The organism is Streptomyces sp. NPDC020597 (assembly GCF_044335095.1).
GTDB lineage: Bacteria > Actinomycetota > Actinomycetes > Streptomycetales > Streptomycetaceae > Streptomyces.
Window position 1 is genome coordinate 1 of the sequence record NZ_JBIRUL010000040.1, and the last position, 57,671, is coordinate 57,671.

A 57,671-nucleotide genomic window follows, 5' to 3' on the forward strand; every position below is an offset into this window, starting at 1 on the left:
GGTCCTGGAAGTTGAACGACTGCAGGCGCTGGACCGGGGTGCTGGGCCAGCGGGCGAGGACCCGGCTCTCCTCGGCGGCCGTCAGGTTCAGGATCGCGCCGTGCCGCTTCGCGGTGCCGCCCATGTCGTAGTCGGTGGACGGCTGAAGACGGTAGGTGCTGACGTCGAACGGGTTGGTCGTCAGGATCGGCCTGTACTCGCGTACGCCCTGCGGGTTGTTGTAGTCGATGTAAAGGGCCCACTCGTCGCGGTCCTGGAACTTCATCCAGACCGGGCCTTCGACCACGTTGCCGGTGAGGCCGATGCTGGAGAGGTTGCCGAGGTTGGTCCACGTCCCCAGGATCGAGTTGCTGCCCTCGACGTTGTTCTGGCCGTCGCCGGAGACCCGCAGGTAGCGGTAGGGGCCGGCGCCGGCGGGCACCTGCGTCATCTGGGTGTCGACGACCGGCGTGCTGCCGGGGGGATCGATCCAGATCTGCGGGGTCGTGATGCTGTGGAAGTCCGTGGTACGGGCGGAGTAGATGCGGTACTTGAAGATGCCGTTCACCGTGGCGTTCGTCGCCCAGTACAGGACGTAGTCATTGGTCTCGGGGTTCCAGATCGCCTCCGGCGCCCACGCGTTCTTTCCGCCGGGGATCAGTCCGGCGGCACCGAGCAGCCACGGGTTCGACCAGGTCACCAGGTCGGTCGACTCCCACACCACGAAGTTGGGACTGCCGTTGGTGTAGGTCGATCCGCAACGGATACAGAGGTCGGTCGCGATGATCCAGTACTTGCTCCCGTCGGGAGAGCGCACCAACGCGGGGTCACGCACTCCCTTCGTGCCGATCGTGGAGTTCAGGACCGGCGCTCCGCCGTTGAGGTCGTTCCAGTGCAGGCCGTCCGCGCTGTGCGCGACGTACAGCATCTGGCCGGTCGCGGAGTCGCCGGTGAAGTGCACCATCAGGTAGCCGGGGTCGGCGGCGGCCGCCCGCTGGGGTGCGGTCAGGGCCTGGCCTGCCAAGAGGAGGCATACGGCGAGCAATATCACCGACAGCCGGGCGCGAAGCGCGGACATGTGGATCTCCTGTCGTGGTGCAGACGCCACCGGAGCCAGGGGACGGAGCGGGGTGGCGGGGACGACTCGTATCGGGGTGAGCGGGACAGGACGGGTACCACCCGATCCGGAACAGGGGGACTGGGCGGCGGTGCGTTCCCCGCGTGGTGGTAGGTGACGCGGTCGTGACGGCGGGATCGGGCACGTGAGTTGTGTACTGACCGGGTGCGGCGCCCGGCGGCGCTCCTCCCTGGGCTCGGCCGGCAGGAAGCCTTCGTGTACAACTCACCCTCGCCTCGGGCAAGTTGTGCGACATATCGAACAGTGTTCGTACGGCCGGGCAGACCTTAAGTCCGGGAAACAAGGCGCGTCAATACGTCCCGCATCGGCTATATCGCGAATTTGCCGACCGGAAGGCCTGCCGTTCGCTCGGTCGGACAGTGCGCGACGAGAAACGCCTTCCATCCCCTGTTTCTTAACGGGGTCTACCCTTCATAACGGTAGTTGGACTATGTTCCCGTCCGAAATGCCGCCGATACATGTGATGACTGGCAGGCTTCGTACCGAGGAAACGGGTTCATGGACTTCACCAGACGACAGCTCGGCCGGCTCGCCGCAGTCGGCGCCGGAGCCCTCATATGGCCCGGCCTGCTGCCATCGAGCAGGGCGGCTGCGGCCACACCCCCGGCCGGCACGTGGGGCGACCAGGGCGACGGCAGCTATGTCAACCCCGTCCTCCCGGGCGACTTCAGCGACTGGGACTGCATCCGGGTCGGCAACGACTACTACGGCATCACCAGCACGTTCGGGTACTCCCCCGGCATGGCCGTCCTGCACTCGAAGGATCTGGTCAACTGGCGGACGCTCGGCGGGGTCGTGGACGATGTCACCCGCATCGGACCGCTGCTGAACTGGGACCGGATGAACCGCTTCGGCCGCGGTGTGTGGGCCGGGGCCATCCGGTACCACGCGGGCCGGTACTGGGTGTACTTCAACACCCCCGACGAAGGCTTCTTCATGTCGTCGGCCCCTTCGCCGGCCGGGCCCTGGGAGCCGCTGACGGCGGTGTGGCGGACCTCCGGCTGGGACGACCCGTGCCCGTTCTGGGACGACGACGGCCAGGGCTACCTGGTCACCACGCACTACTCGGACGGCTACAAGATCCACCTGTTCAAGCTGTCCGAGGACGGCAAGTCCCTCGTCGGCCCGTCGACGGTCATCCACCAGTCCCCGGGCAGCGAGGCCAACAAGCTGTACAAGATCAACGGTGTCTACTACCACCTCTTCAGCGAGGTGAGGCCCGAGGGCCGGGTGCTCATGATGAACCGCGGCTCCAGCCTCTACGGCCCGTTCGAGACACGGCAGCTGGAGCATGTGAACACTCCGGTGGACCGCGACCCCAACCAGGGCGGGCTGGTACAGGCTCCGGACGGCGCCTGGTACTTCGTGACCCATCACGGCCACGGCGACTGGGAGGGGCGACCGCTGTCCCTGCTTCCGGTGGCCTGGGTGGACGGCTGGCCGATCCTGGGCTCGGTGGGCGCGGACGGCATAGGCAACATGGTGTGGACGGGACAGGTGCCCGCCGGGGGCACCCCCGGTCTGCCGGTCGACGCGCTGCCCCCGGTGGTGACCGGCGACCTGTTCACCGACACCCGCCTCAGACCGCAGTGGGAGTGGTACTACCAGCCGCGCGCGGACCACTGGTCGCTGACCGAGCGCCCCGGCTTCCTGCGTCTGAAGGCGTTCGCACCGCTGGCGGCCGACAACCTCACCAAGGTGGGCAACACACTCACCCAACGGGTGCTGCGCACCTCGGGCGGCGCGACGGTGACGGTACGCCTCGAACTGGCCGGTCTCGCCGACGGCCAGCACGCGGGACTGTGCCACTACTCGGGGAGCTACGCCGGGTTGGGCGTCCGGCGTTCCGGGACCGCCAACACGCTCGCGCACAACGCCGGCGGCACCCTGACGACGGGACCTGCGATCACGCAGAACGCCGTGTGGCTGCGGACCTCCTGGAACGTCAACGGAGTCAGCCAGTTCTCCTACAGCCTCGACGGGACCACCTTCACCTCGTTCGGCGGCACCTACCAGCTCACCTGGGGCGGGTACCGCGGTGACCGGGTCGGGCTGTACACCTACAACCCGAACGGCACCGGCTACGTCGACGTGGACTCGGTGCAGTACACCGTCGCACCCGCGCGGGTCTACACGTGTGTCAGCGTGCGCAGCGGGAAGGTCGCCGACGTCGCCGGCGCCTCGAACGCGGACGGCGCCACCGTGCTGCAGTGGCACGACACCGGCAAGCCGAACCAGCGGTGGGCCTTCCAGTCCACCGGGGACGGCTATCACACCGTCACCTGCGTCAACAGCGGCAAGGTGCTCGACGTCGCGGGGTCCTCGACGGCGGACGGCGCGGCGGTCGTGCAGATGTCCCCGGACGGCCGGACGAGTCAGCAGTGGGAGCTGCGCCCTCAGACCGGCGGCGAATTCGTCCTGGTCAACCGCAACAGCGGCAAGGTGCTCGACGTCAAGGGAGGCAGCACGGCCGACGGGGCCGCGCTGATCCAGTACCGCGACGTCGGCAGCTCCAACCAGCGATGGACCTTCCGCCGCGTCACCGTCTGACGGATGCGGCGGCCTGCGCTGCGTGCTCGTGGCCCGGCCGCCCGGCGCACCGCCGCCCGACAGCCGTGGGGGCCGGCCGGTGGCCGCCGGATGCCCGGCCGGGCGGGAATCGCGCCGGGCCGCCTGCCCGCCCGGCCAGGGCACGGCCCTTTCGCGCCCGCCGCGGCTCGCCGCGAGAGCCCGGCGCCTCGAACGCGTCAGTCGGAGCGCCGCCGGGCGGGGGCCGATCTAGGCTGGAAGCAGCCGCTGGAATCCAGCCCTGACGGGCACGGCTGTCCGGACGGAGGCTTGGTGCGTGAAGATGGCCGACAAGCAGGATGCCCCCACAGCCGCTGTCGTAGTGGACCTGGACGGCAACGTGAGCGGCTGGAGCCAGGGGGGCCGCCTGCTGCTGGGCTGGACGGCGAAGGACACCGTCGGGCGCCCCCTGACCGACCTGTTTGCGGCTCCCCCGCCACCCGGCCTCCTCGACGACCGGGACCCCGGCCCCGACGCCACGGGGTTCATCCCCTTGCGTCACCAGGACGGCACCACGGTGGACGCCGTGGTGACCGCTCACGCACTGCTGGGTCCCGCCGGGCGGGCGCTGGGCCGCGTGGTGACGATGCAGCTTTGGGGACGCCGTCCGGTGATCGCCGACCGGGCCTTCGAGCAGTCCCCCTTCGCTCTGGGCGTCTACGACCCCGAGCTGCGGTTTTTGTGGATCAACGCCTCCTCGGGCCGGGTGATCGCGCACTCCGAGGAGCAGGTGCTCGGCAAGAAATACCGTGAGGTGCTTCCGGAATTCGACCGGTCGCTGTTTCCCGAGAGGGACGACAAGCCCTACACCGACGCGCTCGCAGAAGTGGCGAGGACGGGCGAAGCCACGCGTCTCATCACCGTTTTCCGTCCCCTGGGCAGTAACTACGCCAATGCCTGGGCCACCAGCATCTGGCCCGTCCGGGATGCCGAGGGCAGGGTCCGCGCGGTCGCCAACTGGGGATTCGACATGAGCGCCGAGTACTGGGCCCGGCAGCGCCTGCTCCTCCTCAACCAGGCCAGCGGTGGCATCGGCCGGACGCTCGACGTCATCGGCACCGCCCAGGAACTGGCCAGGACGCCGGTGCCGGGATTCGTCGACCTCGTCAGCGTGGATCTCTTCGAGGAGGTGCTGCGCGGAGAGGAACCGCCCTCCGCGTCCGCGTTCGCCCCCGCCGAGACGATCACCCTCAGCCGTGCCGCCCGGCACAGCACGAAGGACGACACCGAGCGGGCTCCCGGGCCGACGACGCTCGTCATGCACGCTCCCGGTTCCGTGGCCGCCCGCTGCATGGCCACCGGCCTGTCCACGGTCGAGCTCGCCGTCGAGCCCGGCGAGGGCGGCGAGTGGGCCTTCGGCCCAGGTCTCGCCGCGGACCCGGCCCACTGGCCGCCGGGCAACCCGGTGGTCGACGAGTCCATCGCCGCGGACGGCCTGACCGGCCGGATCACCGTGCCGCTCCGGGCGCGCGGCGCGCTGCTCGGCGTCGTCGCCTTCTCCCGGCTCGACCGGCCCGAGGCCTTCACCGCCGACGACCTGATCCTCGCCGAGGAGCTGACCGCCAAGGCCGCCGTCGCCATCGACAACGCCCGCCGGTACTCGCGCGAGCGCACGACCGCGTTGACCTTGCAACGCAGCCTGCTGCCCCAGGGTTTGCCGATCCAGGAGGCGGTCGAGGTGGCCTCCCGCTACCTGCCCGGCGGGACCGGCACGGAAGTCGGCGGCGACTGGTTCGACGTCATTCCGCTGTCCGGCGCACGGGTCGCCCTGGTCGTCGGCGACGTCGTGGGCCACGGTCTGCACGCCTCGGCGAGCATGGGCCGGCTGCGCACGGCGGTCCGAACCCTCGCCGACGTCGACCTGCCACCGGACGAGCTGCTGACCCATCTGGACGACCTCGTCCTCCACCTCGCCAGCGACCTCCGGCCCGACAGTCACTTCCAGCCCACAGGCGAGTCCGGCGCCACCTGTTTGTATACCGTCTACGACCCCGTTTCCCGGCGCCTCACGCTGGCGAGCGCCGGCCATCCCCTGCCGCTGATCATCTCTCCCGACGGCGCCAGGAGCCCGGTTCCCGCCCACCCGGGGCCGCCGCTGGGCATCGGCGGGCTGCCTTTCGAGGCCGCGGAGTTCGACGTGCCGGAGGGCAGCCTGCTCGCCCTCTACACCGATGGACTGCTGGAGAGCCGCGATCGCGACGTCGACCAGCGAATCACCGAACTGGAGCACGCCCTGAACCACTCGGCCACGTCCCTGGAGGCCCTGTGCGACACGGTGATCGACGCGATGCTTCCCGATCGCCGCACCGACGACGCGGCGCTGCTGCTCGCTCGCACACACGCGCTGGCTCCCCGGCACGTCGCCGACTGGGACATCGAGCCCGACACCGAACAGGTGCCGCGCGCCAGGAAGTTCGCCGTCGACCAGGTGGATGCCTGGGGGCTGGATGAGGCGGCTTTCGTCACCGAACTCGTCGTCAGCGAGTTGGTCACCAACGCCATCAGATACGGCGAGCCGCCGATCCGGCTACGGCTGATCCGCGACACCTCCCTGATCTGCGAGGTCTCCGACGCCAGCAACACCGCTCCACATCTGCGCCGGGCCCGCGCGTTCGACGAGGGCGGCCGGGGCCTGCTGCTCGTCGCCCAGCTCACCCAGGGGTGGGGGACGCGGCACTCCAGCAACGGCAAGACGATCTGGTGCGCGCAGACCCTCCCCGAGGGTAAGCCGCACTGAGAGCCGAGCGAGAGGGCCGGACCGCCCCAACATCTACTTATCCGACATTTCGAACATGGATCGATACGCGGAGAAGATCGCCTGAACCTAAAGCGTGCCATGCGGGCACGTCAACCCCGGGCGATACGACATGCCCGAGATCCGGGGCGGTGCGAACCATGCCGGAACGGAACCCGTCGGAAACATTGACGGAACCCTGACCCAATCCTATCTTCTGGTCGAACTGCCGCACATCGTTCGTTATTTCGAACAATGCGTTCTTCAGCACGGCGATCGGCCCAAGCGGACAGGCCGAAGTCCCGGAGGAAGAGTTGAACAGAACCGTCAGAGCCCTGCTCGCCCTGCTGGGCCCGATCCTTCTCCTTTTGGGCATCCCCGGCCTACAGGGAACCGCCTCCGCCGCCGCCCCACCGGCCGCGCAGACCACGCGGTACACCATGACCGCGTTCACGAACACCAGCGAGTCGAACCTGTACGTCTACAACTCGCCGGACGCCACCGCGTTCACCCTGCAGAAAGGCCCCGCCTACACCCCGCCGTCCGGTCTGATCCGGGACCCCAGCGTCTTCAAGCACACGGACGGCTTCTACTACCTCACGTACACGACCAACTGGACCGGGAACACGATCGGTTTCGCCCGGAGCTCCGACCGGGTGAACTGGACGTTCCTGTACAACTACACGATCCCGATCAGCGGTCTCACCCGCACCTGGGCGCCCGAGTGGTTCATCGACACCGACGGCAGTGTCAACGTCATCGTGACCCTGTCCTCGGCGAGCACCGCCACCCACTTCACCCCCTTCAAGATCACGGCGACGAACTCCGCGCTGACCACCTGGTCCGCGCCCACCCAGCTGGCCGGCATCGGGCCGAACAACATCGACACCTTCATCGTCAAGGTCGGCTCCACGTACCACGCCTTCACCAAGAACGAGACGACGAAGTACATCGAGTACGCCACAGCATCCAGCCTCACCGGCCCCTACACCATTTCGAAGACGGGCGACTGGGCCGGATTCGGCAACTGGGTCGAGGGCCCGGCCCTGGTCCGGCTCGACGACGGCGGCTGGCGCATCTACTACGACGGCTACCGCGCCGGGAAGTACTGGTACAGCGACAGCCACGACAACTTCGCCACCTGGTCCACGCCCACCGAGGTGCCCGCGCTGTCCGGCTTCATCCGCCACGCCACCGTGCTGAAGGAGACCGTCGACGTCACCCTGCCCGTGAACACCACCCAGTCGCTGCGTTCGGTCAACTACCCCGACCGGTACGCCGTGGTGCGCTCCGACAACCTCGGCTACATCGACCCGGTGAGCTCCTCCAGCAGCACCGCCGTCAAGCAGAGCGCCACGTTCACCGTCGTACCCGGCCTCGCCGACGCCAAGTGCTACTCCTTCCGCGACTCCTCCGGCCGCTACATGCGCCACTGGGACTTCCGGATCCGCTTCGACGCGAGCAACGGAACGGACACCTTCAACAAGGACGCCACCTTCTGCGCCCGCACCGGCAGCACCTCCGGTTCCGTCAGCCTGGAGTCCTACAACTACCCCGGCCGCTACCTCCGCCACTACAACTACGGCCTGCGCGTGGACACCTTCCAGGACACCGCCGCCTTCCGTGCCGACAGCTCCTTCACCGCGGTCGGCCCCTGGGCCTGACCTGTCAGATCCACCCCTGCAGCGCCGCCGCGGACCCCACCCGCGGCGGCGCGGTCTCTCGCGCCGCCCGGCGGGCATCCCATGTCCGACGGGTCGTCAAGTCGGTTTCGAGCACGGATCATTCGCGCAAGATCAAGGATTTCGTGTCACAAGACTAGACACAAGCGGTGATCGTGCCCGTTAATCCATCCCATGTATCAGCGGTGCGGATCGACGGGAGCGGGACCTCTGACGCCTCATCGGCAGAAGACCGGTCCGTGACGTGCCGCATCCGGCCGCCTGACCCATGAGCCGACGCACCGACGACCAAGCTGCCGCTCGCTCCTCACTGAAGGGTGCATCATGGCCTTCTCCGTCAGCAGACGGCGCCTCCTGCACATAGCCGGGGCCGCCGTCGCCGCCTCTGCCACCGGATCCGTCATCGGCGCCTCTCCCGCCCAGGCAGCCATCCCTGCCGCAAGGGCCGACATCGGGGTCTCCGCGTACCCCTTCGAACTCGGCCAGGTCCGGCTCACCGCGAGCCGGTGGCTGGACAACCAGAACCGCACGCAGAACTACCTGCGGTTCATCGATGTCGACCGGCTGCTGTACAACTTCCGCGCCAACCACAAGCTGTCCACCAACGGCGCGGCCGCCAACGGCGGGTGGGACGCGCCGAACTTCGGCTTCCGCACCCACATCCAGGGACACTTCCTCACGGCGTGGGCACAGCTGTACGCCGTGACCGGGGACACCACCTGCCGGGACAAGGCCACCTACATGGTCGCGGAGCTGGCCAAGTGCCAGGCCAACAACAGCGCCGCCGGTTTCAACCCCGGGTACCTCTCCGGCTACCCCGAGTCCAACTTCACTGCTCTCGAGCAGGGAACCAGTGGCGAGGTGCTGTACTACACGATCCACAAGACCCTCGCCGGCCTGCTGGACGTATGGCGCCACATCGGCAGCACACAAGCCCGGGACGTGCTGCTCGCCCTGGCCGGATGGGTCGACTTCCGCACCGGCCGGCTGACCAGCCAGCAGATGCAGACCATGCTGCGCATCGAGTTCGGCGGCATGAACACCGTGCTGACCGATCTCTACCAGCAGACCGGTGACGCGCGGTGGCTCACCGTCGCCCAACGTTTCGACCACGCCGCGGTGTTCGACCCGCTGGCGTCCAACCAGGACAAGCTCAACGGCCTGCACGCCAACACCCAGGTACCCAAGTGGATCGGGGCGGCCCGGGAGTACAAGGCCACCGGCACCACCCGCTACCGGGACATCGCCACCAACGCCTGGAACTTCACCGTCAACGCGCACTCCTACGCCATCGGCGGCAACAGCCAGGCGGAGCACTTCCGCGCCCCGAACGCCCTCGCCGGGTACCTGGTCAAGGACACCTGCGAAAGCTGCAACACCGTCAACATGCTCACCCTCACCCGGGAGCTGTTCGCGCTGGACCCGAACCGGACCGCGCTGTTCGACTACTACGAGCGGGCCTGGCTGAACCAGATGATCGGCCAGCAGAACCCGGCCGACAACCACGGTCACGTCACCTACTTCACCCCGCTCAACCCGGGGTGCCGACGCGGTGTGGGCCCGGCGTTGGGCGGCGGCACCTGGAGCACCGACTACGGCACCTTCTGGTGCTGCCAGGGCACGGGCCTGGAGATGCACACCAGGCTGATGGACTCGATCTACTTCCACAGCGACGACACGCTGATCGTGAACATGTTCGTGCCCTCGGTGCTCAACTGGTCGGAGCGCGGGATCACCGTCACCCAGACCACGTCGTACCCCGTCAGCGACACCACGACCCTGCAGGTCACCGGCAGCGTCGGCGGAACCTGGGCGATGCGCATCCGTATTCCGAGCTGGACCAGCGGGGCCACCGTCAGCGTCAACGGCGTCGCTCAGAACATCGCCAGAAATCCCGGCAGTTACGCCACCCTGAGCCGCTCCTGGACCTCCGGCGACACGGTCACCGTTCGCCTGCCCATGCGGGTCGTCATGCGAGCGGCCAACGACAACGCGAACGTCTCCGCAATCACCTACGGGCCGGTGGTCCTGTCAGGCAACTACGGTGACTCCACGCTCGGCTCCCTGCCGACCCTGGACACCTCGTCCATCACACGGACCAGCAGCAGTTCACTCGCCTTCACCGCCACCGCCGGCGGTTCCACCGTCAACCTGGGCCCGTTCTACGACGCGCACGGCCACAACTACACGGTCTACTGGAACGCCGGCGGCACCTTCCGTCTCGCCAACGCGGCCAGCGGTCTCCTGCTGGGCATCCAGAACATGTCCACGACAGACGGCGGCCGAGCTCTCCAGTGGTCGGACAACGGCACCGCCGACCACGACTGGTACATGATCACCGACGGAAGCGCGGTGCGCTTCCGCAACGTCAACAGCGGCAAGGTGCTCGGCGTCCTGAACATGTCCACGGCCGACGGCGCGACCGTCCTGCAGTGGTCGGACAACGGTACCGCCGACCACCGATGGACGCTGCTCGACCAGGGCGACGGGACCTACAAGATCCGTAACGAGAACAGCGGCAAGCTGCTCGCCATCGCGAACAGCTCCACCGCTGTCGGAGCGTTCGCCGTCCAGGACTCCGACGACGGCACCGCCGACAACCGCTGGCGCATCGTGCGGAACTGAGGTCCGCCTCCCAGCGGATCCTGATCGCACATCGCCCTTCACGCTGCTCGACGCTTCGACCCTCGTTCGATATGACGGACAACTGGGTCGAGTGCCACGCATCAACAGTCCGGCCGGCCTCTGACGGGCCGGCCGGAGTCGCCCACTCGAAGAAAGCAGGCCCCATGCACAGACGACGTTTCAACCGCAGGCATCTGTCGGTGGCACTCGCGGCCCTGGTCGCCTCGGCGGCGACGCTCGTCGTCAACCCGGCTCACGCGGCCAGCAGCGGCGCCGTGCGCGGTACGGGCTCCGGGCGGTGTCTCGACGTTCCGGGCGCCAGCCAGACCGACGGCACGAGTCTGCAGATCTGGGACTGCTGGAACGGTACCAACCAGCAGTGGACGGCGACGGACAGCAACCAGCTGACCGTGTACGGCAACAAGTGCCTGGACGCTCCGGGCCACGCCACCACGCCCGGCACCAAGCCGGTGATCTGGAGCTGTACCGGCGGTGCGAACCAGCAGTGGCGGGTGAACTCCGACGGCACGATCGTCGGCGTGGAATCCGGACTGTGCCTGGCCACCACGGGATCCGGCACGGCCAACGGCACGGCGATCGAGATCGCGACGTGCAACGGCGGCAACAACCAGAAATGGACCGGCCTGGCGTCGACCGGCACCACGTGCTCCCTGCCGTCGACGTACCGGTGGACTTCGACGGGCGCCCTGGCGCAGCCCTCGAACGGATGGTCCTCGCTGAAGGACTTCACCACCGTGACGTACAACGGCAAGCACCTGGTGTACGGGACGAACTATTCGACGGCCACCGGGAAGTGGGGCTCGATGGCGTTCGCCCCCTTCACGAACTGGTCGGACATGGCATCGGCCCCCCAGACCGGCATGAACGAGAACGCGGTGGCGCCCTCGCTGTTCTACTTCGCCCCGAAGAAGATCTGGGTGCTGGCCTATCAGTGGGGCGCGTGGCCCTTCATCTACCGCACCTCCAGCGACCCCACCAACGCCAACGGCTGGTCCGCGGCGCAGCCGCTGTTCACCGGGACCCTCCCCCGCACCGAGTCCGGCACCGGGCCGATCGACCAGACCCTGATCGCCGACGACCAGAACATGTACCTGTTCTTCGCCGGTGACAACGGCAAGATCTACAAGGCGACCATGCCGATCGGGAACTTCCCGGGCAACTTCGGCTCCTCGTTCACCACGGTCATGAGCGACACCGCCGACAAGCTGTTCGAGGCGCCCCAGGTCTACAAGGTCAAGGGCCAGAACCAGTACCTCATGATCGTCGAGGCGAAGACGTCCGGCAACGTGCGCTACTTCCGCTCGTTCACCGCCTCCAGCCTGAACGGTTCCTGGACTCCCCAGGCCACCAGCGAGAGCAGCCCCTTCGCGGGCAAGGCCAACAGCGGCGCCACCTGGACCAACGACATCAGCCACGGCGACCTTGTCCGCGACAACCCCGACCAGACCATGACCATCGACCCCTGCAACCTTCAGTTCCTCTACCAGGGCCAGGCTCCCAACCCGCCGCAGGGCACCCCCTACGAGCAGCTGCCCTACCGGCCCGGAGTGCTCACGCTGCAGCGCTGACCGGTGCGCCCGTGATCACCGGCTCGTGACCGTGCCGGCGGAGCCCGCGAGGAAGGCAGGGAGTCCTGCCTTCCCGAGGGCCGAACGGAAGCCGCCCGTTCGCGGGCTCCGCCGGCTACCCGGGCGTGTCGGTCATGCGCTCTCTCCTGGCCTTCCGGGCCGGTCCGCGCCGGGGTCGAGCAGTTCCGCGAGGTGCACGGCGCGGATGCCCCGGTCCCCGGCGAGGTGGTCGATCTGGGTGGCGCAGCTGAAGCCGTCGGCCACGACGACGGCCGCAGAGCCCGGGTCCACGCCGTCCAGGCTCGGCCGCAGGGCGAGGTCGGCGACGGCCATCGAGGTGTCGTAGTGCTGTTCCTCGAAGCCGAAGTTGCCGGCGAGTCCGCAGCAGCCCTCGGCCTCGTCGATCCTCCGCACGCCGAGGCGGCCGAGCAGGTCACGGGGGTGACGGCCCTTGAAGGTGGCGTACTCGTGGCAGTGGGTCTGCAGTACGACGTCCGCCGGCAGCGGCGGGGGCGTCCAGTCGGGGGCGGCGAGGTCGGTCAGAGCCGTGGTGAGGGTGTGGACGCGGGCCGCGACACGCCGGGCGGCGTCGGTGCCGAGGAGTTCGGGCACGTCACGCTTGAGCGCCGCGGCGCAGCTGGGTTCGGCCACGACGACGGGCCGGTCGTCGCCGTTGTCGAGGCGGGCGACGGTGCGGGCCATGACGCGGCGCGCACGGTTCAGCTGTCCGGTGCTCACCCAGGTCAGACCGCAGCACAGGTCGTCCTGCGCGACGCAGGGGATACCGGCGTCGGCCAGCACGCGGCTCGCCGCACCGGCCACCTCGGGGCGGAAGGCACGGGTGAAGCTGTCGACGAAGAGCAGCGCCTTCGCCGGTTCGCCGCTCCCCTCCCCGCGCAGGGCCCGGCGCAATGCTCGCCGGGAGGCGAACGCCGGGATCGCGCGCTTGGTGGTGACGCCGCCGAGGCGGGCGAGCAGCGTCCCGAGGGGCCCGCGCAGCAGCGCGTTGACCGGGCGGGCCGCGTATCCGGCGAGCCTGGACGTCAGGGGAAGCCAGCCCAGGGAGTAGTGGGAGCGGGGTCTGACCCTGCCCTTGTAGTGGTGGTGCAGGAACTCCGCCTTGTACGTGGCCATGTCGACGCCGACCGGACAGTCGCTGGAGCAGGCCTTGCAGGACAGGCACAGGTCGAGGGCGTCAGCCACCTCCGGGGAGCGCCAGCCTTCCCGGACGGTTCCGCCCCGCACCATCTCCTGGAGCAGACGCGCCCGGCCCCGCGTCGAGTCGCTCTCCTCTCCCGTGGCGCGGTAGCTGGGACACATCACGCCGCCGGCGTCGCTGCGGCAGCGCCCGACGCCTACGCAACGGCGGACCGCTCCCGCGAAGCCGTCCTCGTCGTGCGGGAAGGAGAACAGCGTCTCGACGGGCAGCACCCCGGAGGGCGGCGTATGCAGGGCGAGATCGGCGTCGAGGGGGGCCGGGGCCACGATGACGCCGGGGTTGAGCAGCCCGTGGGGGTCGAAGATCTCCTTGAACGCGGCGAACGTCCGGATCAGGCGGTGGCTGTACATGACCTCCAGCAGCTCGCCCCGGGCCCGCCCGTCGCCGTGCTCGCCCGACAGGCTTCCACCGTGCCCGACGACCAGCGCGGCGGCCTCGGCCAGGAACCGGCGGGCGGCGGCCCGCCCGGAGTCGGTGGCGAGGTCGAAGTCGATGCGCACATGGACGCACCCGGCTCCGAAGTGCCCGTACAGCACGCCGGTCAGGTCGTGCGCGGCCAGCAGCTTGCGGAAGTCGCGCAGGTAGGCGGCGAGGTTCTCCGGCGCGACGGCGGCGTCCTCCCAGCCGGGCCAGGACTCCGAGCCGTCGACGAGCCGGGCGGCGAGGCCTGCCCCGTCCTCGCGGACGCGCCACAGGGAGCGCCGTTCGGCCGGGCTGTGGACGACGCGCCCGCCGATCGTCCGGCCCCTGGCCCTGAGCTCGTCCAGCAGTGCGTCGGCGCGGGCGTCGACGGCCGCCTGATCGTCGCCGTCGAGCTCGACGTACAGCCACGCGCGCCCCTCGGGCAGCCCGGTGACGGAGTCCGGCCCGCGCCGGGCGCGCATGGTGGCCACGATCGCCTCGTCCATGCCCTCCACGGCGGCGGGGTTCCAGCGCAGGATCTCGGGCACGTCCTCGGCGGCGTCCACGACGTCGTCGTAGCCGAGGGTGAGGAGGGTGGAGGCCTGCGCGGTCGCCACCAGGCGGACCGTCGCGGCGGTGACGACCGCGCAGGAGCCCTCGGTGCCCACCAGCGCACGCGCCATGTCGAAGCCGCGCTCGGGCAGCAGGTGGTGCAGCTGATAGCCGGAAACCTGGCGGGGCACCCGGCCCAGCTCGGTGCGGATCGGGGCGAGGTCGGCGTCGATCAGTTCTCGCACGGCCGCCCTGAGACCGGTGATCCGCTCGACGGCGTGGGTGTCGTCCGGGTCGGCGGCGCGCAGGCCGGTGCGGTCGGCGACGGCGCGGACGCCGTCGGCCGTCACGATCTCCAGCGCCTCGACGTGCCCACCGGTACGCCCGTGCCGCACCGACCGGTTGCCGCAGGCGTCGTTGCCGATCATGCCGCCGAGGGTGCAGCGGCTGTGCGAGGACGGGTCGGGGCCGAAGGTGAGCCCGTGCAGGGCGGCCGCCGACCGCAGCGCGTCCAGGATCACTCCGGCCTCGACGCGGGCCGTGCGGGCCACCGGGTCGACGTCCAGGATGCGGTTCATGTACCGCGAGAAGTCCAGCACGACGCCCGGCCCGACGGCGTTGCCCGCCATGCTGGTGCCGCCGCCGCGTGCGGTGACCGGGATGCCCGTCGCCCGGCAGGCCCGCAGCACCGCGACGACGTCGTCGGCGCTCCGGGGGAACACCACGGCCCGCGGCGGGACCCGGTAGTTGGAGGCGTCGTAGGCGTAGGGGCCGGTGGATCCCGGGCCGGTCTCCACGCGCAGGCCGGGCGCGGTCTCGGCGAGCATCGCGGCCAGCGGCTCCAGGGCCGTGGTGGTGTCGTTCATCGCCGTGCCGCCCCCGATGTGCCGACCTCGACCGCGGCCGCCCAGGCCCGCAGTCCCTCGTCGACCGCGCTCTCGTCGATGACGAGCGCCGGGATCATGCGGACGACCTGGTTCCAGGCGCCGCACAGCAGCAGGAGCAGGCCCTCGTCGACGGCGGCGCGCTGGACGCGGGCGGCGGTCTCGGGGTCGGGGCCGCCGTCCTCGGTGACGAACTCGGTGGCGAGCATGAGGCCGAGGCCGCGCACGTCGCCGATGCCGGGCGTCCGCTCGGCCACCGCCTCCAGGCCCTGCCTCAGTCGCCCGCCCATCGCCTCGGCGTTCTCGACGAGCTTCTCGTCCCGTACGACGTCGAGGGTGGCGCAGGCTGCGGCGCAGGCCACGGCGTTGGCGCCGTACGTGCCGCCCTGCGAGCCGGGCCACGCCCTGGTCATCAGTTCCTCGGGGGCGGCGATGCCCGACAGCGGGAAACCGCTGGCCAGGCCCTTGGCCGTGACGAGGATGTCGGGCGTGACGCCGAAGTGGTCATGGCCCCAGAAGCGGCCCGTGCGGCCCACGCCGGTCTGCACCTCGTCGGCGATGAGCAGGAAGCCGTGCCGGTCCGCCCGCTCCCGCAGCCCCTCCATGAACGCGCGGTTGGCGGGCACGTAACCGCCCTCGCCGAGCACCGGCTCGACGATGATCGCGGCCGTGTCGGCGGGCGAGGAGATCGTCTGGAGTGTGTAGTCCAGCTCCTTCAGGGCGAAGCGGGTGGCCGTCTCCTCGTCCCAGCCGTACCGGTGGGCGGCCGGGAAGGGGGTGACCACCACCCCGCTCATCAGCGGGGAGAAACCGGAGCGGAATCGCGTGCCGGACGTCGTCATGGACGCGGCGGCGACGGTACGGCCGTGGAAGCCGCCGTGGCACACCAGGACGTTCGGCCGGCCGGTGGCCTGGCGGGCCAGGCGCAGTGCGGCCTCGACGGCCTCGCTGCCGGAGTTGGTGAAGAAGAGGCTGTCCAGACCGGCCGGCAGCACCTCGCCGAGCTTGCCGACGAGGCGGCGCAGCGGCTCGTGCATCACCGTCGTGTACTGACCGTGGATGAGGGCGCCCACCTGCTCCTGGGCCGCCGCGACCACCTTGGGGTGGCAGTGCCCGGTGCTGGTGACGCCGATTCCGGCAGTGAAGTCGAGGTAGCGGCGGCCGTCCTCGCCGTGGAGATGGACGCCCTCGCCACGGGTTGCCACCACGGGCGTGGCCTGGCGAAGGTGCGGCGACAGTGCGGTCATGTTCGTCTCCCGGCCTCGGTGTTCGATTGCGGTGCGCGGTGCGCGGTGCGCGACGTGCGGCGTGCCGTCCGCGGTGTGCGGCCCGGCCGTCGCGGTGGGCGACCGCGGTGTCCGGCCTGGCGTGTGCGGTGTGCGGTGTGCGTCCGCGGTGGGGCCCGCGGTCTGTGGGGTGCGGCCGCACTGCGGCCCGCCGCCTGCGGTCAGCGGTCGCGGTCTGCGGTCGCGGTCTGCGGTTTTTCGGTTCTGAGCATCTCCGCAGGCGGGAGGTGCGCCAAGCCGCGATCTGTCCGGCCGGTTCGCGGCATCCGGACGATGTGTCAGCCTCCCGGGGGCTTGCCGGGCTCCCCCGCTCACGGACAGCTCTTGCGCCGGTCAGCGACGCTTGTCACAGTGGCCGGGCACTTCCCGGTGCCGGCCGTGCCGGCAGGGACCCCGTGGAGAACACAGTGAACGACAACCACCCGGCCGACCATGGGCCCGTCCGGCCGCTCACCGTGGCCGACGTCCTGGCCCTTCCGGTCCTGGCCGCGGGGCAGCCCCGGGTCGTGACCGGTGCGGCACAGCTGGACCGGCCGGTCGGATGGGTGCACATCACCGAGCTGACCGACCCGGCGTCCTTCCTCAAAGGCGGCGAACTCGTCCTCACGACCGGGATGCCGCTCCCGGAGGACGCGAGAGGCGTGCGCCGGTACGTCGACGAACTCTCCGACGTCGGGGCCGCGGCGCTGGTCATCGAGCTCGTACGCCGCTACCACCGCCCGCCGGACGCGCTCGTCGACGCCTGCCGCCTGCGCGGCCTCCCCCTCGTCACCCTCGCCAAGGACGTCAACTTCCTCGAGGTGACCCAGGTCGTGCACGCCCTGCTGCTGGGCAACCAGACCCACGCGATGCGCCGTACCCAGCGCATCCACGAGGCGTTCACCGCCCTGACCCTTCGTGGCGCCGGCCCGGAGGACGTGATGCGCGCGGCAGCGGAGACGAGCGGGCGCACGGTCGTCCTGGAGAACCTCGCGCACCAGGCGCTGATCTGCGAACCGTCCGGGCTCACCGTCGAGGAGGCACTCGCCGACTGGGAGCAGCGCTCCAGGGCGACCGGGTCCGGCGACCACACGGCGATACGAGGCCCGGAGGGCTGGCTCACCGCCTCGGTCGAGTACCGGGGTGAACGCTGGGGACGCGTGGCCATGCTCCCCGCGCGCGCCGAAAGTCCGTCGTTCGGCCCGGAGGACGTGACCGTGCTGGAGCGGGCCGCGATGGCACTGACCGTGGCACGGCTCATCCACCCCACCCCGTGGGAACGCACCGCGCACCGCAACGCGCTGCTCGACCTCGTGGAACAGCGCCACCGCTCGGCGCAGGACGCCCGCGCCCGCTGCGCCGCGCTGGGCCTGCCGGCCGACCGGAGCCGCTTCGTCGCCGTCCTGGTGGACCTGGGCGCGGCGGCGGAGGGAGCCGAGACCGAGTCCCGCCTGATGCGGGAGCTGAGCACGGCGGGCGCGGCGGCTCTGGTCGGCGAACTGGCCCCCGGGCGCGTCGGCGTGCTGTTGGGGCTGCGCGCCACCCAGCCGTGGCGTCCCGTCGTCGAGCGACTGTCCGCCGTGGTGCTGGGTCTGGTCCAGGGGGCCGTCATGAGCGTCGGCTGCGAGGTCGCTGACCTCATCGACGCCGTCCGCTCGTTCCGGGCCGCGGCCCGCGTCGCCGAGGCCACCCCGCCCGGCCAGCCCCTCCCCGCGGACCGCTCCTTCCACGAGCTGTCCGACGTCGGTCTGCGCCGACTGCTGTACGCCCTGCGCGAGGATCCCCGGGTGCAGGAGTACGCCGAGCGGCAGCTTCGGCGCCTCGTCGACCACGACACCCAGCACGGCACCGACCTGCTGGCGACCCTGCGCCACTACCTCGAGGCGGCGGGCAACAAGACGACCGCCGCCCGCCGGGGCGGCCTCTCCCGGGAGACCATGTACCAGCGCCTGCGCACCATGGAGCGTCTCCTCGCGCGCGACCTGGAATCAGGCGACCAGCGCACCGAGCTGCACGTGGCTCTCACGGCCCTCGACGTGCTGCGAGCCGGCTGACCCCGTGGTCCCCTTCGATCACGTCCAAGGAGCTGGAGGACCTCAAAAGGAGGGTGCGCAGGCGGCGTTGGGGGGAGAATGACCGCCATGACGTACGAAGGCTCCTCCATCGACCCGGCCAAGCCCAGCATCGCCCGCGTCTACGACTACTTGCTCGGCGGCAAGGACAACTACGCCGTGGACCGCGAGATCGGCGACGTGTTCAAGCGCGACCTGCCCGGTTCGGTCGCCATCGCCTTCGCCAACCGCGCGGCGCTGACCCGGGCGGTCAGGGAGATCGCGAAGACCACCGGCATCCGGCAGTTCATCGACCTCGGCAGTGGCCTGCCCACCGCGGACAACGTCCACCAGGTCGCGCAACGCCACGCTCCCGAGTCCCGGGTCGTCTACGTCGACACCGACCTCCAAGTACTGGTCCACGGCCGCGCGCTGCTCGAGAACAACGACCGGACGCGTGTCGTCGCGGTCGACGTGCGCGACCCCGAGGGGATCCGCACGCACCCCGACACCCGCGAGCTGATCGACTTCTCTCGTCCCGTCGCCGTCATCCTCAGCGCCATCCTCCACCACGTCAACGACGACGAGGACCCGGCCGGCATCGTCCGCTACTGGCGCGACCACGTCCCCTCCGGAAGTTACTTCTTCATCAGCCACTTCCGCTCCGGAAACAACCCGGAGACCGAGGAGGCCGAGAAGGTCCTCCAGCAGACGTTCGGCCGCGGCCGGTGGCGCACGGACGCGGAGATCGCCGCCCTGCTGGACGGCCTGGAGATCCTCGACCCCGGGATCGTCCCCGCGTCCCTGTGGCGCCCCGACGAGAGCGACAACCCGTGGTCCCGCGGCGGCAGACGAGAGCTCACCGTCTGGGAACACCTCATCGCCGCCGGTTTGGCACGCAAGGCGTGACCGCTGCCCCCGGCCCATGGCCGGATCGGTCCTGCCGGTGAGGGGGCGATGGAGCGCGAGAAACGCCTCCCGCGACGGACATGGCCTGGCGTCACGTCCTCCATCGCCCTGTCCACCCAACGGAGCGGCACGCCGCAGCATCGACAGGCTGCGTGCATGAAGCGGGTGCAACGCGCCGCAGGCGCGGTCGTCGGCTCGGCGGTCGGTGACGCGCTGGGCGGTCCCTTCGAGTTCGGGCTCCAAGGAGCGTTCTCCGCACGGTTTCCCGCGCCCGGCACCGGCGGTGAGATGTGCGGAGGCGGTGGCTGGGACCCCGGTGAGGCCACTGACGACACGCAGATGGCCGTCCTGGTCGCGGAGTCCCTGCTCGAACGGGGCGGACTTGACCTGCCGGACGTCTTCAGCCGCTTCCAGCGATGGGCGGCGTCGGACCCCAAGGACATCGGCCTGCAGACCGAGGACGTCCTCACCAACGGCATGCCCTGGGACCTCGCCGCCGCAATCCATTTCCAGGTCAACCGACGAGCAGCGGGAAACGGCTCTCTGATGCGGGCGTCGACGTCCGCCGTGTATTTCGCGCCCGCCGGTCAAAAGGCCACCATGGACGCGGCCCGCCGCATCGCCGCACTCACCCACGGCGACCGCGCGGCCTGGGAAGGCACCGCGATCTTCCACGAACTCATCCGGGTCACCCTCGAGGACACCGATCCCCTCAGCGCGCTGCCGGACATCCTGGAGCTCGTCCACCCCGAACACCGCGGCCGCTTCGCCACCGTCCTCGCGCCCGACTGGCACCCCGATCAGGCCACCGAGTTCAACGGCGCCGTATGGCCCTGTCTGGGCTCCGCGGTCTGGGCCCTGCGCACCACCACCAGCTTCGAAGACGCACTGCGCGCAGCGGTCGACCTCGGCGGCGACACCGACACCGTCGCCGCGGTGACCGGAGGCCTCGCAGGGGCGTACCACGGGCCGGCGGCGATCCCCGCCCGTTGGACCCAGCCGCTCCACGTCCCTCTCCCCGGCTCCGACGGACGAGTTCTGCGCCTGCCGGATCTGCTCCGGCTCGCCCACCGCCTCGCATTCTGAACCGCGCCGGTGGGGCGGCCGCGAAGCGCGGCACGCCCTGCTCCCGAGGGGGATGACGCGACCGGTCGTCAGTTCTTCTTCAGCTCCTCGGCGAGCATCACCAGGATGCCGCTGGGACCGCGGACGTAGGTGAGTTTGTAGATGTCCTCGTAGGTCGCCACCCCGCGCAGCGGATGGCAGCCGTGCTGTGCGGCCTTCTCAAGAGCTTCGTCGATGTCGTCGACCGAGAAGGCGACGCGATGCATGCCGATCTCGTTGGGCCGGGTGGGCTGCGTCTCGACGGCCTCGGGGTGGATGTACTCGAAGAGCTCGATGCGACCTTGGCCGTCCGGTGTCTGAAGCATCGCGATGTTGGCGTGGTTGCCGTCGAGGCCGACGGCCGTGTCGGTCCACTCACCGCTGACCGTGTCACGGCCGACGACCGTGAGGCCGAGGTCGGTGAAGAAGGCGATCGTCGCTTCGAGGTCGCGCACGGCGATCCCGACGTTCTCCAGTTTGATGGCCATGCCTCGCATGCTATCCAGCCGGACCGACAGAGCCCTTCCGACAAGGGCGCAGGAGCCCCGCGGGTTCCCGGAACAGTCGGGAGCAGGGGCTGTTCAGCAGGGGTGTTCAGCACGAGGAAGGCGCGCGAGATGGCGAGGACCGGTAAGGCATAGGGGGTTCCCTCATGCTTCGGCCGGTCCGACGCGGAACGCTGGTCCGGCAACCCGCTGCCGCGGCGGCGAACCGAACAGAAGGACACTCATGAGACGTCACTCCGTAATCCGCAACGCAGGGCTCGCGTCGGGAATCGTGGCGGCGCTGCTGTCAGGCGGCGTCGCGCATGCCACGGACGACGAACCGGGGGCGGCGGGCACGGCGCCGATCAGCAACTCCGCCAGCGGCCCGTCGATCTCCGCCGACGGCCGTTACGTGGCTTTCGCCTCACTGGCGAGGGACCTGGTGCCCGGCGACACCAACCGAGCGGACGACGTGTTCGTACGCGACCGGCAGACCGGCGCCGTCACCCGGGTCAGCGTCGACTCGGCGGGCGGCCAGGCCAACAACGTGAGCCGGAATCCGTCGATCTCCGCCGACGGCCGCTATGTCGCGTTCGAGTCCTTCGCGACGAACCTGACGGCCGGTGACACCAACCGCTACCGCGATGTCTTCGTTCACGACCTGCAGACCGGTGAGACGACCAGGGTCAGCGTCGGCAGGGACGGCGAGCAGGCCGACAGCGAGAGCTTCCATCCGTCGATCTCCGCCGACGGCCGGTTCGTCGCGTTCGACTCCCCCGCGTCGAACCTGGTGTTCGGCGACACCAACGACATCCATGACGTCTTCGTGCGCGACCGGCAGACCGGTGAGACCACCCGGGTCAGCGTCGACTCCAACGGCCGCCAGGGCGACGACATCAGCCAGGTGCCGTCGATCTCGGCGGACGGGCGCTACGTCGCCTTCTCCTCCTCGGCGAAGACCCTGGCCCTGTTCCCCGACAACAATCACGCGGACGACGTGTTCGTGCACGACCGGCTGACCGGCCGCACCGACCGGATCAGCGTCGGTCCCCAGGGCGAGGAAGGCAATTCCGCCAGCCGCACGGCGGCCATCTCGGCCGACGGCCGCTACGTCGCGTTCGAGTCCACCGCGTCCAATCTGGTGGCCGGCGACACGGGCAATTCGACCGACACCGACATCTTCCTGTACGACCGGGTCACCAGGACGACGACGCAGGTGAACGTCGGCCCCGACGGCCTCGGCGACAGCAGGACCCCCGGCCAGGAGCGGACGACGCTCTCCGCCGACGGCCGCTACATCGCGTTCGTGTCCGGCGAGGACAAGCTGATCGCCGGCGACACCAACTCGAGCTGGGACGTGTTCGTGCGAGACCGCGTGAGCGCCACCACGACCAGGGTCAGCGTCGCCGGTGACGGCGCCCAGAGCGACGGCTCCAGCTTCAGCGCCTCGATCTCGGCCGACGGCCGCCACGTCGCCTTCACGACCAGCGCGACGAACCTGGGCGGTGACGGCACCAGCCGCAGGTACAACCTGTACGTACGCGACCTCGGCAACTGAGGGGGCGGGCCGCCGTGGCGTCCTCAGTCACGCGCGACGGCGGCCCACACACCGGCCAGGGCCGTGCGGCCGGAGACGCCGACCTTCGTGTAGACCCGGCTCAGGTGGACCTCGACGGTCTTGGGACTCAGATGCAGCCGGAGACCGACGTCACGGTTGGTCAGCCCGTCCGAGACCAGTCGGACGATCTCGACCTCACGAGCCGTCAGGTCGAATCGCTCGGCGCCGCTCTCTGGCCGGGGGCCGCGCGCGTTCATGCGCCGCTCCTCACGCGCGACCATCGGCAGGAACAGCCGCGCATCGCACTGGGTGAACAACGCGCGGGCGGACACGAGATGTGCGCGGGCCTGCTCGGTCGCTCCGTCGGCGCCGAACGCCGTGGCCGCGAGCAAGTGCGCCCGCCCGGCCTCCACGGCCGCCCCGATCCGGCCGAACCCGGCGGCTGCGGCGATGGCGAGCGGCGCGGCCGCCGCCGGATCCGTCGGCAGCGTGGCGATCGCGCGGGCCTGCTGTGCCATGGCGGTACGCAGCGGAAGCTCCAGCCGACCGGCCGCCTCCTCCGCCCGGTCGGCCCAGGCCGTGGCCGCGGCGACCCGGCCGGCCGCGACCTCCGCCTCCGTGAGCATCAGGTACACCAGGGGCCTGGTGCGCACGCCCACCGCGGGCAGCTCGGCGCCACCCCCACGGGTGAGCAGCAGCTCGATGCAGGCGTGCGGATCACCCGCGTGCAGCATGGCCTGCGCCAGCATCGCCTCGGCCTGGCCGCTGCGCCAGGAGCTCATGGCCGTCGCCTGGTCGTCGACGACGATGGCCTCCTCGCCCAGCCGGATCGCCTCGGTCAGGTCGCCGCGCCAGGTGGTGATCCAGCAGCCGAAGGTCAGCGCCATGACGCGCAGTTCCTCGCTGCCGGTCAGTTCCGCCGACTCCAGGCAGTCGTCGAAGCAGGTCGTCGCCTCCGCCAGCTCCCCGAGATAGGCGTGCACCATGCCGCGGATCGCGATCAGCAGCGCGATCTTGTGGGACTGTCTGCTCGCCCGGGCGAGGTGCAGGCCACGGCTCACGTGCCGGCTCGCCGCCGTGAGCCGGTCGGCGGAGATCTCCGACCAGCTCAGCCAGAACGCCGCGTCGATGTCACGGACGAGCTCGCTGTCGGGCAGCGCGTCCAGGAGTACGGCCGCCTCGTCCAGCCGGTCCGCCTGCCGGTCTATCAGCGTCGCGGCCGCCAACGCCGTCGCCAGCAGCAGCGGATCCCCGACGTCCCGTGCGGCGGCGATCGCCTCGGCCACCCGGCCGTGTCCGTGCTCGCGCTCGACGCTCTCACCGGCGACGAGCGCGACGAGCAGGGCTGCCGCGGAGTGGGCGTCGACGCCTTCGACGCGTTTCCACTCGCGGTGCAGCATCGCCCTCGCCTCGGTGTAGCGCCCGAGGATCTGCTCCACCGTCGCGCAGGCCCGCGCCGTCTGCGCCCTGATCTGGGTGAGTTCTGCGGGAAGCAGCCGCAGCACCTCGTGCATGGTCTCCCTGGCCTGCCGCAGGTCGCCCGTGGCGCCGAGTGCGTGTGCCAGCCGTCCGAGCAGGATCAGCCGCTGCGGCGTGGCCGACTCCGCGTCGGGCAACAACCGGATGGCCGCCCGCAGGAAGTGGCCGGCGGTCGTCGGCGTGGTGTCCATCGTCGCCTCGGCCGCCTCGGTGAGCGCCGCGACCGCTCCCAGGTCACCGCGGACGGCGGATCGCTCCACGTGCCGGGCGAGCTCGGCCGCCGGCGCGCCCCTGCTGCGCAGAGCCGACGCGGCCCGCCCGTGTGCCTGGAGCCGCCAGCCCGGACCGGCATCCTGGTAGGCGATGCTGCGTACCAGCGGATGACGGTAGCGGAACCGGCCGGTCGCGCCGTCCAGCCGTATCAGGTCGCGCTCGGCGAGCCGGTCGAGCGCGACGAGGACGGGCCCGGGGTCCATCGCCGCCGTCTCGGCGAGGGAATCAGCCTCGAAGTCGTCGCCCACCACCGCGGCGGCGTGCGCGACGACGCGCTCCTGCGGGGTCAGCGCGGCCAGCTCGGCGGCCAGTACCCCGTGGACCGCCACCGGGAGCGCCCCGTCGGGGTGGAGCGCCGCGTCACCGACGGCGATGCCCCGCTCTCCGGCCCGCACGAGAGCTTCCAGGTAGAACGGGTTGCCGCCGCTGGCCTGGTAGAGCTCTTCCCGCCGGGAACGGCCCAGCCTCTCCGGCATGAGGTGGCCGGCGTCGGCTCGGCTCAGTGGAGCGAGTTCGAGGAGCTCGGCCGCCCCGTCGGTCGCGGCGCGGGACAGCGCGTGCCACAGCCGCAGCGACGTCTGCCGGGGCCTGGCCGCCAACGCCAGGACAAGCCGCGCCTGGGGCGGGTGGCGCAACAGGTGGTCGAGCAGCTCCACCGAACCCTCGTCCGCCCAGTGCAGATCGTCGAAGACGAGCACCAGCCCGGACGGCTCGGCGAGCAGCTCGAGCAACGCCCGGACCGCCCGGTGCAGCCGGTACCGCTCCGCGTCGACCAGGTCGGCGGGCCCGGCGGCGGGAAGCGACGGGAACATGGTCGTCAGGAGTGCGAGCTGCTGCCCCCCGAGGGCGGCGAGACGCTCGGGTCCCAGTTCGGCGAGCCGGTCGTCGAGCGCGTTGACGAACACACCGAACGGGATGTGGGACTCGAACTCCGCCGCACGGGCGCTGCGGACCGTCCAGCCCTCGGTGTCCGCGAACTTCCCCAGCTCCGTCAGCAGCCGGCTCTTGCCGATCCCCGGTTCGCCGGTGACCGCGACACACCACGTGTCGTCCTCGCCCGCCAGCACCCCGCGCAGGATCGCGACTTCTCGCGCCCTGCCGGGTAAAGCGCCGACGGGCCTGCCTCTCACTTCGTCAGTCATGCTGGCGTCGACTCGCTTTCCGTCCGCGACCAGGCGATGCTACCGGCGCGCCCGCGCGCCCGGCAGGCGGTCCGGCCGATCACCCCACGCCCGCCGGACACGCCGCGGCACTGTCGAGCGGTTCTCCCCAGCGAGTACGCTCCCCACCGCGCGCGCCGGCGACAGGTCCAGAACGCGGGCCGCGGCGCCGCACCGCAACCGCAGCGGCCGAAAAGGTGTCTCCTCACGCGTGGCTCGATGCTTCGCAGGGGGCGGACACCGGGCCGTACGGCGGCCGTGGGGGGATGGAAATGGACACATGGGCAGTGCCCGGATACACCGAGTCACTGGAACTCGGCGCCGGGGCGAGCGGACGGGTCGTCCTGGCCGTGCACGAGGAGACCGGCGTTCCGGTGGCGGTCAAGTACCTCAGCGAGTCACTGCGTACGAGGCCCGGCTTCGTGCAGGGGTTCAGGGCTGAGGCTCGCCTGCTCGGCGGGCTGGAGAGCCCTTACGTGGCCGACCTGTACGAGTACGTGGAGAGCCCGGACGGCGCCGCCATCGTGATGGAGCTGGTGGACGGCGTGTCGTTGCGGACCCTGCTGAGCAGGTCGGCGCCGCTCGAGCCCGAGGCGGCGCTCGTGATCCTCAAGGGATCGCTGCTCGGCCTGGCCGACGCGCACCGGGTCGGTGTGGTCCATCGCGACTACAAGCCGGAGAACGTCCTGGTCGTGCCGGACGGATCGTCCAGGCTCGTCGACTTCGGGATCGCCGTGGACGTCGGCGCCAGCAGCAGCGCGGCCGGCACCCCGTCCTACATGGCCCCGGAGCAGTGGACCGGGTCCCCCGTCTCCCCCGCAGCCGACGTGTACGCGGCCACGGCCACGTTCTTCGAGTGCCTGACGGGCCGCCGGCCGTTCACCGGTGACAATCTCGCCGAGCTCGCCCTGCAGCACGTCGACGGGCCGATCCCCGCCGACGAGGCCCCCGAGGCGGTGCGGGAACTGGTGCGACGCGGCCTCGCCAAGGACCCGCTCGAGCGTCCCGCACACGCCGAGGCCTTCGTCGCGGCACTGGAGGCGGCGGCCGGCGCCACCTACGGCTCCGACTGGGAGGAGCGCGGACGCGGCCGGCTCGCCGCACTGGTGGCGCTGGCGCCGCTGCTCCTGCCCTCGGCCCGCAGTGCCCCGCCGAGCAGCACGACGGACACCGCGCGCACGGTCCTGGGCCGCGAAGCCGCTCCAGGCGGGGCCCGGTCGTGGCTGCCCGGCCGTGCGGGGGTCCTCGTCTCCGCCGCGGTCGTGCTGCTGGGCGTCCTCCTGACCTACCAGCAGCAGCGCGCCCCGGAACCCTCGCCGCAACAGGCGGCGCAGGCGCTGGCCACCAGCAGTGCCGAGGCTGCCGCGGGGCCGGTGGTGTCCGCCGCTCCGAGCACGTCGGCCGGCCCTTCCGCGTCCCCGTCCTCGACCGCGTCGTCCACCGTGTCACCCGGCCCCTCGGACTCGGCCTCGGCTTCGGCCTCCGCCCCGGTGACCGCCGACCCGGACGAGCCCTCGGCGTCGGCCGTCACGACTCCGGCCGGGGAGACGACGCCCGGCGGTCCGACCGCCAGGGCCACGCCGACGAACGCCTCCCCGACCCCGCCGTCCGCTCCCGCCGTGAAGGACGTCGCGGTGACGGGTTTCCGGCAGACGGGGTCGACGACCGGCACGGCGACCCTCACCGTGACGACGGACGGAACCGGCCCGCTCACCATCAACGTGTCGTGGTACACGGGCGCCGGCGGGCGCGGACTCGGCACGGCGGACGGCGCGTCCCAGTCCTTCGCACGCAGCGGATCCACCCAGTACACCCTCGCCGTCGACCACACCTTTCGGGGCACTGGCTGCTACTGGGCGATCGGGGCGACCACAAACCCCGCCTCCGCCGACGGCGGCGCCTCGCAACAGCTCCTGACCAGGCAGTGTGAAATCCGATGACCGCTCACCACGACCGCGCTCACCACGACCGCACTCCCGCCTCCGCCGAGGACGGCGAGCCCACCCAGGTGCTCGGCGGCGTCGCCGGGAGCGTCCCGAGCGCCGGGGCCGGCCCGGAAGACGCCGAGTACAGCGCCACCGTGCTGGCCAGTCACTGGATCCAGCGGTCGCCCGATGCGGACACGACCCTCGTCGCGCCGCCCTGCACGCAGACTCCGACGACACCGGCACCGGCTCCCGCACCGGACCGCGTCGAGGGCACGATGCTGCGGTTCGGACCGGGCGTGACCGCGGCCGTCGCCCAGCGCACTCATCGGACGCTGGCGTCGATGCCGCCTCGTCCCGCGCCGCCGCGGCGGCGTCTGCGCAGACACGCGCTGCCGGTGCTGGTGCTGATCGGCGTCATCGCGCTTCTCGCCTGGCAGCGCATCGGCCCCTCCCTCACCACGGGCTCGGTGCGGGTCGTGGCGCGGCCGGCCGTCGTGGGGTGCGACGACACGGCGGACGTCGTCGGTGTCGTCGCCACCAACGGCCGAGCGGGCACGCTCTCGTACCGCTGGACCCGGAGCGACGGCACGGCCTCGGATGTCCTGAGGGAAGTGGTGGCCGAGGGCCGGCGTCAGGCGCGTCTGCACCTGCTGTGGACCTTCCAGGGCAAGGGCCATTACGCGGCCCGCGCCGAGCTGCACCTCCTCTCCCCCGTCGACCGCACGGTCGTCACCGATCTCACGTACGACTGTCCCTGAGGGGCCGCGCATGCCCGAGTCGTTGTACGACCGTACGAGCCGTCGATGCGCGCCGGACGCCCTGGATCCCTCCTTGCACGCGGCGCTGCTGGCCGAGGCCGAGCTTCAGGGTCTCGGCGACCTCTCGGCCCCGGTGACCGCCTGCGTGGAGACCCGAAGCGTCCCGCGCCGTCGTCCCGGCGTCCTGTCCCGGCTGCTCGGCGGCGGCCCGGCCCAGGAGTCCCTGACCGCCGCGGTGTTGCTGCCACGGCATCTGTTGCTGGCGGTGACCCGGGTGCGCACGGGATCGACCACGGCGCACTGCGGGCGGCTGGACGACATGACCGTGACCGACGTCGATCAACGGCTCGTCGTCGACAGCGGCGTTTCCGTCACCACGCGCTGGTCGGACCGTTCCGAGGCCGGTTCGCTCCACGTCGGCCTCGGCGACGACGCGGCCGGGGTCTGGTTCAAGGACGCGTTGCGTCGTGCCGTCCAGGCGGCGAAGGGAGGTCGGCGCGAGGACCCGGCGCGCTGACCCGCGCGCACGCCCGGATCTCCAGGGGGGACCGCCTGATCTCCGGCTCGCGCGACCGGCCGAAGAACAGGAAGGTCCGCACGAGTAACGACGCCGACCGAAGGCACCATGCGCGTGCTGCGGGAAAGCCCCGGACGCCGGGGCGCCCACCCGCGGCTCGCTTTCCTCGCCCAGGACAAACCCCTGTACCGGGGCTTCACCGTCGAGGAGATGCTGCGCGCCGGACGCGCCCCGAACCAGCGGTGGGACGCCGCCTACGCCAGGAGCCTGACGGACGCGGCCGGAATCCCCGCCAAGGCCCGGATCTCCACCCTCTCCGGCGGTCAGCGCACCCGGGTCGCACTGGCCGTGGCACTGGGGCGCCGGCCCGAACTCATCGTGCTCGACGAGCCGTTGGCCGACCTCGATCCGCTGGCCAGGGAAGAGGTGATGCAGGAGCTGATGCCGTGGAGGGCGGCGTCTTCCTCGCCCTGTCGGCCGGGCTCCTCGGGCTCGGCGGTGGACCCTGCGGCGCCGGGTGATCTGACGCGACGCCCGCCCGGGCACGACCGGAGGCGGTAGTGGTGACGATGGCGACGTCACGTTCAGGGGGCGGCCCGCAAGTACGGTCGCCCGCGCACGTGCTGTCACACCGTCAGGCACTCCCCCTGCCGGCGGCGGGTCTCAGGAGCGGGGCGCCAGCACCTCCAGGGCGCCGGTCTCGGTGTCGTAACTGCGCAAGGTGGTGAGCCGGACCGGCAACGGCGGCGCCGGCAGCAATGCGGGGATCCGCCGGTCGGCGAAGGCGCCGGCCCGCCGGGTCCGTCCGAGGGTGACGTGCGGGCTCCAGCATTCGGGCCTGTGGAACGGGTTGAGCGCTTCGGGCCGGCTGTCCGCGGCGACCGCCTCCCACACCCTCCGGTGCAGGCCGGCCAGCGCGCTGTCGAGGTCCAGCGCCCACGCCAGCACCGATGTGGGCCGCTCGAAGCGGACCACGCCGGTGAACCTCACCGCCAGCGGCAGAGCGGCCGCCACTTCGGCGAGCTCCCAGCGAATCGGGGCAGTCAACTCCTCGCACGAGGCCAGCGTGAGATGCGGGCTGTTGGTCGGAGAGCGGTGGCGCGCCTGACTGGGCAGACCCGCGTCCGCGAGCCGCCGCCATGCCTCCCGTACGGCCGCGTCCGCCGCCTCGTCCAGCAGAACCTCGACCGTGCGCACCCTCGCAGCCTACCGGCGATCACCCGCGGTCCGCCGGGACGGCGCCCACGCGAAGGTCCCGGACAGCGGCACGCCACCTGGGCCTTTCCCGCCACCGAACGTGCGCGCGCCCCTGCCGCTTCGGCGTCGATCGGCCGCAGAGCCCTCAGTCGTCGCCACCGCTCTGCCGGGAGCGGGAACCCCGGCTCGCGCTGCGCGCCAGCTCACTGCCGATCATCGTCGCCTTCGCGACACCACGCGCCCAGCGGGGTGCGTCGCCCCGGGCCTCCCAATAGACGCAGACGCAGCCGCCGATGACGAGCAGAAGGACGACCACCAATATGAGCACGACCACGCACTGCTCTCCATTCGTGTGGGGCCCGTCATCGTCTCGAACGGGCCTCGACGCGGGCAGACCTTCGATGCCCTCGCGACCGGCCATGAGACCGGTCAACGATGAGACGCGTCCGGCCGCCTCCTGGTTGCCCCGGGCGCGACCGGGATCATCGTGCACGCCCCACGGCGGGGCGCCGGGCGTCGGCCGGGTGACCCTCCGGGTCGGTCCGGGACACTGCCGCCTCTCCGGCGGCCGGCTCCCGGTCTGCCGTCTCCCTGGCGGCCGCCGCCGCGCCCTGCCTCCGCGTCATCCCCACTCCCGCCAGCACCACGATCATCCCCAGCACCACCCGGGCGGTCAGGTCCTCGCCCAGGACGACCGCGCCGAGCAGTACGGACACGACCGGCAGCAGATAGCCGACGACCGCGGCGTTGGTCGCACCCTCGTCGTTGATGATCCGATAGGTGAGGTGGAAGGTGACCGCCGTGCAGCAGACGCCGAGGACGACGGCCGCGATCAGGACCGTCGGGCCGAGCTCGATCGGGTCCAGGCCTGCGACGGGCATCGCGAGGGAGCTCAGTCCGCTCGCGGCGACGAGCTGGGCGGCGGACAGCGAGATCGTGGGGGTTCCCCTGCGGACCAGGGTGCGGCCCATGTACGTGAACGCGACGGCGTAACTCGCGGCCGCGCCCAGGATGGCGAGGGCGCCCCAGCCATTGGCCCCGGAAGACTGCCAGGGAGCGAAGATGACGATCGTGCCGGTGAAGCCGAGCAGGAGACCCGCCAGCCGTACCGTCCGCAGCCCGCGCTCGGAGCCGAGGGCCAGTCCGAGGACGATCGACCACAGCGGGGTCGTCGCGTTCAGGACACCTGCGAGCCCGGAGTCCACGGTCTGCTGACCCAGGCTGAACAGGGCGAACGGCAGGGCGTTGCAGAAGAACGCCGCGATCACGATGTGCCGCCAGACGGCTACGCCCGTGGGCAGCCGGCGCCCAGATACGCAGCAGGCGACGAAGAGGACGACCGCGCCGAGGGTGCAGCGCGCGAACGTGACCTGCAACGGGGAGAGCCCGCGCAGTGCCAACTCGGTCCAGAGAAAGGTCGAGCCCCACAGGAGAGCGAGCACGGCCACCCGCAGTCCGCCCCACAGGCCCCTCGCCCCGCTGCCGTCGTTCATGATGCCCCGCTTCCCGCTTCCCGCGTCCCGTGTCCCGCGTCCGGTGACCTGGTGGTCGTCCACCGTCCCGCCTGGGTCCTTGCCTAGGAAGGTGCCGCAGCAAAGCTTTGAGGACAAGCAAATGGTTCTACCCATACTGTTAAGCTCAGCTACATGCTTGATGTGAGACGACTGCAGGTCCTGCGCGCGGTGGTCACCAGCGGCACGGTCACCGCCGCCGCGGCACACCTGGGCTACACCCCGTCCGCCGTCAGCCAGCAGGTGGCGGCGCTGGAGAAGCAGGCCGGCACGGCGCTGCTGGAGCGGGTCGGCCGCGGGGTACGCCCCACGGCGGCCGGGCTCCTGCTGACCGAGCACGCCGCACTGATCAGCGCGGCGGTCTCCCAGGCGGAGACCGCCCTCGCCGACTTGCGCGCGGGACGCACCGGCCGGCTGTCGGTCCGCTACTTCGCCACGGCCGGCTCGACGCTGATGGCGCCCGCCATGGCCAGGCTGCGCGCCGAGCACCCGGGAGTCCGTGTCGACCTCGAACTGGCCGACCCGCTGGACCCGTTGCAGGAGGTGGCGCGGGGCCGGGCCGACCTGGCGGTCGTGGTCCGGTCACGGGAGCACGCGGGCGAAGGCTTCCGGCTCGTCCCCCTCCTCGACGATCCGTACGCCGCCGTACTGCCCCAGGGACATCAGCTCGCGAGCAGGGAGGTCGTCGACCTGCACGAGCTGTCCGGCGAGCAGTGGGTCGGCAGCGAGCCCCCCGGCCCCTGCCTCGAACCCGTCATCGACTCCTGCGCGGCGGCGGGCTTCAGCCCCGACTTCGTCATCCAGAGCGAGGACTACGCCACCGCCCAGGGCTTCGTCGCGGCAGGTCTCGGCGTGGCCCTGATTCCGCGGCTCGGACTGCGCAACCGGCACCCCGGCGTCGTCGTACGGCCGGTCCGCAATCCGGAACCGGTCCGAGCGATCTCGGCGGCCGTGCGGGAGATCGCCCTCGAACAGCCCGCCCTGCGAGGCCTGTTGGACGCCCTGCGGGACGCAGCCGTCGCCGCGGACGCACAGGGCGCACTGGACGCGTCCGCCGCAACGGACACCCAGGGAGCGCCTGGGGCCTCGAGGGCCGAGACACGGTGACCGCTGCGTCGCGCAAGCATTCGACAACGGGTGGCCTTCACCACAATTTGCCCATTTATGGACATAGGGCGGTCTATAAGTAGTCTCAAGGCTGGTCGCGCTTCTGCGGTGATCGGCACAGAGATCCAGAGACCGTCCCATGGGAGAAGTGCTTGATCATGCTGAGGAAACGACGCACCGGACTGATGGCTACGACCGGCGTGCTTGGCGGCGTACTCGCGGTCACGGCCCTCGGCGGTACGAGCATCGCTGCCACCGGGGCCGCCGACGCCGGGAGCCACCCCACACCGCCGGCGCATGCCAAGCGGGCGGACGCCGTGGAGGCTTCCGAGGCCCGAATAGAGATCACGCCCGGGGAGGGCGCCCACAACGTCGGGGTGAACGACCCGGTCGGCGTCACCGTCGACAAGGGCAAGCTCACCAAGGTGACCATGACCGCCGTCGCGACCGGGGCCGAGGTCCCGGGCACCGTGTCCGCGGACCGCACCTCCTGGAAGCCGAACGGCGACCTGAAGCGTGCCACCGCGTACCAGATCGCCGCGGAGGCCGTGGACGCCAAGGGCCGCTCGGCAAGCGACAACGCCACGATCACCACGGTCTCCCCGGCCAACGACTTCATCGGGCACCTCTCCCCCCAGGACGGCTCGACCGTCGGCGTGGGCATGCCGGTGTCGATCACCTTCGACCGGGCGGTCGGCGACAGGGCCGCCGTGCAGTCGGAGATCCAGGTCAGCTCCAGCAGCGGCCAGCAGGCCGTCGGTCACTGGTTCAGCGATCACCGCCTCGACTTCCGCCCCGAGACCTACTGGGAGCCCGGCTCCACCGTCACCGTCACGCTCACCCGCTACGGCGTCCAGAAGACGGTCACCTTCACGATCGGCCGGAGCCAGATCAGCACCGTGGACGCGAAGACCAAGCAGATGACCGTCGTCCGCAACGGCAAGACGGTCAGAACCATCCCGATCTCGTCAGGCAGCGCCGAGCACCCGACGTACAACGGCCAGATGGTGATCTCCGAGAAGTTCAGCCACATTCACATGAACGGTGCGAGCGTCGGCCTCAAGGAGAAGAACGGCAAGCCCTCGTACGACATCAAGGCCGTACCGCACGCCATGCGCCTGACCGACTCGGGCACGTTCATCCACGGCAACTACTGGGGCGGCGACTCCGTCTTCGGCAAGGTCAACACCAGCCACGGCTGCGTGGGCCTGAAGGACGTCAGGGGTGGCGGCACCGACCGGCAGCCCGCCGCCTGGTTCTTCGACCACTCGCTGATCGGTGACCTCGTGATCGTCAAGAACTCCGCGGACAAGACCATGCTGGCGCCGGGCAACGGCCTCAGCGACTGGAACATGCCGTGGAGCGAGTGGGTCGCGGGCAGCCCGACCACCTGACCCGCACCGCGTCCGGGCCGTCAGCCGAGGGGCACCGCCGAAGGGCCCGGGCGCGTACGGGCCTCCGAAGGACTCAACGGGCCGTGACCCTCCACGCAGACGACCATCGCACCCAGAGGCTCACCGCAGTCCGCATGACGAACCTCCAGGGGCGGCCCTTCCGGGTCAGCCGTGTACTGGTCGCCCCACTGCTTGAGGGCGATCATCGCGGGCCACAGATCCCAGCCCTTGCGGGTGAGCCGGTACTCGTGCCGGGTGCGACGCCCCTGTTCGCGGTAGGCGACGGTCTGCAGGATCCCGGCCGCCACCAGCTTGCGCAGCCGGTCCGCCAGGACGGCCTCGGACAGTCCGACATGCCGGCGGAAGTCGTCGAAACGCCGGACGCCGTTCATGGCGTCCCGGATCAGCAGCAGCGACCACTTCTCGCCGATCAGGTCCAGAGTGCGATGGACCGTGCAGTTCTCCGCGCTCGTCTCCAGCCACCTCATGCGCCCATCCTAGGCTGGCTTCGTCATTGACAGCCAGAGGAGTGCACAGCTAACTTCACTTACGGAAGTCAGCCAGGTATGGGAGTGGGAATGCGCAGGTCACGAACGTTCGAGTGGTCGGACCCGGCGGTCTCAGCCGGGGCCGTCGGGGATCACAGCGGCCTCGATTTCCTCCGCGAGATCGTGGCCGGCCGGCTGCCCGGACCGCCGATCGCCGCCACCCTGGGCTTCACGCTCGATGAGGCCGAGTACGGCCGGGCGGTGTTCGTGCTAGTGCCGGGCGAGGAGCACTACAACCCCATCGGCAGCGTCCACGGCGGCGTCTTCGCCACGCTCCTCGACTCCGCGGCCGGCTGCGCCGTCCAGTCCGTGCTGCCCCAGGGCACCGGCTACACCTCGCTCGACCTGACCCTGAAGTTCCTGCGCCCGATCACCGTGGACACGGGCAAGGTCCGTGCCATCGGGACCGTCCTCCACAGTGGCCGGCGTACCGCGCTCGCCCAGGCGGAGCTGCGTGACTCAGAGGACCGGCTGCTGGCCCACGCCACCAGCAGCTGCATGCTGTTCCCCATCCCGCCCCGCTGACCGCCCCGCTCTGTCGTCGAAAGGGGGGCATCGGTCAGGATCGGAGAAGCATCGGGCGCCGAGGACGCCTAGCGTGAAGGGCATGACCTCCATCGACTTCATCACCCTGGAAGTGGCCGACCCCGCGGCCGCCGAACGCTTCTACGCGGAGGGCTTCGGCCTGGGCAAGGAGGTACGCCTGCGGGCCTCCGAAGAGCCGACCTCCGGCTTCCGCGGTTTCACCGTCTCGCTCGTGGTGGCCCAGCCGTCGATCGTGGACAACCTCTTCGGCACCGCGCTCGACGCCGGCGCCACGACGCTGAAGCCCGCCAAGAAGTCGTTGTGGGGCTACGGCGGCGTCGTACAGGCCCCGGACGGGACCGTCTGGCAGATCGCCAGTTCCTCGAAGAAGGACTCCGGCCCCGACAGCCGGCGGATCGACGAGATCGTCGTACTGCTGGGGGTGGCGGACATGGCCGCGAGCAAGCAGTTCTATGTCGAGCGCGGCCTCAAGGTGGCGAAGAGCTTCGGCAGCAAGTACGTCGAGTTCGACGCCTCGGCCAGCCCCGTCAAGCTGTCGCTGTACGGGCGTCGGGGCCTGGCCAAGGTCGCAGGCGTGTCGCCGGAGGGAGCGGGATCGTCCCGGCTCGCGATCGGCAGCGACGCCGGGCCCTTCACCGACCCGGACGGATTCGTCTGGGAGCCCGCCGGCTGAGACCGCGAGCCCGCGGCCTGAGGCCCGCGGGGTCGCAGCGCGGCTCGGAATCCGGTGAGACGGGGAAGGTGCGCGGAGGAAGGGCCGGGACTGAGCCGACGGACGAATCCGTGCGGGATCAGGCCCGGCCGTCGAACCTCCTGGGGACGTTCCTTTGCCGGTCAGGACGCGTTTTCGCGGTTCATGGCTCCGCGTTCATGGCTCCGCGTTCATGGCCCTGCCCGGGCTCAGCCGCAGATCTGGCGTCCCCACTCCCCGTACGGGTAGGCCGTGCTGACGCCTGTGTCCGCGTTGCCGGTCCCGCAGGAGCGGGTGTTGGGGGTGTAGACCATCAGGCTCCACTGGTAGGGCTCGCCTGCGGCCACGTTGCCGCGGCCCACCGTCAGGGCCGGGCCGTCGGAGCCCGCAGGGCGGGTGATCTCCGCCTTGTTGCGGCAGGGCTCACCGCTGCAACGGGTCGTGTTGGAGTAGACGCGGATCCATTGGGTCAGGCAGGTGTTGCTGTAGCGCATCTCGATGGTGCCGACCTGACTGGTCGTGTTGGGCAGGTAGAGCGGCGCGGAGGCGAGAGTCTTGGCGTTCGAGGCACAACCTGTGGCGGCCGGGTCCGCGCCGTCATAAGGGCTGGCGGCATGGGCGGCGGAGGCGCCCTGCCAGGTGAGAACCGTCGTGCAGGCGGCTGCGGCGAACGTCATCGCCAGCGTCTTGCGGCGGCGGCCGCTGTTCAGTGAAAGCATCCGTGCGTCCCCGTTCTGATCGTTGTGTTTCCGGTCGGTCATGTGCTTCTGGCTCTGGATCCGCTGCTATTGCGGAATCGAGCACAGGGGGACATCCGGCAATTGATTGTCCGGATGGCTTATGTAGATGTTGGAGATGTAGCCGCCGTACTGGGGCAGATACGCCCACCAGTCGTTGGTGTACGGGGGCACGGAGACGGACTGGCCCTTCTTCTGGCAGCCCACCAGTACCTCGACCCCCGCGGGCAGTCGGGTCAGTGCGTTGTCACCGATGCGTGGTTCACTGCGGACGTTGACCTCCGAACTCCATGTTCCGTACCACTTTCCGGACGGCGCGACGCCACCGGGAACATTGAGTGAACGGGTCAGTCGACCGATGTCGGTGAATGCCTTTCCGTAGGAAGTACCGGCCTGGTGCAGTGTGTAGACGGCCACGATCGAGCGATCGCCGGCGCCGACGGTGCCGGTGGAATGCAGGGCGGGACGGGTCAGATCCACGGCCGCGGCGGCGTGGCCGACGCCGGCCGCCGGCCCGGGCGCGACCGGGCTCGTGGGGCCGCAGGTGCCCTTCGGATACGAGTCGCCCGACCAGCCCTGCTTCACGGCCCAGGGCCGGTTGAAGGCGCCGGCGATCCCGAAGTGCTGGTCGAAGTCGTCCGACGCACAGCGGGTCGACCGACGAAGGTTGTCCATGATGAAGTTGCGTACGGGCGCGTGGGCTTTTTCGAGGATGTAGCGGTAGATCGTCACCGTGTCGCGGGCCGAAATGGCCGTGTAGCCCCAGAAGTTCGGGTCGGCAGGGGGCTCCGTGTCGCTCAGCCCGAGGTTGCCGCGCATACGGGTGACGATCGATGAATAGCCGTGACTCGACCAGTAGTCATTGGCCGCGTCGTCATCGCTGCTGCGGAGCATCGGCTCCAGCCAGGCACGGTCCGCGGCCGGGACAACGTAGTCGGAGCCTCGGTTCCAGAAATAGTCCAGAGCCATCAGCAGTTTGACGATCGATGCCGAACGGAACTGCATGCTCGCGTTCAACTGCTCGGTGAAATTACCGGTCTGACGATCGAAGACGGCGACCCCGGCGGTGACGCCGACGGGCACGACGGCACTTGTTCCTCTGACGGCCGAGGTGTCGTCGGATCGTGCGGGTGCGGCCGCCGCCGGGAAGAACGCGATGCCGACGAACGTCACGCAGAGAAACGCCGTGACCGTGGCGAGAAGGCTTCTGCGTCGGGGGCCCGCGGCGGCCTCGGGAGAGGCGGTGGAACGCATATCGTCATCGACCTTCCCTACCGGCAGTTGGTGATGGAGTTCACGGGGTACCAGTCCACGTGGTAACCCTGCGAAGAGAATGCGGGGGGCATGTCCCACCAGCTCAAGTCCCTGTAGTAGAGCCGCGGAACGGTACCGGTGGTCTGATTGTTCATCCAGGAGCCCTGTGAGACCCAGGGGATGAAGTAGTTGTCGCAGTTGTACATGCCGATGGAGTCACCCCCACCCCACTGGAGCTGATAGGCGCAGAACCACCCGTAGGGCACTGGGTTCCATGATGAAAAGTCCTTGCACACGGTCGCCCGAGGGACGGCTCCGCTGCCTTGCGTGAGCTGTCGGGGCCGCGCTTCCCCGGGAACGGTGACGTTCAGGACCGCACCCTTCATGCTGATTTGGTTCGGCGAGACCTGCTCGCCCCTCCCCCGCAGCTTGACCAGATAGCCGTCGACCTTGGCCTGCAATGCCGCGGCCTTGTCGGTCGACAGACCTGCCGCTCGCGCCTGTGCCACGAATCCCGCGTCGGTCGAGGACGCGACCGCAGCTCCCTGTCCGACTGCCCCCAAAAGGAGCCCCATGACCAGGGCGGTGATCAACCACCGGATACTCGCTCGCATTTCGAATCCCCCTGCTTCTGCCGGGTCGCCTTTTGCCGCACTCTCACAAGCGCTGCACGCCTTAGCGGAGTTCGGCCGTATGTGTGGATCGACTGCAGCATATGAATGGCGGACGACCGTTCGCTATCCGTTCTCCGCCGGCTGGTCCGCGCATATCGGATTGCCGGGACGGTGTGCATCCGTCACGGCTGGGGCGGGACGGGCGAGTCGGCCTGCCGAGCCCGAAGCACCGGTTCAGCCGTCATGGAACCGTGTGACGGCGACTGGTGAGGAACGGTCATGGTTCCGTCACGTTCGCCGGGTGGAGCGGTCATGCACCGCTGTGAACCTCCTGTGTGTCCCCGCGACCGAGCCGGGGAGAAGGAGGGGTTCGGACCGTGTCAGCGCCGCCCGTTCCGCCCAGCCGCGTGTGCCGAGCACGGGGCCGGGGTGTGATCCTGCGAGCCATCACCGTGGAGACCTGCCGCGCTCAACTGCTCGGCTGGGGACCGGTTCCGGAGCCGGATCCACTGAGGGGCGTGGCCCTGGTGCTGCTGCGCCAGGTCCCCGGCACCGGCGAGTACGTGGCTGTGGCCTACCTCCCCGAAGGGCCCGTCCCCGACCCACGGTTCGGCCCGCTCGCGGACGGCGACCTCGTGGTGGTCGCCTGGCCGGGGACCGCGCTCACCTCCGCGCAGTTCGAACAGGCCCTGGTGCACAGCCTGGTGGGTCTCCGAACGCAGGACCACCCCGCCGTCCCGCCCCCGCACGGCCGTCCCGCGATTTCGGGTGCCGTACGACGGGCCATGGCGTACTGCGAGGAACACGCAGGCGAGCCGGTGTCGGTGGCGGACATGGCCGCGGCGGCCCGGGTCAGTCCTCGTACCCTCCAGGACCGCTTTCGGGCCGACCTCGGGACCACCCCGGCGGCCCACCTGCGGCGCGTACGGCTGGAGCGGGCACACCAGGACCTGCTGCGCATCGCGGACGGTTCCGCGTCCGGAACGGTCACCGACGTCGCGGCGCGCTGGGGCTTCACCCACCTGGGCCGGTTCGCCGCGTACTACCGTGCGGCGTACGGTCAGGTGCCGTCCCGCACCGCGGAACGACGCCAGAGTCCGCCGGTTTGAGGGGCACTCGATCCCGTAGTCACTCCTCCCTCAAACGCGCCCATGTGTGAGTGTCCAGGCCGTCCTGGGGTCCCAGCCGGGCGAGTTCGACGTCATCACGTCCCAGGGCCACGATCACGGGACGGACTCCGCGACGCCCGGGAGGAGTCGCCCACACAGCAATGAGCCTGCGGTGGCGCTCGGGAACCTCGATGCGGCGAACGCCGAGGAGAACCCGACGCACGTCTCGCCCGAGTCGCAATGTGACGCAACTGATCCACGGGGCCGCGGTGATGGAGCGCGGAGGGTCAAGCGTGCGGGTGAGGCTGAGTGCGCCCCCGCCGTTGCGAACCTCGAGAACATCGGCATCGGCATCGGCATCGGCATCGGCAAAATCGTCTTCGCAGCCTCCGCCGCTGCTGCCTCCCGCGTACCGCCACCGCTCGCCGAACCACTCCAGAAGTGCAACGCACTCACGGGTCCGTGAGGCCTTCGGACGCCACCGGATCCAGATCGCACCGACACCGGCGACGTCGTCGACATCGGCCGACACCACGCTCACCACACGCCGCGGCATCCACCACGGTTGCGGCTCGTCTCCCGCCAGCGCCCGCTTCACTGCAATCCGCAGGAAACGCTCCCGCCCGGGCCCCGCCGCCGCCATGCCTTTTCCCCACGCCTGCATGTGCCTGCGATACCCGTTGCCCCGGGGCATTAGGCCGGGCCGCCTCGGCCGCGGCAGGAATGTCCCATGGTTCCCTGCAAGAGCTCGGGACACGGTCGGCAGCGCAGAGGGTGCGCGGTGGAACCGACGTGGTCGGCCTCTCGGATCAACCCTTCTCAGCGGCGATGGGTCAGGACCGCCACGTCCGCGCCGAAACCGACCACCAGCCGCCCGTCGGGCGCCACCGTCAGTCGCCTGATGCGGGACGGAAAGGCGTGCGCACCGATCTGCTGTCCTGTGCCTGCGTCCCACGTCCAGACGGTTCGGTCGCCGCCCGCGACCACGACAGGGCGGCCGTCCAGGGTGCCGGTCGCCCCCGCACGCACCTCACTGGTGTGTCCCGTCAGCGGCGGTGCCAGCAGTTCGCCCGTGGCCAGGTCCCAGAGGTGGACTCCCTCTGCCTCGTGGCTGGTCAGAACGACGCTGCGGCCTTCGAGCCGCTCCAGGGCCAGGGCGCCTCGTTGCCGCGGCTGTACTCCGATCCATCGGCTCTCGGTCAGGTCCCAGACGCGGCCTTCCCCGGTCACACCCACGAAGCGGCCGTCGACCACCGCGAAGAAGTCGATGTAGAGGCTGGTGTACTCGCTGGTCGACCGCCCGGGCAGCTCTTGACGGGTGGTCAGGTCCCATATCCGCACCGTTTTGGGCCAATCGCCGCGCGTGAGGAGGGTGGGCCGTCCGTCCACCGTCCCCGCCGCCAGCTCATCCACTCCGGCGGTGTAGCCGGTCGGGAGCTCACCGATCTGTCCCTTTCCGTCGAGGTCCCAGATCCGCACATTCGTGTCCGAGCCGCCGGTGACGATGACGCGACTCCCGTCCACGTCGGCCGTGGTGAGCCCTGTCACGGAGCCGACATGACCGGTCAGCAGGCCTTCCGTCCGCCTTTCACTGTCGAGGTCCCAGATGCGGACCGATCTGTCGTCGCCACCGGTGACCGCGAGCTGACGCCTGTTCACCACCACTGTCGCCGTTCCCCGCACGGTCGCCTCGTGACCCGTCAGCGACGGCTGCAACGGGCGGAGGGTGGGCAGATCCCACACGCCGACCGCTCCACGGCCGTATGCGACGAGCACGGCAGGGCGGTCGTCCAGCACCGTCACGGCCGCCGTCTGCACGAAAACGGCCGCGGGCTCACAGGCCTGCTCCTGCGTGGCCAGGTTCCAGACGCGCACCTCGTAGGCGTTGGCGCTGACGGCCATCGGGTCCTCGCACCCCGGATCCGTCACCAGGAAGTGCGCCGCGGCGTTGATGTCCAGGCTGGCGCAGCGCCGTGCCTGCACGTCCCCGTCGCTGCCGCCTTCCACCGTCCGGTCGTACTTCCGGTCCGCGAACACGGGAGGCTCCTCGGGAAGGTCGCCCAGGGGACCGGACTCCCGTCCCGCGATCAGGTCCCACAGCCGGACGGTCTCCTCCCCCGTGACCGGATCCATCGCCCCGAGTTCCCTCGAGTGGCTGGTGACGGCGACGGGACGGCCGTCCACCACCGCCGTCGCCAGAGCGGACACAAAGCCCGTGCGGATGGTCAACGGCTCGGTGTGCTGGGAGAGGGTGGCCAGATCCCACACTCTCACCACGTCGTCGACGCACGCGCCGACCACTACTGGCCGGCCCTCGACCAGTCCCGCGGCCAGCGATTTCACCCAGGAGTCATCGTCGGTGGAGCACTCACCGACCAGTTCTCCCCGTGCCAGGTCCCAGACCCGGACGCTTCTATCGAAGCCTGCGGTCACGGCGACGGGACGGCCGTCCAGCACCGCCGTCGCCAACGCGTCGACGGCGCCGCTGCGCGCGGTGACGGCCTTGCCGAGCCGGCTGCCCGTGGCCAGATCCCACGCGTGCAGCGTGCCGTCCTTGCAGCCGGCGACAGCGATGCCGCGGCCCTCCACGACCACGGTCGCCAACGCGCTCACCTCGGCCGGCACCGGCAACGCGTACCGCAGCCGGGAGTCCACGTCGCTGCCGGTCGCCCACTGCACGACCCAGGGGTCGTCCAACCCCTGGCGTACTGCAACCCCGGTGATGTCTCTCGCCAGTTCCCGGTTCCCGTACCGGGCGGCGTCCAGCGCCAGGACCTGCCGCCGCACCCCCGCACCGGCGTCGCGGTGCACGTGCCCCGACGTCCGGTACACGGCGGCCGCGGGCGTCTCCTCCTGCCCGGCAGCGCCGTCCAGGTCCGCGAGGATCAGCTCCGGATCCCCGTGCACCAGCCATCCCGGATCGGTCGAACGGCCGCCCGCCGCTGCACCTTCACGGTCCGGACCGCTCCTTCGGATTTCACCAGACATGACCGGCATGGTAGCCATGCCCCCTCGTCGACCGGGCGGTCGCCCGTTCCTGAGAAGGGTTTCCCGCAGCGACACAGGCGGAGGGGGCGTCGGTCGGATGACGAGCTGAGCGGAAAGCTGCCGGGCCCGAGCCGCCGGCTGATTGTCGGCGCCGTCTGCGAGACTCGTCCCATGATTTCGAAGCTGCCCTTGGACAGCCCTCGCTGGCATGGTCTTGACGGTGTGAAGGCCGAGGAGGTGCAGGTGGTCCTGGAGCAGTTGGCCTCTGCGGCTGCCACCGGGGGCGGCGAGGCGTGGCAGCGGTCCTGGGCGGACCTGTACGGCGGCCTGCTGGATGACGGAGTCGTCGCCGACGGGGCATATGCGGCCCTGCCGCATCTCGTCGAGGCGGCTGCGGTCCTGCCTCCGGGACAGACCGTGGATTTCTGGGTGGACCTCGGATTCCTCGTGACCGCCGATTACCGGCCGCCCGTCCCGGACGATCTCGAGGCGGTCTTCCGCGCCGCGCTGCGGCTGGCCGAGCGGGCGGCTGCCCGGAGTCTCCTCACCACTGGAGTTCCCGGACCGCTCTGTGCCCGACTCGCCCTCTCCTGCGTGGCCTTGGCCGGACACCACATCGGCGAGGCGCTGTGGCAGTTCCCGGAGGAAGGGGAAAGCGAGCTCCTGTTGTCGTGTCCCGGTTGCGGAAGCGACACGGAGATCGCCGACTTCTTCGTGGACGCGGCTCGTTCGCCCCTCGATGCGTCACTGCTGCCCGACCCCTCCCCCCATGTCCGGCAGGAAGGGCACCCCTGGAGCGAGGCCGCCGCGGCACTGCGGGAGGAGGCGCTGGGGGAAGGCTGGGAGCCCTTCCTGCGAGTGGCGCGCGATGTCGCGACGCGGGGGGTCTGCCCCGAAACACCGGCACAAGCCGTCCTGTGCCTGGTCGCCGGGATCGTCGCGGTCAGGGGCACGCCGCAGCGGGCCGCGGTGGATCTGGCCCGCCGACTGCTGTCCCTCACCGGGCACTTCGACTGCTGGGACTGCGAGCGGACGTGGACGATCACGGAAGGCCTGGTGGAGAGCCCGGACGGTGCGCTCTCCCCACACCGTCCGGATCGGGCGCCGGCGGACTCCGACGGGGCGGCTGCTGCCGGTGCACAAGCGGCGGCAGCCGGAGGAACCGGCCGGGCGGCGACCCGGTTCCGGCAGGAAGAGAACGCGGTGAAGGCCGCCGACGGCACACTCTGGGGCCGTATATCGGCGTTCTCCGATTCCGTGCCCGGCTCGCCCGGGGGTGTCGGCGCATTGGCGGTACTGGCCCACCCCGGTCGGCCGACCCTCGTCGCCGGCGGCGGGGACAAGGGCGTGGTGTGCCTGTGGGACGTGTCAGACGGCCGACTCGTCCACGACCCGCTGCCAGGACATCCGGACGCCGTCCGCTCGATGACGGCCCTGCCCCTGCCCGACGGCCGCGTCCTCCTGGCGAGCGGAGGCGACAGCGGGACGATCGCCGTGTGGAACCCTCTCACCGGGCAGCCGGTGCGCGAACCTGCCGGCGACTGGACCGGCGGGGTGACCGCGATGTGTGCGGCTGTCGTCCCCGAAGGCCGCACCCTGCTCGTCACCGCCACCCCACGTGGCGCCGTCCGGGTGTGGGAACCGGAAAGCGGTGAGTGCGTCGGGCGCCTCAACCCCTACGGCAGTCCGATCCGGTCGATCACCGCCGTCCCGATCTCCGCCGACCACACTCTTGTCGTGGCCGCGGACACGGCGGGCCGCGTGCACGTGTGGGATCCGGTCGTCGACGACCCGTGGGAAAGCGGCGCGGCCGTGCACCTGGACGCAGGGGCGCTCGCCGGTGCCGACCACCGGGCGGCCGCCGTGGCGGCTGTCCCGACGCCCGACCGGACCATGCTGGCCACGGCAGACGGACTCGGCGTCGTCATGCTGTGGGATCCGGCCACCGGCGCCCCGGTCGGCGATGGTCTGCCCAGCTCCACAGGCACCGCCGGCCCGCCGCTCCTCACCGCCGCCACGCCGCACGGCGGCCGCACGGTCCTGGTCGCCGGCGCCCGTCACGGTCACCGGCTGCGACTGTGGGAACCGGAGACCGGCGCGGTGCAGCACATCGCCCTGGAGGTGTCGCCGACCTGCCTGGCCGTCGCGGGCGCGGACCTGATCGTCGGACATGACCGCGGAGTCCTCAGCCTCCCGCTCACCAGACGCTGACCGCGTTCGGCCCCACGCCGTCCGGCAGGATGCCGCTTCATCGATCGCGACCGACCGTGATGAGACGTGGCTGAACTCGACGGACCCCTGGCAACGGGTCATCTAGGCTGGCGCGGTGACTGGTGGGCAGCAGCGGGTGCAGCCGTCGGGAGTGTGGGCCACGGCGGTGGGAGTGGCCAGGGTGCGGGCACTGGAGACCGAGCGGGAGAACGCGCTGTTCCGCGACCCGCTGGCACGGGCTTTCGCCGCCGCCGGCGGATTGTGGCCCTCCTCGCCGCCGCCGGACGACGAGACCGGACGACGCCGTCGGCTGGCCGTGTCCTTCTCCATCGTCATCAGAACGAAGTTCCTCGACGACCTGTTGCAGCAGGCCTCCGCGTCCGGGATCCGGCAGGTCGTCCTGCTCGGCGCCGGCATGGACAGCCGGGCCTTCCGGATGGACTGGCCCGAGGGAACGAGGCTGTTCGAGGTCGACACCGCCGCGCCGCTGGACTTCAAGGCGTCAGTGCTGCGCCAGGAGCAAGCCGTCGCACGCTGCGAGCGGATCACCGTCGCGGTGGATCTGCGTGAGGACTGGCCGGGTGCGCTGGCCGCCGCAGGGCACGACCCGGCGGCGCCGACCGTGTGGATCGCCGAGGGCCTGCTGATCTATCTGCCCGAGGACGCGGTGGAGTTGCTGCTGGCCCGGATCAGCGCCCGGTCGGCGACAGGCAGTCGGATGGGGCTGACGTGGGGCTCACGCGGCGTGATCGAGCGCTTCGGTGCGGACGCCGTGCCGGGATCGGCAGCGTCCATGTGGATCTCGGAGATGCCCGACGACCCTGTGGGCCGGCTGGCGGGGCACGGTTGGGAGGCCGCCTGTCACACCCTGCGCGAGCGCGCTGCCGCCTACGGCCGCCCGATCGCCACCCCGCCCCAGCGCGAGGAGCACCCCGGCGGCCTGGTCTCGGCGGTCCGCCCATAGGCGTCGACTCCCAGGAGGGCTTTCGAGTTGCTCCTGTAGAGACATCTGCGACCTGCAGCTGCCCATCATGCCAACCGCCGACGCCACTGCTCGCACGACTCGTGCACGCCCGGCTCGCCAGCATGCCCGGCCGGCCGGGCATCCGGGCACGGGACGTCCGCAAGGATGCGGTTCGCTCCTCTGACGGGTCTGCGGGCCGGCGACCGATCCCCCGGAATGCCGGCGCACGGAAGGCTTTTCGGCCGATGCCCCCGAACCGGCCGGTAGGGAAGCATCGACACGACACTATGGCGGCGGCTCGCCACAGTACGACTCGATGACGGGCACGTACGCGCACGCCGAAGCTCCGACGGAGCCGAAGAAGTCCACCCAGTACCCGTACTCCGTCGGCGAGATCGTCACGGCGGCCGCTTCGGCCGGACTGGTCGTGCAACACCTCGGCGAGCACACCGAGACCGAGACCGACGCGCGCCACATCCTGCCGCAGGGCCCGGACGGCCTCTACCGGTTCCCGTTCAGCGACACGTACCTGCCCATCCTGTACTCACTCAGCGCGGTTCTCCCGGCGCCGACGGTCTGACGTCGCGTCCGTTCAATGCGCGGGCCCCCGTTCCTCCACGGATACGGACGGGGGCGCTGCGCGCAGCCTGGGGATGTGGGGTCCAGTGGACTCTCTGCATAGGGAATTGTGCATCCCTCGCCAACGACAGACGGATGTCCGCGGATCATGATGGTGATCGCCGCGAGAGACCACAAGCGGCTGAGCAAGTAACGCTGTTTCAGGCCCAGTTGCCTGGCGACGCCGTACGTCACATCCAGTCCGCCCCGGCTGTCCGTGCCCTTCCCCCGCGCACGGCTCATTGTGACAGGATCCGTCGTCGGCACCTGACGACCACGGTCGAAGCCGCCTCAACTTCCGTTCTAACAAGGGTCCATAGGATGCGTAGAAACGGCCTGCGAGCCACAGTGGCCACCGCCTGTCTGGCGGTGGCCGCACTGTTGGCGCCGGTGAACGCCGCTGAGGCGGCTCCCGGCGACAACCCCGGAGCCCTGACCGCGCTCACCTCCTCCGCGGAGCTGGCGAAGCTCCGACTGGTCGAGCACCGCGTTCCCACCTCCTCGCTCGACAACCTGGCCAGCCAGATGGGCACGTCCCGCGGGGTCGACCAGGTCCTCGCCAGCGCCAACCACACGATGCGCAACGCGGCGAGCTGCTCCGGCACGGAGACCGCCGCGCTGCCGGTGAAGCCGACCGCTCAGGCCGCGTACTGCTGGGACACCGGTGACGCGGTCACACAGGACTGGCTGCCGCAGTCCGTGACGTCCTCGGGGGACGCGGACAACGACGGCGTGTGGGGCGACAACAAGGTGATCCTGTCCGGTTGGGGGCAGAACGGCACGACCACCACCGACCACATGGGCCGCATCGCGTTCATCGACGCCAACAACCCCGGCGCGTTCAAATACCGCTGGGTGCTGCCGGTCGTCCCGCTGAACGGCGGCACCGACTACCGCGCCCTCAAGACCCACATGGGCGGCATGGTCTGGTACCAGGACAAGCTGATCGTGACTTCCTGGGAGAAGGACGCCGACAACAACGTGATGTACGTCTTCGACATGAAGCGCATCCTCCAGGCGACCGTCAACAGCTCGACCGTCGGCAAGGTGAGCGGCGGATGGTCGGCAGGCGGCTACCAGTACGTGATGCCGGCCATCGGCTCCTACAGCCTCGCCGGCGGGGCCTGCAACTCTGCCAATGACGACTCCCTGCCGTGCTTCGGATCCATCTCACTGGATCGCAGCAGCACGCCGGACAGTCTCGTCGCCACCGAGTGGTTCTCTTCCGGCGGCACGCAGCCGGCCCGCATCTGGCGGTACGACTTCGGCTCCGACCCCGGCTACCTCGCCACGGACGGCAGCGGCCGCGTGAACGCCTCGCAGGCGTACGAGACGAAGGCCGTCGGTCTCCAGGGCGTGCTGTCACACAGCGCCACCAGCGGCGGCACACCGAACTTCTACGTTGACGACGCACGCGGCGGCGTCGGCCAGCACGGCATCCTGTGGCGGCAGAACGCCGGAGGAGCCAAGGCGGCCGCCAACTGCGGGCAGGACATCACGTATGCCTGCTGGGGCCAGCACACCGAGAGCATGTCGTACTGGTGGAGCACGGGTCAGGTCTGGACGCTCACGGAATGGGCGGCGGACAGCGCGGGCCACTGGTCCGGCACCGATTCGGCGATTCCACAGCGCGTGCTCTTCTCCGTGCCGCTGTCCTCGATAGACGCGTCCCTCAGCTGACAGCGGTCGTCGACGACGGACCTGATCGGCACACCGCGTTCCGATCCCGCGTGCAGTTCGGGCCCCTGTCATCCGGGGCCCGTTCATGCATGATGACGGGATGAACCAAGGTGACCAGCGCTTCCACGTCATCGTGCTGTCGAACTTCGCGAAGGGCTTCGACAAGTACGCGTGCGCCTACGGCAAGGCGGGCATTCCGCAGAGCACCTATCCCGACCGGTTCCATCTGCTGACCCGTGCGGAGTTGGGAATCGGCATCGGCAAGGCCCGACGCCTGCTGGACCGTCTGGCCGTTCCCGGAGACCGGCTGCTGGTGCTGGAGACCACCGTGGACCCCGGCAAGCTGGCGCCCAACGTGGTGACCGGCCTCGGCAGGGAACTGCACGAGCCTCGCATCCGGCTGTCGGCAGTCCACGAGCTCGACCAGGCGGGCGACGGGAACGACGGGAGCGACGGGTTCACGCTGCGCCCGACCACTGTCGAGGATGCGATGGCGGCCTCCCTGCACCTGCAGGGGGAGGCGCTGCGACGTTACGCCGACACACGACCGCGCTCCGTGTCGATTCTGCCGGTGGCCTCCGCCTGCCAGGCCAGGTGTTCGTTCTGCTTCTCCTCGGCCTCGATCTCCAGCGACCAGGCGCCGGCACGGGTGCCGTGGGACACGGTCGCCCACTGGCTGGAGCGCTCCCGTGCGGCGGGCGCCGAGCGGGCGGTGATCACCGGTGGCGGGGAGCCCACACTCATACCGTTCGAGCAGCAGCTGCGACTGGTTTCCGCCTGCTCGGCGACCTTCCCCAAGGTCGTCCTCATCACCAACGCGCACACCCTGGCCAAGGGCGGGCACACCGACCGGGCCGAGCGCCTCGCGGCCCTGAGCGGGGCAGGCCTCAGTGTGCTGGCGGTCTCCCGGCACCACCAGGACGACGACGTCAACGAGCGGCTGATGATGCTGCGCACGCCGGTGAGTTCGGTGATCGACACCTGGCGCACGGAACGTGACCGCGGGCCGGGGCTGCGGATGAGGCTGATCTGCGTGCTCCAGCACGGTGGCGTCGCCGACGCGGCCGGGGTCGCCGACTACCTCTCGTGGGCCGCCGCGCTCGGCGTCGAGGAGGTCTGCTTCAAGGAGCTCTACGTCTCCACGAGCACCGAGTCGCTCTACTTCGAACGCGCCGCCAACGTCTGGAGCCGAGAGCACCAGGTGTCGCTGTCCGTCGTCACCGGGTTCGCCGAGCGGCACGGCTTCGCACTCGCGAGCCGTCTGCCCTGGGGCGCGCCGGTCTACCAAGGTGACTGGGACGGCCGGCCGATGCGGATCGCCGCATACACCGAGCCCAGCCTGCTCTGGGAACGCACCAACGGGATCGCGCGCAGCTGGAACGTGATGGCCGACGGGCGCTGCTACGCCTCCCTGGAGGACCGGGCCAGCGAGATCGTGCCGGAAGGAGCGACGGCATGAGGTTCGAGGAGTTCCAGGACTTCCGGCAGCGGGAACTCCTCGGTTCCCCGTCCCTTCTGGACGCCGCCGAGACCAATGTGTACAGGGCGCTCGCGCCGATGCGGCCGCAACCGCCGGCCGACGTGCGCACGGTGCACCGGTGCGATCTCGCCCGTGCCTGGCTGCGGCGCTTTCAGCTGCCGGAAGAGTGGTCCGGTCACGCCATGGTCTGTCGAGGGGTTCGGCACGGGCTCGGTGTGGTGTTCCAGCGTCTGCACGCCGCGCAGGCGCGGTTGTGGCTGCCCGGCGACGTGTACCCGGTCTACTTCGAGCTGGCCCGCGCTGCGGGCCTGGAGCCCGGGTCCTACCCGACGCTGCCGACGCCGGCCCTGCCGAGCTCGCCGGCGGACGACCGGGCCGAATACCTGCTGCTCGCCAACCCCAGCAAACCGCTCGGCCGCTACCTGTCCGAGACCGAGTGCGACGCGGTGATTTCGTGGCTGCGCGAATCACCGCGCCGCCGTGTGCTGATCGACGGCGTCTACGACCTGGGTGTCCCGTTCGCCGCCGGCACCCGGCGACTGCTGGACACCGGTTGCGCGGTCCTGTTGCATTCGGTCACCAAGGGCTGGCTGTGGCCACGCACGTTCGGCGTGGTCCTGCTGGGTCCGCAGGCCGAGCAGGCCGAACAGGCCGGGTGGACGCCACGGGCGGAGTGGGCGCAGTGGGCCGAAGCGTTCCGCTCGGACTCGCCGGCTCCGGAGCAACTGCGGCTCGCTCACCGACTGCTGACCGAGCACGGCGACACGCCCCGGCGAGTCGCCGACGAACTGGCCGCGCGTGCTGAGCGGCTGTTCGAACGATTGCCTGACGACGTGCTCCGGGCCATTCCCACGGCCGGCCGGACCTGCCCCGGCAACTACTTCTTCCCGGTCGGCATCCCGGCGGAGACGCTCCGGCGTGAGTGCGGCGTGCTCGCCCTGCCGGTCAGTGTGTTCGGGCAGAGCAGCTGGCCGGGCTCCGTCCTGACCAGCCTGGCCGACACGTTCGGCCCGGCGCCGGACGGTGGGCCGATGCACCGCTGAAGGACGCGACCTCCGCGATCCGTGGCGGCCACGAGGAAGCGTCGATGCTCACTTCTCCGGGTCGGCCCAAGTCGCCACAAGTGCTCGCCTATCGGGAAAGCGGGGACCGCAGACCATCTCCCGAGTGGCTTCACCGTTGAGCCAGCACACCTGCTCGGGGCCGCCGTCGCCGGTGTCGAACAGACAGCACACTCCCCCGCTGTCGGCGGTGAGGTCGGTGAACGCCTTCCTGATGTTGACCGACCGCGCGAACAAACGGCTCATGCCCGTCGTCGCCGCCCAGCACTCCACCGACGCGTAGCCGGGGTGCAGCAGGGACTCGAACCGGATCGCCGCGTAGACGTACCCGATCTGGATGCGCCCGTCGTCCTCGGGGTCGGAGCCGTTCGTCTGCGCGTACTCACGCAGTGCGTCATCGAGCTCGAACATGAGGGACATGTCGAGCTCGAGCGTGCTGCTCGTGGAACAGTCGACCGGCTCGCTCTGGAAACGGGAGGTGAACGGGAGGACGAGCCGGTCACCGCCGGGCAGGGTGATCTCCAACGGTGGCACGGCACGGGCCGGTGGCGCCAGCTCGGCCAGATGGGCCAACACCCTGCCGACGTTCCGAGGACGCACGTAAATGTCGTAGCTGTAGATGAGCCCCACGTCTCCCCCTGTGCCCAACCGAACCCCACCCTCTCACGGCCCGCCCCCAGGGCTTCGCATGCCGCAGGGTGATTCAGCGTTTCAACGAGATCATGTGAAGTCGCCGGCAGCGCCCCTGCGCCCTACGCTGGAGACATGGGCCTTGTGGGCCGCTCCGGGAGACTTCCAGGCACAATGATCAGGAGCGATCATGAGACGCGGCGGGCAGATCGACATCATCCCGAGCTGGACTCCGCAGACTGCTCAGATCGAGATCGAGTGGGAGGACACGGGGATCTCAGGACCTCATCCCACGGACAAGTGGTTCGGCACCATGGCGTTCATCGGCGGAGCCGTCAGCCAGGAAGGGGTCTGGGAGTGGGAGCCCGCTGCGAAGACCCTTCACCTGTGGGTGCTGGTGCCGGGCGGTGAGGGTCATCGCCATCTGATCGCCACACTCCAGCAATTCACGCTGCCTCTGACGTCGGGCATGACGGGGAGCGGAACCCTGGCCCCCACCCTCGGGCTGCCGGTCGTCGGGGAACTGACGCTGACCTGGCGTGGGCAGGTCCACGGCACGTGACGCGGATCGTCGTCCTCCGTCGCTCCGTCGCGCCGGGCCCTCAGCGGGTGATCGAGACGGCGAAGGGCGCGAATCCGCTCGATCGGATCACGTGCGGCACGAACAGGATCGCTGCCTCGGCGGCCCGTGCGGTCACGATGCCGCCGAGGTCCGTGACCCACTCCTGCTGCCAGCCGAGGTCGGCGAGCAGCCCGCGTACGACCTGCTTGGCCTCCGGATCCGCGCCCGAGAGGAAGGCGGTCGGCGTCTGGCTGAGCGCGGCGGGCGCGGTCATCACCGTGTACAGCATCGTGTTGAGCGTCTTGACGACGTGCGTGCCGGGAAGGGCTTCTTGCAGTTGCTCCGCGAGGCTAGAGCCGGGGTAGAGCAGGCCTGCCGGCAACCCGTCCGGTCCGTCGACGGTGGCGTTGGAGACGTCCACGAGAATCCTGCCCTGCAGTTCCTCGCGCAGCGCGACGAGCCGGTCCAGCGAACCTGCGCCCGGCGTGGCGTTGACGACGATCCGCGCTGCCCGGACGGCGTCGGCGGCAGAGCCCGGTGAGCGGTCCGCCACGGTCACGTCGTGCCCGGCGCGGGTGAGGGCCAGGGCGAGGCTTCCGCCGACACGGCCGTTTCCGAGAACGGCGATCGTGGTCATGGTGATGTGATCCTTCCGGTGATGGTGATGGTGATGGTGATGGGGGTCAGCGGGAGAGCGTGGTGACGGCTTCGGTGTGCACGCCGGGCGCGGCGGCCAGGAAGCTCTCGCTCTCCGGGGTCCAGGGGCGGCCGTAGGCGTCGGTTATCCGCCCGCCGGCCTCGGTGACGAGCAGCGCCCCGGGAAGCAGATCCGCACGGGCTCCGGCGAACTGCCAGAAGGCGTCGATCCGGCCGGCGGCCACGTTCAGCAGGTGCAGGGTGGCGGGCACGGACGTCCGCACCACGAGCGCGTCGAAGAGCATCGCGGTGATCGAGGAGCCGATGCGCCGGACGACCTCCTCGTCCTCGTCCGGCCTGGCCTGGCTCGTGGCGACGAGGCTCAGTCCGAGGTCCGTGGTCCCAGAGACGTGCAGCGGTCGGCCGTCGAGGTGGGCTCCGGCACCGGCGAGTGCGGTGTAGGTCTCACCGGTCAACGGCAGGTGCACTGCGGTGAGCACCGGCTGGTTGTCGCGCACGAGGGTGGCGGTCACCGCCCACTCCGGCAGGCCGTGCAGGTGGTTGACGTTGCCTTCGGCCGGATCCAGGACCCACCATTCGCCGGCCGGCAGGGCCCCGCCCGCGAGCTCGTCCTCCACCAAGCGGGCCTCCGGGCGCAGGAGTTCGAGGCGGGGGCGCAGGATGTCGAGGGCCAGTTCGTCGTTGACGGCGAGCGCGCGCATCAGCTCTTCGCGGGTCCGGTAGCGGACCACGTCGCCGAATCCCTCCAGCAGCGCAGAAGCCGCCGCGCGCACGGCGATCGCGGTCTGCGCGAGCAGGTCGGCGTCCGACGCGGACGCGGCGGCTGCGCGAACGGCGGTGGTCTGCAGGGAATCGGGCATGGCGGTGCTCCCGTCTGGAAGGGCGTGGTGAGGCGGACCGGGCGGAACCCGTGATTTTCTTCCGTGCCCGCATCTCGAAGGTAGGAGGACGCATCATTAACTGCAAGTGCATGTAAAGCACGCCTAGGATGACTCCCATGCAATTGGACTTGAACCTGCTCGCTGCGCTCGACGCGCTCCTGGAAGAAGGCAGCGTCGCCGGAGCGGCCGAGCGCCTGCACGTCACCGCCCCCGCGATGAGCCGAAGCCTCGGCAGGATCCGGCGCACGACGGGGGATCAGATCCTGGTGCGCACCGGGCGCACGATGACGCCGACGCCGTACGCGATCGCCGTCCGGGAACAGGTGCACGAGCTGCTGCGGCAGGTTCAGGGCGTGCTGGCGCCGAGTCGCGAGCTCGACCTCGCGGCACTCGAGCGCACCTTCACACTCCGCTGGCACGACTCACTGGTCGCCCTCAGCGGCCCCGCGCTCCTCTCGTCCGTACGCAGGCAGGCACCGGGCGTGCGCCTGCGCTTCATCGCGGAATCGAGCACCGACACCCCCGAGTTGCGTCGCGGCGAGGTCGACCTGGAGGCGAACGCGAACCGCCCGACCGCACCCGACCTTCGGGCTGAACGGGTGGCGGACACCCGGCATGTCGTCGTCGTGCGGCGGGGGCACCCGCTCACCCGGGTCAAGACGGTCACCGCCGCGCGGTACGCCGCGGCCGAGCACATCACCGTCTCGCGGCGCGGGAGGCTCGGCAACGCCCTCGACGACGCTCTCGCACGGCTCGGTCTCACCCGGCATGTCGTGGCGTCCGCGCCGACCGACGGGGCCGCGTTCGCGTTCGTGCGCGACTCGGACCTCCTGGTCACGGCACCGGAATCGACGACGCGTTCAGCCGCCGCGGTTCTCGGGCTGGCCCAGCTCCCACTGCCGCTGGAACTGCCGTCGGCCGCGGTGTACCTGTCATGGCATCAGCGATATGACACCGACCCCGCGCACGTCTGGCTGCGCGAGCTGGCGCGGACCGCGTTGAGGGCCCCGGCGTAACCGCACGACCGGGCGCGGGCGCCCGGCGCGCCGCGGCTCCCACGGACGCCGATGTCATTCGACGTCACTCATTTCACGGACGTCGCCGACATCACCGACGTTGCCGGGATCGCGATGTCCGCGTCGTGCTCGCGGCCGAAAGACGACCCTTGATCTCTCACATCCCCACATCAACAATGCGCATGACCACACTTGGGCGGCCGGAGGGACTCCGGTCGCCTCTTCGCAAGAGGGGACCCCCCACGTGAGAAAGCCTCTCGTCGCCGCGCTCTTCGCTCTGGCCGTCGCCGGAGCGGGCGTGGCGCCCGCGGTCGCGGCGCCCGCCGGCGCCGAGCCCGCGGCCAGGACGACCGAGCGCCCGCTCAAGGCCGTCAGTCTCGCCGGCACCGTGGCGCTCAGCAACTGCTCCGGCTCGCTCGTCCGCTTCCCGGCAACCGTGGACACCGACCCGGCGCTGGTGCTCTCCAACGGACACTGCAGCAGCCTCCTGGACCCGGGGGTGGTCATCACCGACCGGCCGGCCAACCGGCCGTTCAACCTGCTCGACTCCACGGGCGCCCAGGTCGCCACGCTCAAGGCCGCGAAGCTCGCGTACGGGACGATGACCGACACGGACGTGGCGATCTACGAACTCACCGCCACCTACGCGGAGATCAAGACCTCGTACGGGATCTCGGCGCTGACCGTGCGGGACACTCACCCCGCCGCCGGCACCGCCGTCACCGTGGCGTCCGGCGCCTGGAAGAAGCTCCTGGACTGCCACATCGACGGGTTCGTCCACCGCCTCAAGGAGGGCAAGTGGACCTGGAAGGACTCGGTCCGCTACACCTCCGCCTGCCAGACCGTCGGCGGCACCTCCGGCTCGCCCGTGGTCGACCAGGCCACGGGCGAGGTCGTCGCCGTCCACAACACCGGCAACGAGAACGGCGCGTCCTGCACAAGGGACAACCCCTGCGAGGTGGACCAGAGGGGCGACGTCACCGTCCGCAAGGGCATCAACTACGGCCAGCAGACCTACCAGATACCGGCTTGCTTCACCACCGGCAACCAGCTGGACCTGAACGCCGCCGCGTGCACACTGCCGAAGCCGTGACGCCCACGGCACACCGGCGGACGGCCGCCCGGCCCCGCACACCGGGACCGGGCGGCCGTGTGACGCGTCTGGCGTCGTGGTGGTGACGCTCACTTCACGTTGACCGCGCTCCAGGCCTCCCCCACCGTGGTGTACTCCGCGCTGCCCGCACCATAGAGGTCGCGGGCGGCGTTCAGGGTCGCCGTCCTCGCTCCGGCGTAGTTGGTCGAGGACGTCATGTAGACGGTCAGGGCGCGGTACCAGATCGCGCCGAGCTTGGCGCGGCCGATGCCCGCGATCGTCGACCGGTCGTACGTAGGGGAGTTGTAGGCGACCCCGTTGATCGTCTTGGCGTCGCTGCCCTCCGCCAGGAGATAGGCGAAGTGGTTGGCGACGCCGGACGAGAAGTGGACGCTGAGGTTGGCAAGCGAACTGTTCCAGTAGTCCGCCGAGCCGCCGTCCCTGCTCGGCTTGTCCATGTAACGCAGAGCGTCGTGACCGAAGCCGGAGCGGACGACCTTCTCGCCGATCAGGTAGTCACCGGGGTCCTGCGCGTTGCCCGCGTAGAACTCGACCAGCGCTCCGAAGATGTCGGAGGTCGCCTCGTTCAGGCCGCCGGACTCACCCGAGTAGATCAGTCCGGCGGTTCGCGAGGTCACGCCGTGGGTCATCTCGTGAGCGGCCACGTCCAGTGCGGCCATCGGCCCGAAGCTGGTGCCGTTGCCGTCGCCGTAGGTCATGCAGAAGCAGCCGTCGTTCCAGAAGGCGTTGGCGAGTCTGTTGCCGTAGTGGACGCGGTTGAAGGAGCCCTTGCCGTCGTCGGCGATGCCGATGCGGCCGTGGACCTCCTTGTAGTAGTCCCAGGTCATGTCGCTGCCGTACTGGGCGTCGACGGCGACTGTCGAGCGGTCGGCGGTCGTCCCCGTGCCCCAGTGGTCGTCGTCGTCCGTGAAGAGGGTCACGGGGACGCGGCCGCTGCAGGTACCGCCGCCGCACACATCGGTTTTGTCGGCCGCGTCGCCGGTGTACGTGTTCCCTCGCGTGGGGTCCTTGAGCTGGTACGTCGATCCGGACCGGGTCGTCTGCAGCGGGACCGTGCCGCCGTACAGGGACTTGCCGTCGCCGGTCGCCGTCTCCAGCGCGTCCCAGGCGTCGATCCGGGCGCCGGTGCGCGCGTCGGTCAGCACGGTGCGGGCCACCGGGTTGCCGAGCGAGTCCGATCCGGTGGCGTTCGTGCGCCAGGCCAGTCTCGGGGCGCCGTGCAGGGCGTCGACGACGAGTTGCGGCTCGGCCTTCACCTGCTTCAGCGCATCACCGTGGTGGGCCGCGCGCAGAGCGTTCACGGCGGCGTCGGCCGCGTTGGACGCCGGCACCTTCGGGGTGATCCCAGGCAGCGAGATCGCCGCGCTCGTCGCCCGGTCAACGCTGCGATAGGCGCCGTCGGAGGTGAGGTGAAGTACGAAGTCGCCGCCGAGTACGGGGAGTTGACGGTAGGTGCGGTCGTAGCGGACGTGCTGGGCGCCGTCCTTGTCGACGACCACGTCACGGACGGACGTGGCCTGCCCGGAGGTGAGGCCCAGGGCCGCGGCGCGGTCGACGAGGACCTCCGCCGCGTCGTCGAGGGCGGTGGCGCGGGTCGGCCTGTCGGCCGCGCCGGCGGCCGGGGAGAGTAAGCCGGCCAGTAACGCGGCGGCGGTGGCCGTGCCGACGGTGGCCAGACGGGAGCCTCGGACGTGCAGCCGTATCCGACTCATCAGTGTCTTCTGTCTCCTGAAAGAGAGCGCCGTGGGGGCGCGTGTGGGGGGGTGGGCACAGGGGGCACACCAGGGAGCAGGGTGGAGCGGTGCCGCGGGCGGCACTGATCTTGCCCTGGCATTCAAGAGGGCACCCACCTGTCATGTCCATACCCGGCAGGCTCGGCGAAGGGCGCCGGGGACCCCCTGGATCACGCCTTGACCGGATCGCTCCCCGGCTGCTTGACGATGCGATCGCCGACCGCGATCGACTTCCACAGCCCGCGCTCGATGCGCACCTTCATCAACTGACCGTCCCCTCGCCTCACTTTGACGAAGTGGTACATGTTCGCGCCGTCGAGCGTGCCCCGCGACTTGTCCTCGACAACGCCTTCCCAGGCGTCGTCCGATCCTGGTTTGTGGGATGTGAACATGCCGCAAGCCTACGAAGCCAGACAGACGCGGTGCAGTGTCACGAGGCACGCATACCGCGGTACAGATGTCTTACCGGGAGCCTCACAAATGTCCTGAGCGGCGTGCATCGACGAGAC

The 57,671-nt window shown here is 70.5% G+C and carries 45 protein-coding genes and 1 pseudogene; 27 read left to right on the plus strand and 19 right to left on the minus strand.

Annotated elements, in window-relative coordinates:
* A partial coding sequence (locus ACH4ZA_RS36800; RefSeq protein ID WP_398433463.1) for a glycoside hydrolase family 43 protein occupies positions 1-1,057 on the minus strand: 1,057 nt, incomplete at its 3' end.
* 558 nt (positions 1,058-1,615) lie between these two features.
* On the opposite strand from ACH4ZA_RS36800, the gene ACH4ZA_RS36805 reads away from it, so the two are divergent.
* The 5 genes from ACH4ZA_RS36805 to ACH4ZA_RS36825 all read left to right on the plus strand — a co-directional run bounded on the left by ACH4ZA_RS36805 (position 1,616) and on the right by ACH4ZA_RS36825 (position 12,315).
* Positions 1,616-3,667, plus strand: coding sequence for a family 43 glycosylhydrolase (locus ACH4ZA_RS36805; RefSeq protein ID WP_398433464.1), 2,052 nt, complete (start codon positions 1,616-1,618; stop codon positions 3,665-3,667).
* Positions 3,668-3,968: 301 nt separating this feature from the next.
* The gene (locus tag ACH4ZA_RS36810; protein ID WP_398433506.1) at positions 3,969-6,422 is read left to right on the plus strand and encodes a SpoIIE family protein phosphatase; all 2,454 of its coding nucleotides are present in this window, start codon (positions 3,969-3,971) and stop codon (positions 6,420-6,422) included.
* A 311-nt stretch (positions 6,423-6,733) separates the two neighbouring features.
* The gene (locus tag ACH4ZA_RS36815; protein WP_398433465.1) at positions 6,734-8,083 is read left to right on the plus strand and encodes a glycoside hydrolase family 43 protein; all 1,350 of its coding nucleotides are present in this window, start codon (positions 6,734-6,736) and stop codon (positions 8,081-8,083) included.
* Positions 8,084-8,425: 342 nt separating this feature from the next.
* Positions 8,426-10,726: a beta-L-arabinofuranosidase domain-containing protein gene (locus tag ACH4ZA_RS36820; protein WP_398433466.1), complete on the plus strand. Its 2,301-nt coding sequence runs from the start codon at positions 8,426-8,428 to the stop codon at positions 10,724-10,726.
* Positions 10,727-10,890: 164 nt separating this feature from the next.
* A complete protein-coding gene (locus tag ACH4ZA_RS36825; protein WP_398433467.1) occupies positions 10,891-12,315 on the plus strand; it encodes a non-reducing end alpha-L-arabinofuranosidase family hydrolase in 1,425 nt (474 codons plus the stop codon).
* 132 nt (positions 12,316-12,447) lie between these two features.
* Here the strand turns inward: ACH4ZA_RS36825 and ACH4ZA_RS36830 are convergent, their stop codons facing one another.
* Positions 12,448-15,354: an FAD-binding and (Fe-S)-binding domain-containing protein gene (locus tag ACH4ZA_RS36830; protein WP_398433468.1), complete on the minus strand. Its 2,907-nt coding sequence runs from the start codon at positions 15,352-15,354 to the stop codon at positions 12,448-12,450.
* Entirely contained in the window at positions 15,351-16,619 is a 1,269-nt protein-coding gene (locus ACH4ZA_RS36835) for an aspartate aminotransferase family protein (protein WP_398433469.1), read from the minus strand. The genes ACH4ZA_RS36830 and ACH4ZA_RS36835 overlap by 4 nt, the downstream gene beginning before the upstream one ends.
* Before the next feature lie 434 nt (positions 16,620-17,053).
* Here ACH4ZA_RS36835 and ACH4ZA_RS36840 point away from each other — a divergent pair, with 434 nt between their 5' ends.
* The 3 genes from ACH4ZA_RS36840 (at position 17,054) to ACH4ZA_RS36850 (ending at position 20,683) form a co-directional block, all read left to right on the plus strand.
* Positions 17,054-18,691 (plus strand): PucR family transcriptional regulator, encoded by a 1,638-nt coding sequence (locus tag ACH4ZA_RS36840; protein ID WP_398433470.1) that lies wholly within the window; start codon positions 17,054-17,056, stop codon positions 18,689-18,691.
* Between the two features lie 87 nt (positions 18,692-18,778).
* Positions 18,779-19,597 carry an SAM-dependent methyltransferase gene (locus ACH4ZA_RS36845; protein ID WP_398433471.1) on the plus strand — a complete coding sequence of 273 codons (819 nt, stop codon included), beginning with the start codon at positions 18,779-18,781 and terminating at the stop codon, positions 19,595-19,597.
* 156 nt (positions 19,598-19,753) lie between these two features.
* Positions 19,754-20,683 carry an ADP-ribosylglycohydrolase family protein gene (locus tag ACH4ZA_RS36850; RefSeq protein ID WP_398433472.1) on the plus strand — a complete coding sequence of 310 codons (930 nt, stop codon included), beginning with the start codon at positions 19,754-19,756 and terminating at the stop codon, positions 20,681-20,683.
* A 68-nt stretch (positions 20,684-20,751) separates the two neighbouring features.
* Here the strand turns inward: ACH4ZA_RS36850 and ACH4ZA_RS36855 are convergent, their stop codons facing one another.
* A complete protein-coding gene (locus ACH4ZA_RS36855) occupies positions 20,752-21,189 on the minus strand; it encodes a VOC family protein (protein WP_398433473.1) in 438 nt (145 codons plus the stop codon).
* A 241-nt stretch (positions 21,190-21,430) separates the two neighbouring features.
* On the opposite strand from ACH4ZA_RS36855, the gene ACH4ZA_RS36860 reads away from it, so the two are divergent.
* A complete protein-coding gene (locus ACH4ZA_RS36860) occupies positions 21,431-22,744 on the plus strand; it encodes a TolB family protein (protein ID WP_398433474.1) in 1,314 nt (437 codons plus the stop codon).
* A 23-nt stretch (positions 22,745-22,767) separates the two neighbouring features.
* On the opposite strand, the gene ACH4ZA_RS36865 is transcribed toward ACH4ZA_RS36860, so the two are convergent.
* Positions 22,768-25,638 (minus strand): AAA family ATPase, encoded by a 2,871-nt coding sequence (locus tag ACH4ZA_RS36865; protein ID WP_398433475.1) that lies wholly within the window; start codon positions 25,636-25,638, stop codon positions 22,768-22,770.
* Positions 25,639-25,928: 290 nt separating this feature from the next.
* Here ACH4ZA_RS36865 and ACH4ZA_RS36870 point away from each other — a divergent pair, with 290 nt between their 5' ends.
* The 4 genes and pseudogenes from ACH4ZA_RS36870 to ACH4ZA_RS36885 all read left to right on the plus strand — a co-directional run.
* A complete protein-coding gene (locus tag ACH4ZA_RS36870; RefSeq protein WP_398433476.1) occupies positions 25,929-27,596 on the plus strand; it encodes a protein kinase in 1,668 nt (555 codons plus the stop codon).
* Positions 27,593-28,342, plus strand: coding sequence for a hypothetical protein (locus ACH4ZA_RS36875; RefSeq protein ID WP_398433477.1), 750 nt, complete (start codon positions 27,593-27,595; stop codon positions 28,340-28,342). The genes ACH4ZA_RS36870 and ACH4ZA_RS36875 overlap by 4 nt, the downstream gene beginning before the upstream one ends.
* 10 nt (positions 28,343-28,352) lie before the next feature.
* Entirely contained in the window at positions 28,353-28,859 is a 507-nt protein-coding gene (locus ACH4ZA_RS36880) for a hypothetical protein (RefSeq protein ID WP_398433478.1), read from the plus strand.
* Positions 28,860-28,952: 93 nt separating this feature from the next.
* A pseudogene (locus ACH4ZA_RS36885) lies at positions 28,953-29,420 on the plus strand (ATP-binding cassette domain-containing protein); the annotation flags it as partial.
* A 102-nt stretch (positions 29,421-29,522) separates the two neighbouring features.
* Here the strand turns inward: ACH4ZA_RS36885 and ACH4ZA_RS36890 are convergent.
* From ACH4ZA_RS36890 to ACH4ZA_RS36900, 3 genes are all read right to left on the minus strand, one after another.
* Entirely contained in the window at positions 29,523-30,056 is a 534-nt protein-coding gene (locus ACH4ZA_RS36890) for a 2'-5' RNA ligase family protein (protein WP_398433479.1), read from the minus strand.
* 145 nt (positions 30,057-30,201) lie between these two features.
* Entirely contained in the window at positions 30,202-30,390 is a 189-nt protein-coding gene (locus ACH4ZA_RS36895; protein ID WP_398433480.1) for a hypothetical protein, read from the minus strand.
* Between the two features lie 148 nt (positions 30,391-30,538).
* Complete coding sequence (locus tag ACH4ZA_RS36900; protein ID WP_398433507.1) at positions 30,539-31,549, minus strand: DMT family transporter; 1,011 nt, start codon at positions 31,547-31,549, stop codon at positions 30,539-30,541.
* Between the two features lie 153 nt (positions 31,550-31,702).
* Here ACH4ZA_RS36900 and ACH4ZA_RS36905 point away from each other — a divergent pair, with 153 nt between their 5' ends.
* Together ACH4ZA_RS36905 and ACH4ZA_RS36910 are read left to right on the plus strand one after the other, a co-directional pair.
* A complete protein-coding gene (locus tag ACH4ZA_RS36905) occupies positions 31,703-32,674 on the plus strand; it encodes a LysR family transcriptional regulator (protein WP_398433481.1) in 972 nt (323 codons plus the stop codon).
* A 158-nt stretch (positions 32,675-32,832) separates the two neighbouring features.
* Positions 32,833-34,068, plus strand: coding sequence for an Ig-like domain-containing protein (locus ACH4ZA_RS36910; RefSeq protein WP_398433482.1), 1,236 nt, complete (start codon positions 32,833-32,835; stop codon positions 34,066-34,068).
* A 20-nt stretch (positions 34,069-34,088) separates the two neighbouring features.
* On the opposite strand, the gene ACH4ZA_RS36915 is transcribed toward ACH4ZA_RS36910, so the two are convergent.
* Positions 34,089-34,556 carry a winged helix-turn-helix transcriptional regulator gene (locus ACH4ZA_RS36915; protein ID WP_398433483.1) on the minus strand — a complete coding sequence of 156 codons (468 nt, stop codon included), beginning with the start codon at positions 34,554-34,556 and terminating at the stop codon, positions 34,089-34,091.
* A 90-nt stretch (positions 34,557-34,646) separates the two neighbouring features.
* Here ACH4ZA_RS36915 and ACH4ZA_RS36920 point away from each other — a divergent pair, with 90 nt between their 5' ends.
* Together ACH4ZA_RS36920 and ACH4ZA_RS36925 are read left to right on the plus strand one after the other, a co-directional pair.
* Entirely contained in the window at positions 34,647-35,141 is a 495-nt protein-coding gene (locus ACH4ZA_RS36920) for a PaaI family thioesterase (protein ID WP_398433484.1), read from the plus strand.
* 82 nt (positions 35,142-35,223) lie between these two features.
* Positions 35,224-35,835 carry a glyoxalase gene (locus tag ACH4ZA_RS36925; RefSeq protein ID WP_398433485.1) on the plus strand — a complete coding sequence of 204 codons (612 nt, stop codon included), beginning with the start codon at positions 35,224-35,226 and terminating at the stop codon, positions 35,833-35,835.
* 227 nt (positions 35,836-36,062) lie between these two features.
* On the opposite strand, the gene ACH4ZA_RS36930 is transcribed toward ACH4ZA_RS36925, so the two are convergent.
* The 3 genes from ACH4ZA_RS36930 to ACH4ZA_RS36940 form a co-directional block, all read right to left on the minus strand.
* Positions 36,063-36,572 carry a DUF2690 domain-containing protein gene (locus ACH4ZA_RS36930; protein WP_398433486.1) on the minus strand — a complete coding sequence of 170 codons (510 nt, stop codon included), beginning with the start codon at positions 36,570-36,572 and terminating at the stop codon, positions 36,063-36,065.
* 66 nt (positions 36,573-36,638) lie between these two features.
* A complete protein-coding gene (locus tag ACH4ZA_RS36935) occupies positions 36,639-37,844 on the minus strand; it encodes a hypothetical protein (protein ID WP_398433508.1) in 1,206 nt (401 codons plus the stop codon).
* A gap of 17 nt (positions 37,845-37,861) precedes the next feature.
* Positions 37,862-38,437 (minus strand): hypothetical protein, encoded by a 576-nt coding sequence (locus ACH4ZA_RS36940; RefSeq protein ID WP_398433487.1) that lies wholly within the window; start codon positions 38,435-38,437, stop codon positions 37,862-37,864.
* Between the two features lie 452 nt (positions 38,438-38,889).
* On the opposite strand from ACH4ZA_RS36940, the gene ACH4ZA_RS36945 reads away from it, so the two are divergent.
* Positions 38,890-39,567: a helix-turn-helix domain-containing protein gene (locus ACH4ZA_RS36945; RefSeq protein WP_398433488.1), complete on the plus strand. Its 678-nt coding sequence runs from the start codon at positions 38,890-38,892 to the stop codon at positions 39,565-39,567.
* 19 nt (positions 39,568-39,586) lie between these two features.
* Here ACH4ZA_RS36945 and ACH4ZA_RS36950 read toward each other — a convergent pair whose 3' ends face one another.
* The gene (locus tag ACH4ZA_RS36950; RefSeq protein WP_398433489.1) at positions 39,587-40,231 is read right to left on the minus strand and encodes a hypothetical protein; all 645 of its coding nucleotides are present in this window, start codon (positions 40,229-40,231) and stop codon (positions 39,587-39,589) included.
* Between the two features lie 155 nt (positions 40,232-40,386).
* Positions 40,387-42,555, minus strand: a complete 2,169-nt coding sequence (locus tag ACH4ZA_RS36955) for a WD40 repeat domain-containing protein (RefSeq protein ID WP_398433490.1) — start codon at positions 42,553-42,555, stop codon at positions 40,387-40,389.
* A gap of 171 nt (positions 42,556-42,726) precedes the next feature.
* Between ACH4ZA_RS36955 and ACH4ZA_RS36960 the strand changes: the two genes are divergently transcribed.
* From ACH4ZA_RS36960 to ACH4ZA_RS36985, 6 genes are all read left to right on the plus strand, one after another.
* Positions 42,727-44,766 (plus strand): WD40 repeat domain-containing protein, encoded by a 2,040-nt coding sequence (locus ACH4ZA_RS36960; RefSeq protein WP_398433491.1) that lies wholly within the window; start codon positions 42,727-42,729, stop codon positions 44,764-44,766.
* A 151-nt stretch (positions 44,767-44,917) separates the two neighbouring features.
* Complete coding sequence (locus ACH4ZA_RS36965) at positions 44,918-45,730, plus strand: class I SAM-dependent methyltransferase (protein WP_398433509.1); 813 nt, start codon at positions 44,918-44,920, stop codon at positions 45,728-45,730.
* A 316-nt stretch (positions 45,731-46,046) separates the two neighbouring features.
* Positions 46,047-46,310 carry a hypothetical protein gene (locus ACH4ZA_RS36970; protein WP_398433492.1) on the plus strand — a complete coding sequence of 88 codons (264 nt, stop codon included), beginning with the start codon at positions 46,047-46,049 and terminating at the stop codon, positions 46,308-46,310.
* 359 nt (positions 46,311-46,669) lie between these two features.
* The gene (locus ACH4ZA_RS36975) at positions 46,670-48,028 is read left to right on the plus strand and encodes a hypothetical protein (protein ID WP_398433493.1); all 1,359 of its coding nucleotides are present in this window, start codon (positions 46,670-46,672) and stop codon (positions 48,026-48,028) included.
* A 100-nt stretch (positions 48,029-48,128) separates the two neighbouring features.
* Positions 48,129-49,487, plus strand: a complete 1,359-nt coding sequence (locus tag ACH4ZA_RS36980; RefSeq protein ID WP_398433494.1) for a radical SAM protein — start codon at positions 48,129-48,131, stop codon at positions 49,485-49,487.
* Positions 49,484-50,551, plus strand: coding sequence for an aminotransferase class I/II-fold pyridoxal phosphate-dependent enzyme (locus tag ACH4ZA_RS36985; protein ID WP_398433495.1), 1,068 nt, complete (start codon positions 49,484-49,486; stop codon positions 50,549-50,551). The genes ACH4ZA_RS36980 and ACH4ZA_RS36985 overlap by 4 nt, the downstream gene beginning before the upstream one ends.
* A gap of 48 nt (positions 50,552-50,599) precedes the next feature.
* On the opposite strand, the gene ACH4ZA_RS36990 is transcribed toward ACH4ZA_RS36985, so the two are convergent.
* Positions 50,600-51,199: a hypothetical protein gene (locus ACH4ZA_RS36990; protein WP_398433496.1), complete on the minus strand. Its 600-nt coding sequence runs from the start codon at positions 51,197-51,199 to the stop codon at positions 50,600-50,602.
* 190 nt (positions 51,200-51,389) lie between these two features.
* Here ACH4ZA_RS36990 and ACH4ZA_RS36995 point away from each other — a divergent pair, with 190 nt between their 5' ends.
* Positions 51,390-51,761 carry a hypothetical protein gene (locus ACH4ZA_RS36995; RefSeq protein WP_398433497.1) on the plus strand — a complete coding sequence of 124 codons (372 nt, stop codon included), beginning with the start codon at positions 51,390-51,392 and terminating at the stop codon, positions 51,759-51,761.
* A gap of 40 nt (positions 51,762-51,801) precedes the next feature.
* On the opposite strand, the gene ACH4ZA_RS37000 is transcribed toward ACH4ZA_RS36995, so the two are convergent.
* Together ACH4ZA_RS37000 and ACH4ZA_RS37005 are read right to left on the minus strand one after the other, a co-directional pair.
* Positions 51,802-52,398 (minus strand): NADPH-dependent F420 reductase, encoded by a 597-nt coding sequence (locus ACH4ZA_RS37000; protein ID WP_398433498.1) that lies wholly within the window; start codon positions 52,396-52,398, stop codon positions 51,802-51,804.
* A 46-nt stretch (positions 52,399-52,444) separates the two neighbouring features.
* Entirely contained in the window at positions 52,445-53,278 is an 834-nt protein-coding gene (locus tag ACH4ZA_RS37005) for an inositol monophosphatase family protein (RefSeq protein ID WP_398433499.1), read from the minus strand.
* 137 nt (positions 53,279-53,415) lie between these two features.
* Between ACH4ZA_RS37005 and ACH4ZA_RS37010 the strand changes: the two genes are divergently transcribed.
* Positions 53,416-54,315 (plus strand): LysR family transcriptional regulator, encoded by a 900-nt coding sequence (locus ACH4ZA_RS37010; RefSeq protein ID WP_398433500.1) that lies wholly within the window; start codon positions 53,416-53,418, stop codon positions 54,313-54,315.
* 244 nt (positions 54,316-54,559) lie between these two features.
* On the plus strand, positions 54,560-55,408 hold the full coding sequence (locus ACH4ZA_RS37015; RefSeq protein WP_398433501.1) for a serine protease: 849 nt from the start codon (positions 54,560-54,562) through the stop codon (positions 55,406-55,408).
* A gap of 89 nt (positions 55,409-55,497) precedes the next feature.
* On the opposite strand, the gene ACH4ZA_RS37020 is transcribed toward ACH4ZA_RS37015, so the two are convergent.
* Together ACH4ZA_RS37020 and ACH4ZA_RS37025 are read right to left on the minus strand one after the other, a co-directional pair.
* Positions 55,498-57,141: a M4 family metallopeptidase gene (locus tag ACH4ZA_RS37020; RefSeq protein ID WP_398433502.1), complete on the minus strand. Its 1,644-nt coding sequence runs from the start codon at positions 57,139-57,141 to the stop codon at positions 55,498-55,500.
* A 191-nt stretch (positions 57,142-57,332) separates the two neighbouring features.
* Positions 57,333-57,554, minus strand: a complete 222-nt coding sequence (locus ACH4ZA_RS37025) for a hypothetical protein (protein ID WP_398433503.1) — start codon at positions 57,552-57,554, stop codon at positions 57,333-57,335.
* Positions 57,555-57,671 lie beyond the last annotated feature (117 nt).

What these genes read in the sequence shown, in the direction of transcription:
- ACH4ZA_RS36805 (WP_398433464.1), top strand. Translation starts at nt 1,616, where the DNA reads ATGGACTTCACCAGACGACAGCTCGGCCGGCTCGCCGCAGTCGGCGCC.
- ACH4ZA_RS36810 (WP_398433506.1), top strand. Translation starts at nt 3,969, where the DNA reads ATGGCCGACAAGCAGGATGCCCCCACAGCCGCTGTCGTAGTGGACCTG.
- ACH4ZA_RS36820 (WP_398433466.1), top strand. Translation starts at nt 8,426, where the DNA reads ATGGCCTTCTCCGTCAGCAGACGGCGCCTCCTGCACATAGCCGGGGCC.
- ACH4ZA_RS36825 (WP_398433467.1), top strand. Translation starts at nt 10,891, where the DNA reads ATGCACAGACGACGTTTCAACCGCAGGCATCTGTCGGTGGCACTCGCG.
- ACH4ZA_RS36830 (WP_398433468.1), bottom strand. Translation starts at nt 15,354, where the DNA reads ATGAACGACACCACCACGGCCCTGGAGCCGCTGGCCGCGATGCTCGCC.
- ACH4ZA_RS36835 (WP_398433469.1), bottom strand. Translation starts at nt 16,619, where the DNA reads ATGACCGCACTGTCGCCGCACCTTCGCCAGGCCACGCCCGTGGTGGCA.
- ACH4ZA_RS36845 (WP_398433471.1), top strand. Translation starts at nt 18,779, where the DNA reads ATGACGTACGAAGGCTCCTCCATCGACCCGGCCAAGCCCAGCATCGCC.
- ACH4ZA_RS36850 (WP_398433472.1), top strand. Translation starts at nt 19,754, where the DNA reads ATGAAGCGGGTGCAACGCGCCGCAGGCGCGGTCGTCGGCTCGGCGGTC.
- ACH4ZA_RS36855 (WP_398433473.1), bottom strand. Translation starts at nt 21,189, where the DNA reads ATGGCCATCAAACTGGAGAACGTCGGGATCGCCGTGCGCGACCTCGAA.
- ACH4ZA_RS36860 (WP_398433474.1), top strand. Translation starts at nt 21,431, where the DNA reads ATGAGACGTCACTCCGTAATCCGCAACGCAGGGCTCGCGTCGGGAATC.
- ACH4ZA_RS36865 (WP_398433475.1), bottom strand. Translation starts at nt 25,638, where the DNA reads ATGACTGACGAAGTGAGAGGCAGGCCCGTCGGCGCTTTACCCGGCAGG.
- ACH4ZA_RS36870 (WP_398433476.1), top strand. Translation starts at nt 25,929, where the DNA reads ATGGACACATGGGCAGTGCCCGGATACACCGAGTCACTGGAACTCGGC.
- ACH4ZA_RS36875 (WP_398433477.1), top strand. Translation starts at nt 27,593, where the DNA reads ATGACCGCTCACCACGACCGCGCTCACCACGACCGCACTCCCGCCTCC.
- ACH4ZA_RS36880 (WP_398433478.1), top strand. Translation starts at nt 28,353, where the DNA reads ATGCCCGAGTCGTTGTACGACCGTACGAGCCGTCGATGCGCGCCGGAC.
- ACH4ZA_RS36900 (WP_398433507.1), bottom strand. Translation starts at nt 31,549, where the DNA reads ATGAACGACGGCAGCGGGGCGAGGGGCCTGTGGGGCGGACTGCGGGTG.
- ACH4ZA_RS36905 (WP_398433481.1), top strand. Translation starts at nt 31,703, where the DNA reads ATGCTTGATGTGAGACGACTGCAGGTCCTGCGCGCGGTGGTCACCAGC.
- ACH4ZA_RS36910 (WP_398433482.1), top strand. Translation starts at nt 32,833, where the DNA reads ATGCTGAGGAAACGACGCACCGGACTGATGGCTACGACCGGCGTGCTT.
- ACH4ZA_RS36915 (WP_398433483.1), bottom strand. Translation starts at nt 34,556, where the DNA reads ATGAGGTGGCTGGAGACGAGCGCGGAGAACTGCACGGTCCATCGCACT.
- ACH4ZA_RS36920 (WP_398433484.1), top strand. Translation starts at nt 34,647, where the DNA reads ATGCGCAGGTCACGAACGTTCGAGTGGTCGGACCCGGCGGTCTCAGCC.
- ACH4ZA_RS36925 (WP_398433485.1), top strand. Translation starts at nt 35,224, where the DNA reads ATGACCTCCATCGACTTCATCACCCTGGAAGTGGCCGACCCCGCGGCC.
- ACH4ZA_RS36930 (WP_398433486.1), bottom strand. Translation starts at nt 36,572, where the DNA reads ATGCTTTCACTGAACAGCGGCCGCCGCCGCAAGACGCTGGCGATGACG.
- ACH4ZA_RS36935 (WP_398433508.1), bottom strand. Translation starts at nt 37,844, where the DNA reads ATGCGTTCCACCGCCTCTCCCGAGGCCGCCGCGGGCCCCCGACGCAGA.
- ACH4ZA_RS36950 (WP_398433489.1), bottom strand. Translation starts at nt 40,231, where the DNA reads ATGCAGGCGTGGGGAAAAGGCATGGCGGCGGCGGGGCCCGGGCGGGAG.
- ACH4ZA_RS36955 (WP_398433490.1), bottom strand. Translation starts at nt 42,555, where the DNA reads ATGTCTGGTGAAATCCGAAGGAGCGGTCCGGACCGTGAAGGTGCAGCG.
- ACH4ZA_RS36960 (WP_398433491.1), top strand. Translation starts at nt 42,727, where the DNA reads ATGATTTCGAAGCTGCCCTTGGACAGCCCTCGCTGGCATGGTCTTGAC.
- ACH4ZA_RS36970 (WP_398433492.1), top strand. Translation starts at nt 46,047, where the DNA reads ATGACGGGCACGTACGCGCACGCCGAAGCTCCGACGGAGCCGAAGAAG.
- ACH4ZA_RS36975 (WP_398433493.1), top strand. Translation starts at nt 46,670, where the DNA reads ATGCGTAGAAACGGCCTGCGAGCCACAGTGGCCACCGCCTGTCTGGCG.
- ACH4ZA_RS36980 (WP_398433494.1), top strand. Translation starts at nt 48,129, where the DNA reads ATGAACCAAGGTGACCAGCGCTTCCACGTCATCGTGCTGTCGAACTTC.
- ACH4ZA_RS36985 (WP_398433495.1), top strand. Translation starts at nt 49,484, where the DNA reads ATGAGGTTCGAGGAGTTCCAGGACTTCCGGCAGCGGGAACTCCTCGGT.
- ACH4ZA_RS36995 (WP_398433497.1), top strand. Translation starts at nt 51,390, where the DNA reads ATGAGACGCGGCGGGCAGATCGACATCATCCCGAGCTGGACTCCGCAG.
- ACH4ZA_RS37000 (WP_398433498.1), bottom strand. Translation starts at nt 52,398, where the DNA reads ATGACCACGATCGCCGTTCTCGGAAACGGCCGTGTCGGCGGAAGCCTC.
- ACH4ZA_RS37005 (WP_398433499.1), bottom strand. Translation starts at nt 53,278, where the DNA reads ATGCCCGATTCCCTGCAGACCACCGCCGTTCGCGCAGCCGCCGCGTCC.
- ACH4ZA_RS37010 (WP_398433500.1), top strand. Translation starts at nt 53,416, where the DNA reads ATGCAATTGGACTTGAACCTGCTCGCTGCGCTCGACGCGCTCCTGGAA.
- ACH4ZA_RS37020 (WP_398433502.1), bottom strand. Translation starts at nt 57,141, where the DNA reads ATGAGTCGGATACGGCTGCACGTCCGAGGCTCCCGTCTGGCCACCGTC.
- ACH4ZA_RS37025 (WP_398433503.1), bottom strand. Translation starts at nt 57,554, where the DNA reads ATGTTCACATCCCACAAACCAGGATCGGACGACGCCTGGGAAGGCGTT.